General features: G+C 42.1%; 56 protein-coding genes and 1 pseudogene (1 of these 57 running past the window's edge). 34 read left to right on the top strand and 23 right to left on the bottom strand.

Annotation, left to right across the window (positions count from 1 at the left end; all coding sequences use genetic code 11):
* Positions 1-24: the 5' portion of a hypothetical protein gene (locus V7K97_RS21805; RefSeq protein WP_334803082.1), read on the bottom strand. 423 nt of this gene lie to the left of the window's left edge; only the first 24 of its 447 coding nucleotides appear in the window; the start codon lies at positions 22-24; the stop codon falls past the left edge of the window.
* A gap of 240 nt (positions 25-264) precedes the next feature.
* On the opposite strand from V7K97_RS21805, the gene V7K97_RS21800 reads away from it, so the two are divergent.
* A complete protein-coding gene (locus V7K97_RS21800; protein WP_104906418.1) occupies positions 265-627 on the top strand; it encodes a helix-turn-helix domain-containing protein in 363 nt (120 codons plus the stop codon).
* 224 nt (positions 628-851) lie between these two features.
* Positions 852-1,310, top strand: a complete 459-nt coding sequence (locus V7K97_RS21795) for a DUF29 domain-containing protein (protein WP_334803081.1) — start codon at positions 852-854, stop codon at positions 1,308-1,310.
* Between the two features lie 508 nt (positions 1,311-1,818).
* On the opposite strand, the gene V7K97_RS21790 is transcribed toward V7K97_RS21795, so the two are convergent.
* A complete protein-coding gene (locus V7K97_RS21790; protein ID WP_334803080.1) occupies positions 1,819-1,956 on the bottom strand; it encodes a hypothetical protein in 138 nt (45 codons plus the stop codon).
* 117 nt (positions 1,957-2,073) lie between these two features.
* On the opposite strand from V7K97_RS21790, the gene V7K97_RS21785 reads away from it, so the two are divergent.
* The 8 genes and pseudogenes from V7K97_RS21785 to V7K97_RS21750 all read left to right on the top strand — a co-directional run bounded on the left by V7K97_RS21785 (position 2,074) and on the right by V7K97_RS21750 (position 8,677).
* On the top strand, positions 2,074-2,571 hold the full coding sequence (locus tag V7K97_RS21785; protein WP_334803079.1) for a hypothetical protein: 498 nt from the start codon (positions 2,074-2,076) through the stop codon (positions 2,569-2,571).
* Positions 2,572-2,653: 82 nt separating this feature from the next.
* Positions 2,654-3,148 (top strand): annotated as a pseudogene (locus V7K97_RS21780) (Rpn family recombination-promoting nuclease/putative transposase); the annotation flags it as partial.
* Between the two features lie 133 nt (positions 3,149-3,281).
* A complete protein-coding gene (locus V7K97_RS21775) occupies positions 3,282-4,967 on the top strand; it encodes an ABC-F family ATP-binding cassette domain-containing protein (protein WP_334803078.1) in 1,686 nt (561 codons plus the stop codon).
* Positions 4,968-5,186: 219 nt separating this feature from the next.
* Positions 5,187-6,785 carry a 2,3-bisphosphoglycerate-independent phosphoglycerate mutase gene (gene gpmI, locus V7K97_RS21770; protein ID WP_334803077.1) on the top strand — a complete coding sequence of 533 codons (1,599 nt, stop codon included), beginning with the start codon at positions 5,187-5,189 and terminating at the stop codon, positions 6,783-6,785.
* 111 nt (positions 6,786-6,896) lie between these two features.
* Entirely contained in the window at positions 6,897-7,130 is a 234-nt protein-coding gene (secG, locus tag V7K97_RS21765; RefSeq protein WP_334803076.1) for a preprotein translocase subunit SecG, read from the top strand.
* 10 nt (positions 7,131-7,140) lie between these two features.
* Complete coding sequence (locus V7K97_RS21760) at positions 7,141-7,959, top strand: peptidase (RefSeq protein ID WP_334803075.1); 819 nt, start codon at positions 7,141-7,143, stop codon at positions 7,957-7,959.
* Positions 7,960-8,021: 62 nt separating this feature from the next.
* Positions 8,022-8,444: a putative toxin-antitoxin system toxin component, PIN family gene (locus V7K97_RS21755; protein ID WP_334803074.1), complete on the top strand. Its 423-nt coding sequence runs from the start codon at positions 8,022-8,024 to the stop codon at positions 8,442-8,444.
* The gene (locus V7K97_RS21750) at positions 8,441-8,677 is read left to right on the top strand and encodes a hypothetical protein (protein WP_118167601.1); all 237 of its coding nucleotides are present in this window, start codon (positions 8,441-8,443) and stop codon (positions 8,675-8,677) included. The genes V7K97_RS21755 and V7K97_RS21750 overlap by 4 nt, the downstream gene beginning before the upstream one ends.
* 69 nt (positions 8,678-8,746) lie before the next feature.
* Here V7K97_RS21750 and V7K97_RS21745 read toward each other — a convergent pair whose 3' ends face one another.
* The 7 genes from V7K97_RS21745 to V7K97_RS21715 all read right to left on the bottom strand — a co-directional run bounded on the left by V7K97_RS21745 (position 8,747) and on the right by V7K97_RS21715 (position 15,830).
* Positions 8,747-9,190 carry a DUF29 domain-containing protein gene (locus tag V7K97_RS21745; RefSeq protein WP_334803073.1) on the bottom strand — a complete coding sequence of 148 codons (444 nt, stop codon included), beginning with the start codon at positions 9,188-9,190 and terminating at the stop codon, positions 8,747-8,749.
* A gap of 65 nt (positions 9,191-9,255) precedes the next feature.
* Positions 9,256-9,393 carry a hypothetical protein gene (locus V7K97_RS21740; RefSeq protein ID WP_334803072.1) on the bottom strand — a complete coding sequence of 46 codons (138 nt, stop codon included), beginning with the start codon at positions 9,391-9,393 and terminating at the stop codon, positions 9,256-9,258.
* A gap of 303 nt (positions 9,394-9,696) precedes the next feature.
* On the bottom strand, positions 9,697-10,848 hold the full coding sequence (locus tag V7K97_RS21735; RefSeq protein WP_334803071.1) for a glycosyltransferase family 4 protein: 1,152 nt from the start codon (positions 10,846-10,848) through the stop codon (positions 9,697-9,699).
* A 348-nt stretch (positions 10,849-11,196) separates the two neighbouring features.
* A complete protein-coding gene (locus V7K97_RS21730) occupies positions 11,197-12,849 on the bottom strand; it encodes an MFS transporter (RefSeq protein ID WP_334803121.1) in 1,653 nt (550 codons plus the stop codon).
* A complete protein-coding gene (gene recO / locus V7K97_RS21725; protein WP_334803070.1) occupies positions 12,836-13,738 on the bottom strand; it encodes a DNA repair protein RecO in 903 nt (300 codons plus the stop codon). Before recO ends, V7K97_RS21730 begins: the two co-directional genes overlap by 14 nt.
* Positions 13,739-13,800: 62 nt before the next feature.
* Positions 13,801-14,481, bottom strand: coding sequence for a deoxyribose-phosphate aldolase (deoC, locus tag V7K97_RS21720; RefSeq protein ID WP_334803069.1), 681 nt, complete (start codon positions 14,479-14,481; stop codon positions 13,801-13,803).
* A gap of 170 nt (positions 14,482-14,651) precedes the next feature.
* The gene (locus tag V7K97_RS21715) at positions 14,652-15,830 is read right to left on the bottom strand and encodes a DNA cytosine methyltransferase (RefSeq protein ID WP_334803068.1); all 1,179 of its coding nucleotides are present in this window, start codon (positions 15,828-15,830) and stop codon (positions 14,652-14,654) included.
* Between the two features lie 372 nt (positions 15,831-16,202).
* Here V7K97_RS21715 and V7K97_RS21710 point away from each other — a divergent pair, with 372 nt between their 5' ends.
* The 4 genes from V7K97_RS21710 to V7K97_RS21695 all read left to right on the top strand — a co-directional run bounded on the left by V7K97_RS21710 (position 16,203) and on the right by V7K97_RS21695 (position 20,185).
* Positions 16,203-17,474: a glycosyltransferase family 4 protein gene (locus V7K97_RS21710; protein ID WP_334803067.1), complete on the top strand. Its 1,272-nt coding sequence runs from the start codon at positions 16,203-16,205 to the stop codon at positions 17,472-17,474.
* A gap of 540 nt (positions 17,475-18,014) precedes the next feature.
* Positions 18,015-18,473 (top strand): ribosome silencing factor, encoded by a 459-nt coding sequence (gene rsfS / locus V7K97_RS21705; protein ID WP_334803066.1) that lies wholly within the window; start codon positions 18,015-18,017, stop codon positions 18,471-18,473.
* Positions 18,470-18,970, top strand: a complete 501-nt coding sequence (locus tag V7K97_RS21700) for a CGLD27 family protein (RefSeq protein ID WP_334803065.1) — start codon at positions 18,470-18,472, stop codon at positions 18,968-18,970. Before rsfS ends, V7K97_RS21700 begins: the two co-directional genes overlap by 4 nt.
* Positions 18,971-19,231: 261 nt before the next feature.
* Complete coding sequence (locus V7K97_RS21695) at positions 19,232-20,185, top strand: asparaginase (protein ID WP_334803120.1); 954 nt, start codon at positions 19,232-19,234, stop codon at positions 20,183-20,185.
* 417 nt (positions 20,186-20,602) lie between these two features.
* Here V7K97_RS21695 and V7K97_RS21690 read toward each other — a convergent pair whose 3' ends face one another.
* Positions 20,603-20,794, bottom strand: a complete 192-nt coding sequence (locus V7K97_RS21690; RefSeq protein ID WP_334803064.1) for a hypothetical protein — start codon at positions 20,792-20,794, stop codon at positions 20,603-20,605.
* Between the two features lie 7 nt (positions 20,795-20,801).
* Positions 20,802-21,113: a hypothetical protein gene (locus tag V7K97_RS21685; protein WP_334803063.1), complete on the bottom strand. Its 312-nt coding sequence runs from the start codon at positions 21,111-21,113 to the stop codon at positions 20,802-20,804.
* Between the two features lie 60 nt (positions 21,114-21,173).
* On the opposite strand from V7K97_RS21685, the gene V7K97_RS21680 reads away from it, so the two are divergent.
* The 4 genes from V7K97_RS21680 (at position 21,174) to V7K97_RS21665 (ending at position 24,454) form a co-directional block, all read left to right on the top strand.
* Positions 21,174-21,314 carry a hypothetical protein gene (locus tag V7K97_RS21680; protein WP_334803062.1) on the top strand — a complete coding sequence of 47 codons (141 nt, stop codon included), beginning with the start codon at positions 21,174-21,176 and terminating at the stop codon, positions 21,312-21,314.
* Between the two features lie 42 nt (positions 21,315-21,356).
* Entirely contained in the window at positions 21,357-22,814 is a 1,458-nt protein-coding gene (locus V7K97_RS21675) for a YcjF family protein (RefSeq protein WP_334803061.1), read from the top strand.
* Between the two features lie 95 nt (positions 22,815-22,909).
* Positions 22,910-23,926, top strand: coding sequence for a hypothetical protein (locus V7K97_RS21670; protein ID WP_334803060.1), 1,017 nt, complete (start codon positions 22,910-22,912; stop codon positions 23,924-23,926).
* Positions 23,927-23,944: 18 nt separating this feature from the next.
* Positions 23,945-24,454 carry a hypothetical protein gene (locus V7K97_RS21665; protein WP_334803059.1) on the top strand — a complete coding sequence of 170 codons (510 nt, stop codon included), beginning with the start codon at positions 23,945-23,947 and terminating at the stop codon, positions 24,452-24,454.
* A gap of 307 nt (positions 24,455-24,761) precedes the next feature.
* Here V7K97_RS21665 and V7K97_RS21655 read toward each other — a convergent pair whose 3' ends face one another.
* A complete protein-coding gene (locus V7K97_RS21655) occupies positions 24,762-25,811 on the bottom strand; it encodes an anti-sigma factor antagonist (RefSeq protein WP_334803058.1) in 1,050 nt (349 codons plus the stop codon).
* Positions 25,812-26,010: 199 nt separating this feature from the next.
* Between V7K97_RS21655 and V7K97_RS21650 the strand changes: the two genes are divergently transcribed.
* Entirely contained in the window at positions 26,011-26,808 is a 798-nt protein-coding gene (locus V7K97_RS21650; protein WP_334803119.1) for a 7-carboxy-7-deazaguanine synthase QueE, read from the top strand.
* Between the two features lie 567 nt (positions 26,809-27,375).
* On the opposite strand, the gene V7K97_RS21645 is transcribed toward V7K97_RS21650, so the two are convergent.
* Both V7K97_RS21645 and V7K97_RS21640 read right to left on the bottom strand, forming a co-directional pair.
* Positions 27,376-28,020: a DUF3318 domain-containing protein gene (locus V7K97_RS21645; protein WP_334803057.1), complete on the bottom strand. Its 645-nt coding sequence runs from the start codon at positions 28,018-28,020 to the stop codon at positions 27,376-27,378.
* A gap of 77 nt (positions 28,021-28,097) precedes the next feature.
* Entirely contained in the window at positions 28,098-28,655 is a 558-nt protein-coding gene (locus V7K97_RS21640; protein ID WP_334803117.1) for a hypothetical protein, read from the bottom strand.
* 690 nt (positions 28,656-29,345) lie between these two features.
* On the opposite strand from V7K97_RS21640, the gene V7K97_RS21635 reads away from it, so the two are divergent.
* Both V7K97_RS21635 and V7K97_RS21630 read left to right on the top strand, forming a co-directional pair.
* Entirely contained in the window at positions 29,346-29,819 is a 474-nt protein-coding gene (locus V7K97_RS21635; protein ID WP_334803056.1) for a DNA phosphorothioation-associated protein 4, read from the top strand.
* 173 nt (positions 29,820-29,992) lie between these two features.
* Positions 29,993-30,970: an HNH endonuclease gene (locus tag V7K97_RS21630; RefSeq protein ID WP_334803055.1), complete on the top strand. Its 978-nt coding sequence runs from the start codon at positions 29,993-29,995 to the stop codon at positions 30,968-30,970.
* Here V7K97_RS21630 and V7K97_RS21625 read toward each other — a convergent pair whose 3' ends face one another.
* Positions 30,971-32,569: a DGQHR domain-containing protein gene (locus V7K97_RS21625; protein ID WP_334803054.1), complete on the bottom strand. Its 1,599-nt coding sequence runs from the start codon at positions 32,567-32,569 to the stop codon at positions 30,971-30,973.
* Positions 32,570-32,816: 247 nt separating this feature from the next.
* Between V7K97_RS21625 and dndC the strand changes: the two genes are divergently transcribed.
* The 4 genes from dndC (at position 32,817) to lpxD (ending at position 38,504) form a co-directional block, all read left to right on the top strand.
* Entirely contained in the window at positions 32,817-34,433 is a 1,617-nt protein-coding gene (gene dndC / locus V7K97_RS21620) for a DNA phosphorothioation system sulfurtransferase DndC (protein ID WP_334803053.1), read from the top strand.
* A gap of 67 nt (positions 34,434-34,500) precedes the next feature.
* Positions 34,501-34,899 (top strand): IS200/IS605 family transposase, encoded by a 399-nt coding sequence (gene tnpA / locus V7K97_RS21615; protein ID WP_334803052.1) that lies wholly within the window; start codon positions 34,501-34,503, stop codon positions 34,897-34,899.
* Positions 34,900-35,106: 207 nt separating this feature from the next.
* Positions 35,107-37,146, top strand: coding sequence for a DNA sulfur modification protein DndD (gene dndD, locus V7K97_RS21610; protein WP_334803051.1), 2,040 nt, complete (start codon positions 35,107-35,109; stop codon positions 37,144-37,146).
* A 305-nt stretch (positions 37,147-37,451) separates the two neighbouring features.
* Positions 37,452-38,504 (top strand): UDP-3-O-(3-hydroxymyristoyl)glucosamine N-acyltransferase, encoded by a 1,053-nt coding sequence (gene lpxD, locus V7K97_RS21605; protein ID WP_334803050.1) that lies wholly within the window; start codon positions 37,452-37,454, stop codon positions 38,502-38,504.
* A 544-nt stretch (positions 38,505-39,048) separates the two neighbouring features.
* Here lpxD and V7K97_RS21600 read toward each other — a convergent pair.
* Positions 39,049-39,954 (bottom strand): CoB--CoM heterodisulfide reductase iron-sulfur subunit B family protein, encoded by a 906-nt coding sequence (locus V7K97_RS21600; protein WP_334803049.1) that lies wholly within the window; start codon positions 39,952-39,954, stop codon positions 39,049-39,051.
* Positions 39,955-40,374: 420 nt separating this feature from the next.
* Between V7K97_RS21600 and acpP the strand changes: the two genes are divergently transcribed.
* From acpP to tkt, 3 genes are all read left to right on the top strand, one after another.
* Positions 40,375-40,629 (top strand): acyl carrier protein, encoded by a 255-nt coding sequence (gene acpP / locus V7K97_RS21595; protein ID WP_334803048.1) that lies wholly within the window; start codon positions 40,375-40,377, stop codon positions 40,627-40,629.
* A 211-nt stretch (positions 40,630-40,840) separates the two neighbouring features.
* The gene (gene fabF / locus V7K97_RS21590) at positions 40,841-42,091 is read left to right on the top strand and encodes a beta-ketoacyl-ACP synthase II (protein ID WP_334803047.1); all 1,251 of its coding nucleotides are present in this window, start codon (positions 40,841-40,843) and stop codon (positions 42,089-42,091) included.
* A gap of 269 nt (positions 42,092-42,360) precedes the next feature.
* A complete protein-coding gene (gene tkt / locus V7K97_RS21585) occupies positions 42,361-44,373 on the top strand; it encodes a transketolase (protein WP_334803046.1) in 2,013 nt (670 codons plus the stop codon).
* 266 nt (positions 44,374-44,639) lie between these two features.
* Here tkt and V7K97_RS21580 read toward each other — a convergent pair whose 3' ends face one another.
* From V7K97_RS21580 to V7K97_RS21570, 3 genes are read right to left on the bottom strand one after another with little or no spacing between them, the layout of a single operon-like run.
* On the bottom strand, positions 44,640-45,878 hold the full coding sequence (locus V7K97_RS21580) for an NAD(P)/FAD-dependent oxidoreductase (RefSeq protein WP_334803116.1): 1,239 nt from the start codon (positions 45,876-45,878) through the stop codon (positions 44,640-44,642).
* 51 nt (positions 45,879-45,929) lie between these two features.
* Positions 45,930-46,094 (bottom strand): rubredoxin, encoded by a 165-nt coding sequence (gene rd, locus V7K97_RS21575; RefSeq protein WP_334803045.1) that lies wholly within the window; start codon positions 46,092-46,094, stop codon positions 45,930-45,932.
* A gap of 39 nt (positions 46,095-46,133) precedes the next feature.
* Positions 46,134-46,328, bottom strand: a complete 195-nt coding sequence (locus V7K97_RS21570; RefSeq protein WP_334803044.1) for a hypothetical protein — start codon at positions 46,326-46,328, stop codon at positions 46,134-46,136.
* Positions 46,329-46,749: 421 nt separating this feature from the next.
* Between V7K97_RS21570 and V7K97_RS21565 the strand changes: the two genes are divergently transcribed.
* A complete protein-coding gene (locus V7K97_RS21565; RefSeq protein WP_334803043.1) occupies positions 46,750-47,307 on the top strand; it encodes an SRPBCC family protein in 558 nt (185 codons plus the stop codon).
* 496 nt (positions 47,308-47,803) lie between these two features.
* On the opposite strand, the gene V7K97_RS21560 is transcribed toward V7K97_RS21565, so the two are convergent.
* The 4 genes from V7K97_RS21560 to V7K97_RS21545 all read right to left on the bottom strand — a co-directional run bounded on the left by V7K97_RS21560 (position 47,804) and on the right by V7K97_RS21545 (position 52,370).
* Positions 47,804-48,673 (bottom strand): glycosyltransferase family 2 protein, encoded by an 870-nt coding sequence (locus tag V7K97_RS21560; RefSeq protein ID WP_334803042.1) that lies wholly within the window; start codon positions 48,671-48,673, stop codon positions 47,804-47,806.
* Between the two features lie 467 nt (positions 48,674-49,140).
* Complete coding sequence (clpB, locus tag V7K97_RS21555) at positions 49,141-51,759, bottom strand: ATP-dependent chaperone ClpB (protein ID WP_334803041.1); 2,619 nt, start codon at positions 51,757-51,759, stop codon at positions 49,141-49,143.
* A gap of 250 nt (positions 51,760-52,009) precedes the next feature.
* On the bottom strand, positions 52,010-52,246 hold the full coding sequence (locus V7K97_RS21550; RefSeq protein ID WP_334803040.1) for a hypothetical protein: 237 nt from the start codon (positions 52,244-52,246) through the stop codon (positions 52,010-52,012).
* Positions 52,239-52,370, bottom strand: a complete 132-nt coding sequence (locus V7K97_RS21545) for a hypothetical protein (RefSeq protein ID WP_334803039.1) — start codon at positions 52,368-52,370, stop codon at positions 52,239-52,241. Before V7K97_RS21545 ends, V7K97_RS21550 begins: the two co-directional genes overlap by 8 nt.
* Before the next feature lie 140 nt (positions 52,371-52,510).
* Here V7K97_RS21545 and V7K97_RS21540 point away from each other — a divergent pair, with 140 nt between their 5' ends.
* The 5 genes from V7K97_RS21540 (at position 52,511) to V7K97_RS21520 (ending at position 57,346) form a co-directional block, all read left to right on the top strand.
* Positions 52,511-52,888, top strand: coding sequence for a hypothetical protein (locus tag V7K97_RS21540; protein ID WP_334803038.1), 378 nt, complete (start codon positions 52,511-52,513; stop codon positions 52,886-52,888).
* A 96-nt stretch (positions 52,889-52,984) separates the two neighbouring features.
* Positions 52,985-53,239, top strand: a complete 255-nt coding sequence (locus tag V7K97_RS21535; RefSeq protein ID WP_099103731.1) for a TIGR02450 family Trp-rich protein — start codon at positions 52,985-52,987, stop codon at positions 53,237-53,239.
* Between the two features lie 701 nt (positions 53,240-53,940).
* Complete coding sequence (gene bchL, locus V7K97_RS21530) at positions 53,941-54,807, top strand: ferredoxin:protochlorophyllide reductase (ATP-dependent) iron-sulfur ATP-binding protein (RefSeq protein ID WP_196528135.1); 867 nt, start codon at positions 53,941-53,943, stop codon at positions 54,805-54,807.
* Positions 54,808-54,839: 32 nt separating this feature from the next.
* Positions 54,840-55,628, top strand: a complete 789-nt coding sequence (locus V7K97_RS21525; RefSeq protein ID WP_334803037.1) for a DUF5331 domain-containing protein — start codon at positions 54,840-54,842, stop codon at positions 55,626-55,628.
* A gap of 314 nt (positions 55,629-55,942) precedes the next feature.
* Positions 55,943-57,346 (top strand): ferredoxin:protochlorophyllide reductase (ATP-dependent) subunit N, encoded by a 1,404-nt coding sequence (locus V7K97_RS21520; protein WP_292838136.1) that lies wholly within the window; start codon positions 55,943-55,945, stop codon positions 57,344-57,346.
* Positions 57,347-57,671: the final 325 nt, after the last annotated feature.

Below are 57,671 nucleotides of genomic sequence, written 5' to 3'. Positions count from 1 at the left end.
AATTTTGCGTGGCTTGCGAAACATGATGCACCTTCGATATTATTTCTTCGCAGCAAAGTTGAGCTACTAGCACAAGCGCCGTAGCAAACTAAGTTTTTTGGGTTGATTAAAGATAGATGGGTTCGTCTACTAGCTTGATGCCTGTAGTTGCTGATTTACAACCAGAGATATAGTTTAATCCTAAAACACAAGGCTGTCAATATAAAAGTAAACTTGTAATATTGAAAGTAAACTTGTAAATACAGTTGGCTAGCTATATAAGCAGTGAAGATCGAAAGCAAACAAAAACTGATTGAAATCATTAAACTAGCTCGCGGTTCAATGAGTCAGCGAGCCTTTGGTAAGCTTTTGGGAGTATCTGCTACTGCTGTTCAGATGTGGGAAAAAGGTGTGAAGGTGCCAGATACAGAAAATTTGGCTCAAATCGCATCGAAAGCAGGCTACACAATGGAAGAGTTAATCAGCTGCATTGATGGCAAGCCAATTCCAGAAACCTCAGATTTGAGTCTGATTCTGAGACAAATCCAGCACATGCCTTTGGCACAAGTGGCTCAAATTGTCCAAGCTGCGGCAGATAGATTGGCGGCTGTGGCTGAAGCATCGGGGGATGAAGCAAAGGCTAGTTAAATATTTTTTCAGAATTGAATTTAAATTATCAAACTATAACGTTTCTCGTTTGTATGCAATACACTCTGACCTCACTTCCATTCCTCTCTCCTAAAAGGAGAGAGGCTTTGAGTTTTACTCCCCAACGCTAGTAGGGAAGGGGCTGGGGGTTAGGTCTGTATTGGACTCAACCCAGAAGCGCTATAGATCGTGGTTTCTTGCTGTCAAGATTCAACTCTATGGATATGGACAAATCTTTTTTGTATGATCAAGACTTCTATGGCTGGACACAGCAGCAGGCTAAAGCGTTAGAGCAGAGGCTAGTTATGGAACTAGACTGGCAACACCTGCAAGAGGAAATTCAAGCTTTGGGGAGACAGGAGTATCGGGAACTCGTGAGTCGTCTAAGTGTATTACTTGGTCATCTATTGAAGTGGGAGTATCAACCCGAACAACGCTCTCGCAGTCGGTTTTTAACAATTCGAGAACAGCGTCGCGCCATCCATAGACATTTGCGGCAGAACCCTAGCTTAAAGTCTCGAATCGAAGAAGCTTTTTTAGATGGCTTTGAAGCGGGAGTCGATTTGGCGCTACGAGAAACTAACTTACCATTACGAACATTTCCAGAGCATTGCCCATATTTATTTGATGATGCGATCGCAGACAATTTTCTGTGCGATACTCGTCAAGACTGGGAAGGATAATTCCTACCATTTCTCTGACGCTCATTAGTTACTTATTAAGTTAAAAAGATGACAAATAGCTGTAGTCTTTCCTTGTCCAATAGTACCTATAAAAACAATATAGGACTACTATTTGATTTTCAAAAAGATACGTAGGGTGTGTTAGCGACAGCGTAACGCACCAAATCCTTACGAATGGTGCGTTACGGATTTCATCCTAACGCACCCTACAGTACCTAATTTTGTTCAAAAATCAAATAGGAATCCTATATTGTATTTATGTATACTAAGGACTTTCTCGATTTCTTCTAATCGTTCTAGCTTAGATTTAAGGTTATTAATGCAAATATGATCAAGTACAATAATCTTTGAAAAACCTGAAATTTTATTTATTTCCTTCCTCAAATCTTGTTTCAAGGATGCAATTTATTCTTGCCACGTTATCGTCAACATACTGTTTACCCTGTTTCGATGCTACTCGCTTGATATTTACAGTATGCCCATTATGGTTAAATATCTAACAAAAAACTCATAACACCACCAAAGCTTTCTCTGGTAAGCCTTTAGGTACTTGGTGATGAGTAAGGCGATCGCTAATTTTGGCTGAGTTAGAGGTTCTGATAGAAATAGATAACAGCTGCGCGGACTCCAGGAAGTTGAAACCCACGGAGGTGGGTTTTGTCTGTGTAGCTGCGATTTCTAATCACCTATGGTATTTTTACTGGCAGTTAAGGAATAAGTGGTTTTAAAATGGTGAAATCTGAAAATATTGAGGGGTGCAGCTATGTCTCTACGCAACGAACCGTTAGATTGGCACTTTGAATCAAACGAGCCTTATATCCCAGTTTACCATAAAGGTGATTTGGTGGGATTTTTTAAACCAGAATATGCTAGCGAAATTATTAAGTTTTTAAATGAGGAAGAAGTTTTAAAGAAAGCACTAAAAATGGCTTGTACTGATTTAATTAAAAAACTGGGCGGCGATACCAGGAAAGTCTATTATGTAATGGAAAAATATATAAAAACTAGTGAACGTCCAAAGTATGGAGCTAGAGCGATCGCAGTTTTACTTCAGGATAGGCAAAAAGAGCTTGATTTGAGTAACCAGGAGTTTGCAAAATTCTGCGACACCTTTAAATTATCTCCTACAGAACTGAATAATATTTATGCTGGAGAACCATTTGATGATAGTTTGTTAGCGCCGTTATCACGTATATTAGGGATGGCAAAAGAGCGGTTGCTGGAAGTGCGAGATGGTTGTGAAGAATCAAGTAAGATATAAGCAGCAAATCAAAATCTTCAAATGATCTAAAGTTGTGAAAACAGACATCATCTTTTATCGGCTGTTTCAATAATTCCCTGATATCTTCTTTGATCTGATTGGTAATCCTCCGGAAGTAGCTAGCCTTTATCAATTTTCATCAGTTGAAATCAAACAAACAGCCTTCAGAATCGATGGTGTGTTTCTACCTACGCAAGGAAGTGAGAACCAGATTAACTTTGTTGAAGTGCAATTTCAAGCTGATGGGGAAATTTATTCACGGCTAATTGCAGAAATATCTTTATACCTCCGTCAGAATCAACCATCAAATGACTGGGGTGCTGTGCTTTTATACCCAAATAGGAATGTAGATACAGGTTGTATCAAACATTACCGTGAGTTTTTCACAAGTGGGCGCGTCAGGCGCATTTATTTGGATGAATTAGGTGAGGCTGCATCGCTTCTAATTGGCATTGCAACTGCTAAATTAGTAATTGCAACCGATGATATAGCGATCGCTTAAGCTTGGGAGCTGATAGACAGAACCAAGTCAGAGGTAAGCTCACCACCAAAACAGCAGCAATTATTACAATTTATCCGTGGCTCAAGCCAAATTAGGTTTGCGGCTTCCAAACTTGATCGCGACGAATTTATAGTTAATTTTTGTTAATATTAGAGGCGGTGTTAGTACTTCGTCTTCAACCACCCACTCCCTACCTGAGAGAAACTTAATGCTGCGATTAGAACATATAAGTAAAATTTATCCCACAGGCGAAGTTCTCAAAGATATCAACTGGGAAGTTAAACCAGGCGATCGCATTGGCTTAGTCGGTGTCAACGGTGCTGGAAAATCCACCCAACTAAAAATCATCTCTGGGGAAATGGAACCCACCGCCGGCGAAATAATTCGCCCAAATAGCTTACATATAGCCTATCTTAACCAAGAGTTTGAAGTAGATCCCACCCGCACCGTTAGAGAAGAATTTTGGACTGTCTTCCAAGAAGCCAACGAAGTACAGTTATCTCTGGCGCACATACCACAAGAGATGGAAACGGCTACCCCAGAGGAACTGGATCGACTGATCGACAAACTGGATCGCTTGCAGCGTAAATTTGAAGCCTTGGATGGCTACAACTTAGATGCACGCATCGGGAAAATCTTACCAGAGATGGGGTTTGGACTAGAAGATGGCGATCGCCTCGTCAGCGCCTTCAGTGGTGGTTGGCAAATGCGAATGAGTTTAGGTAAAATTCTCCTGCAAAAACCCGACTTGTTGCTGCTGGATGAACCGACTAACCACCTAGATTTAGAAACCATTGAGTGGTTGGAAAATTACCTCAGAGGGCTGGTTACGCCGATGGTAATAGTTTCCCATGACCGAGAATTCCTTGACCGCCTCTGCAACCAAATCGTCGAAACGGAACGCGGCGTTTCCGCTAGCTACCTTGGTAACTACTCGGCATACTTGTCACAAAAAGCCGAAAGTCAATCAGCACAGCTAAGTGCTTACGAACGCCAGCAGAAAGAATTAGAAAAACAGCAAACCTTTGTTGATAGATTTCGCGCCAGTGCTACCCGCAGTACCCAGGCAAAAAGCCGGGAAAAGCAACTCGACAAAATTGAGCGTATTGAAGCACCCATTGCTGGGGTAAGAACTTTACACTTCCGTTTTCCCCCCGCACCCCGCAGTGGACGCGAGGTAGTAGAAATTAAAGATTTAACTCATCTTTATGGTGAGAAAATCCTGTTTTTATCGGCAAATCTCCTAATTGAAAGAGGCGACCGCATTGCTTTTCTTGGCCCTAACGGTGCTGGAAAATCTACCCTTTTGCGCGTGATTATGGGTATGGAACCACCCACAGAAGGTAGCGTTCAATTAGGCGATCATAACGTTATTCCTGGCTACTTTGAGCAAAATCAAGCTGAAGCCTTGGACTTGAAGAAAACTGTCATGGAAACTATTCATGATGAAGTTCCCGACTGGGATAATCAAGAAGTCCGCACACTTTTGGGACGCTTCTTATTCACTGGTGATACTGTATTTAAGGCAGTTGGAGCATTAAGTGGAGGAGAAAAAGCTCGTTTGGCATTGGCAAAAATGCTCTTACGTCCCGCGAACTTACTAATTTTAGATGAGCCGACAAACCACCTAGATATTCCAGCGAAAGAAATGCTGGAAGAAGCCCTCAAAAATTATGATGGTACGGCAATTGTAGTTTCCCACGATCGCTACTTTATTTCGGAAGTGGCTAACAAAATCGTCGAAATTCGTGATGGTGAATTCCGCGTTTATTTAGGAGATTATCATTACTATATCCAGAAAATTGCCGAAGAAAAAGAACAAGCAAAATTAGCTGCAATAGAAGCCGAAAAAGCAGCAAAAAAAGCTGCTAAAGCTTCCGCGAAAAGGAAATGATAAACTAGAAAATTGCTTAGTAGTAGTGCGAAAATGCTACTACTAAGTAATCACTCCTAATTAGCGTTTAAAAAATCACAGAAAAATTCCTAAAAGTTGAAAGTATTTCAAAAAACTGCAAGTCCTTCATAAAATAAGTTAATAAGCAAAAATTCACTTGCGGCGTGGATTAGCAATGGTATCATTCGGGTATTACAAAAAGTAAAGGGCAATTTTACTATGACCAAAGCACCTGTTGCTCCTGTGGTGCTAGTCATTTTAGACGGATGGGGCTACTGCGAGGAAACGCGAGGAAACGCCATTACTGCTGCGAAAACTCCCATTGTGGACAGTTTATGGGCAGCTTACCCGCATACCCTCATCCACACATCAGGAAAAGCCGTAGGGTTGCCAGAAGGTCAAATGGGCAACTCGGAAGTTGGCCATTTGAACATTGGTGCTGGGCGAGTTGTACCGCAAGAACTGGTACGCATCTCTGATGCGGTCGAAGACGGTTCTATTGCCTCCAACCCAGCACTTGTCAAAATTTGCCAGGAAGTTCGTTCTCGGAATAGCAAGCTGCATCTAGTCGGGCTTTGTTCTGAGGGAGGGGTACATTCGCATATCACCCATCTATTCGGACTACTTGACTTAGCCAAAGACCAGCGAATTCCAGAAGTTTGTATCCACGCGATCACTGATGGTCGTGACACCGCCCCAACTGACGGTGTAAAAGCGATCGCACTCTTGCAAGATTATATAGACCGCGCCGGAATTGGGCGCATAGTCACCCTTAGTGGTCGCTACTACGCGATGGATCGCGATCACCGTTGGGATCGAGTCAAACGCGCCTACGACGTGATCACCCAAGATGGTGTGGGTGGCGATCGCACGGCTGTAGAAATCTTGCAAGCATCTTATGCCGAAGGGGTAAAAGATGAATTTGTCAACCCGATTAGAATCGCTCCCGGTGCAATAGAACCAGGAGATGGGGTGATATTTTTCAACTTCCGCCCCGATCGCGCCAGACAATTAACTCAAGCTTTAGTCAGTCCCAAATTTGACGGTTTTGAAAGACAGCAAATCACACCGCTATCTTTTGTTACCTTTACGCAGTATGATTCAGACTTACCCGTGGCTGTAGCCTTTGAGCCTCAGAATCTCAGTAATATTCTGGGAGAAGTCATAGCCAATCACAGCCTGAATCAGTTCCGCACCGCCGAAACCGAAAAATATGCCCACGTCACCTATTTCTTTAATGGGGGTCTGGAGGAACCTTTTATTGGAGAAGATCGGGAACTGGTAAGCAGCCCGATGGTAGCCACTTACGATCAAGCCCCAGCGATGTCAGCAGTAGCAGTTACAGATGTAGCGATCGCTGCGATTCAAAAGGGTATATATTCCCTAGTTGTGATTAACTATGCTAATCCAGACATGGTAGGGCATACTGGTCAAATCGACCCTACCATCACAGCAATTGAAACAGTTGATCGCTGTTTGGGTCGCTTGTTAGAGAGCGTGATCAAAGCCGGCGGGACAACAATTATTACTGCCGATCATGGCAACGCTGAGTATATGCTAGATGAGGGGGGTAATCCCTGGACAGCCCACACTACTAACCCAGTCCCCTTCATCTTGGTAGAAGGCGAGAAAGTCAAAATCCCTGGATATGGTACAAATGTCGAATTGCGAAGCGATGGTAAGCTATCCGACATCGCCCCCACAATCCTAGAGATTTTACAGCTGCCTCAGCCACCAGAAATGACCGGGCGATCGCTGCTGAAAACAGCAGAATATGAGCTGCAACGCACTCGTACCCCCGTGCAAGTAGGGCTGTAAAAGAGTCCTGAGACGCGATTAATCGCTTCTGTACAAGAGTTAGGAGTTTTTAGTGAACTCCTAACTCCTGAATTCTGTTTTTTGAAACTTGTTATAAATGAGATTGCTACCATGACAATTACTAATATCGTCCAAGGCATTTGGTCATTTTCCGCCACTGGTTTGATTATTTTAGTTTTACTACATAGTCCTAAAGGTGATGGCGTTGGGGCTATTGGCGGACAAGCCCAGCTATTTAGCAGCACCAAAAGTGCAGAAAACACCTTAAACCGAATTACTTGGGCATTGACAGTAATTTTTCTCGGTTTAACAGTAGTTTTAAGTGCTGGTTGGCTACCTAAATAAGGATAGGTAAATGGGGAGAAGAATCCAACACCCGATACTTAACAGCCTAATAAATTCAATTTCACGACGGTTAATTACAGCTCTTGCCTTGTTTCTTGGCACAGGGCTATTAATCATTTTTACTAATATCGAGTCGAGTGATGGGTTTACAATAATCCCAAAATATGCATATTCAAACTCAATCATCTCTCTCTCAACCTCCCCATCTCCCCCAAAACCCCATCCCTTACCGCCCACACTCGCACAGTGGCAAGATAACACTAACAGTGGTGACTACTTTTCCCAAGTCAGAACAACCCAAGTAGGTTATTTAGTCTGGTCACAATTTCCGGTTCGAGTTTACGTAGAACCACCAAAAGCCATCAGCGAAAAGCAGGCTCAAGCATGGGTTAATGGTGTCTTACAGGGTGTACAGGAGTGGAGTAATTATTTACCTTTAACAGTAGTCGAACAGCCAGAAATTGCTGATATTACGATCGCGCGAAAAGCGCCACCTCTACAAATTTCCCCTGGTAGTAATATACCCCGTGCGCGATCGGCACAAACTACTTACGAGTTATACACCAGCAACAAAGTTTTATCCCACCGCTTCACCATCTTGCTAAGTCCCAGTCAAACAGGTGAGTATCTCATTGCAGCTACCCGCCACGAATTCGGACACACTTTGGGAATTTGGGGTCATAGTCCGCTACAAACTGATGCCCTATATTTTTCTCAAGTTCGTAACCCGTCGCCTATTTCTCCTAGAGATGTCAATACTCTAAAGCGGGTTTATGAACAGCCAACTACTTTGGGATGGTCTTTAGTGGATAATTCAAAGATTAATTGATCAATAGGTAGAGTATAAGCTCGTCGCTAGAGCAAAAATACTACTGCGAAACCATGAAAAATATGTACCAAATTATACTTGATACTAATGTACTCCTTTCTGGTTTACGATCTAACCGTGGTGCATCTTACAAACTATTAACAATACTTAATGATGGGCGTTGGCAGTTGAATGTCTCTACTACCTTAGTATTCGAGTATGAAGAAATTCTCAAACGAGAAAAAGAGCAGCTTGGATTGAGTGATGAAAATATTGACAATGTTATTGAAGCTATTTGTACAATCGCTAATAGATGCAGCATTTTCTATTTATGGCGGCCAGTAGCACGCGATCCTGATGATGATTTTCTTATCGATTTAGCTGTTGAATGCCAAGCCGACTTTATCATCACTTATAATCAAAAAGATTTACAAGGCGCACAAAAATTTGGACTGAGGGTAGTTTCACCCAAAGAATTCTTGCAAATAGTAGGAGAAATCCCATGACTAACTTAAATGTACAGCTACCTGAATCTTTATATAAACAAATTGAAGCTTTAGCAGCCAGAGAAAATATTTCCATTGAACAACTTGCAACTATTGCTTTATCTGCACAAGTTTCCGCATGGATGACCAAAGACTATTTGGAAGAAAAAGCTAAAAGCGGTAGTTGGGAAAAATTCCAGCAAGTTTTGAATAAAGTCCCTAACGTAGAACCAGAAGAATATGATAAATTGTAGCGACTTAATCTTATGGTATTGCTGAGTTAAAATATGAATATGTCTCGCGCAAAAAATCAAAATTTAAGATTAAGGCAACCAATTTTTATCCAAAATTTGCTCTAAGGTATAAGGACATAATTCAGGTAAATTGCTTAAATTTGTTTTAGCTTTAACATAATCTAAGGCATTGCTATAAATTATGTTGAGATTCTCCTCTAAATGATTGCGTAAATTGGCAGTTAAATCTTCATTTAGTTGGTTCCGAAAACTAATAATTTCCGCAGCCCAATGATTAGCATTTCTTGGCTTTTCTAAATCCCAATATTGATAAAGTAATAAATGTCTAATAATCTGTTCCAATAAACTTCTTACTCGCCTTTTTTCATTTTTAGCCAAATCTTCCAATTCTTCTATTAAGTTTTCATAGTCAACGTCTGCTAATTGTCGATTTTTGAGACATTTAATAGTCTCCTCTAACCATTGCAGGTAATTGGATTCATATAATGTTTTTATATCGATGATTGCAGTCATTTGGTAGCTTTAATTTACTGTTATTTATTATTTCATTCTAACTAGTACAACACGGCATAAATAAACTACCCATTTAAAATAGCCAGAAAGCTTACAAAATAAGCATTCTTTCTTTTTACTTTTGCCTTTTTACTTTTGCCTTCTTGTACTAGGTTATTAATTTTTGCCGATAATTCCCCAGAAAAAACATACACAGCACCCATAAGTTAAGTCAGAAGATATCCAGCGACTCTCAGAAGAACAACCAACCAAAAGTTCTACCCTACCGTCTGTCAGTAATCCAAGTCTCTCGCTGTTCCCCCTGAATCGACTGTACAATTAATTCCAAACCTTTCCTCAATTTGGCGTGGCAGAGTGGATAAGCTGTTAAGCAGCTTATCTGATAATTTACAGTGCTGACGGTGTTACGCTGTACGTTTCTGGACTTTAGTAGCTACAACCCATTCTGTATCTTTTTCGGAAAGTATGTCTATAAATGGGTAGTTTTTAAGTCACAGTTTGTTTCCCTACGCTCTACGACGACTTAGCGGTAGAGGTCGCTGTGCTAAAACTCCTTTATAAAGTTCTTCGAGTAGAGTAATATTTTTACTAAGGGTATAGCGGTCTAATACACGCTGTCTAGCTTTTTGCCCCAGTAGAGTTGTTAACTCTGGATGGTCTTGCAACACTGGCAAGAGGGTTTTTAATTGCGATCGCGCTGTTTTGGTACTAATAACTACACCTGCGCCCTTTTCCAATACCTCTCCATCTGCACCCACATCTGTTGCTAAACAAGCCAACCCACATGACATTCCTTCTAACAGAGATAGGGATAAACCCTCTACTAATGAAGGTAAAACAAATACATCTGCGCCCCGTAAAATTTCGATCCGTCGGTCTTCATCAGCGACAAATCCCAACCAGATAATGCCGTATTCTGAACCATAAAACGGCTCTAAGGAAGATTTCAAAGGACCGTCACCAACAATTAGCAACTTACTACCAGGTTCCATTGCCGACTGCTTCCAAGCGCGGAGGAGAGCTTCGACATTTTTCTCTGGGGCGATTCTACCCTGATAGACAAACAAGCGTTCGGCTTTAAATTCTGCTTTTATTTGAGAAAATCCTGGAGAATACTTGACGGTATCAACACCGTTGGGAATTACTGCAATATTTTCTTCCCTTACGCCCATGCCTGCCAATAATTCTCGCTGAATTTGGGAAAATACAATCACGCGATCGTAGTTAACTAAAAAAGGCGCGTAGAGCTGATAAGCCAAAAGTTGCGTTCCCGATACTAGCTTTGCCCCCTTGCCAGCAAATGGTGTGTGAAAAGTGGCAATTAGGGGCAACCTCAGTTCTTCACAAATTTCCGGTAGAAAAAAGTCTAGAGGAGATAGCGTCAGGGAAGCATGGACTACATCTGGCTTGATTTCCCGCAGCGAATCGGTTAAAACTTTGGTCGCTTTGAAAGTGGGAATTGTGTAAACTTGCGACTTGTAAATGAAAGGGAGGGAAACCTCTTGAAGATTTGGCCAGTTGTCAGGTTCCGACTCTTCCTGGGCGAAGTGAAGAAAGCTAACTTGATGTCCCTTCTCTAGCAAGGCATTTGTAATTTCTCGACTGTAGGTGACATTGCCACAAAAGGGTGATTTTTTTCCAATCCAGGCTATACGCATTCTTTATTTAGCTGTAAGAAAAGCGGGTTTGAGCTATTACTTGTGTGTTCTTTGTGATTTTTATCTAGCTATACTTGCTGGTTTTTTAGTTATTACAGATTTCCACCACAATTTAGTTTAAAAAGCATATTTTAAGCTGATTAAACCAGTGGGTTTTTGGCTTTATTTATTCTATTTATAAGTTGTTAATTTCTGATATTTAAACAACTTATTCTGACTAATGTCAGATTCATATCCCGCAAGTATGTGATAAATTTTCACTTATCACAGTTTACCATGAACACAAAAGCTTTAAGTAAATTATTAATTACGTCAAGGTAATGAATAATAACTCTTCTTAGCTGATAACTATTTGTGTGAGTTATACCAGGTTAATATACCTCCTGAAAAGACGATCGCAGCTAATCCTAAAAAAACTACTTGTAATCCCAGAAAGGTTTCTGCAACACCAGCTAATGCCAATGGTAAGGAGAGAGCAATATTAATTACATTGTTCTGCAAGCCAAAAACTTTACCACGCATTTCTGGAGGTGTTTCTGTTTGGATTGCGGTTTGCATCGGAATTCCCACTAGCGCCCCAAAGATACCTAATAACGCCACCAGTAACAAGACTAGCCATAGTTGGGTTGTAAATACTGACAGACCAATCAGGGATGCTGTCATGCCTATACAACCGTACAGACTTAGTTGGGTATAGGAAAAGCGTTGACCAAATTGACCGAGAATTGTTGCTCCAGCAGCGATGCCAACACCGCCGGCTGCTAGTAAAAAGCCAAACTGGGAGGCTTTCATATTGGGAATTATTTCTGCCATCCGAACGGCTAGAACAGTTAATGCGGCAAACACAGAAAACAAGATAATCAGCTGAAGCAAAGCATTGCGGACGCGATGATTTCCATTGAGGTAGGCAAAACCGTCCCGCAAATCAGAGAATACGTGAGGAAATTCTGTATCGGGGTGGTGGTGTTTTTCCTTTGTTGCCAGGAGGAACAAAATTAGTCCCGCGATCGCATAACTCCCACCGACTAAAAGTTCTTTGCCAAAATTACCACTACCACCAATTTGCAGCCAAAGTCCATCAGCGATCGCTAACAACGGTTCTCCAACGGCAAACCCAACAATCACCGATGCCATCATCGTTGTTGTATAAAGCGAATTTGCCGAGAGTAAATCCTGTTCTTCTACTATTAAGGGAATTACCGCCTGTTCCGCCGGTGCAAAAAACTGCGTCAGTGTGGAAACTAAAAAAGTTACGCCCAGGATAATTATAAAACCCACTGGCAGCACTCCTATGGGTTTCCAGCCATGAGTCAACCACAGCAGAAAAGGAATTGACAAAACCAGGATGCCGCGCCAAATATTTGTTGCCACTAGCACAGCTTTTTTCGACCAGCGATCGACAAACACGCCAGCAACGGAACCAAACAATACGGCTGGAATAGTAAAAGCCATCATCAAGACTGATACCCAACCACTAATACTCTGATTGCTTGCTTGAAACTGAGTATTAATTAAGGCAATCATCAGCACCAAATAAACTTTATCTGCCAGTTGGGAGAAAACTTGACCACCCCAAAGAGCCAGGAAATTAGGGTTTTTTAATACAGGCAAAAACCCCTGCTGTGGTACATTCTCGGAGACAGCTTTTCCACCTGAACCAGACTCATCTAATTTCGGTGGTTCTTTTTCGGCGATCGCGGCTACTGGCAAATTACGCCCATTGCGAGAGCCATTGCTATCTACCTCAGCAGTGGTTAATTTGTCTTCAGATTGTATTTCTGATTGGCTTGGAACATCAGTTTTTGGGATTTCTCCTGTCCAACTTCGATCGTTTTTAGAAACGTCTTTTGGGGACATTTCTTGGCCATTTATTTGACTAGGTGTACACTTGGAAACTGTACTCAAGTGATTCCTGACTGTAGGTTCTGATACCCTATTTTGTCTTTTGGCGAGGCTTGGTGACAAAGGTAGGATTTTTTTATCCAAATCAGACGGTTGCATCATGGTTGGCAGCAAAATAAGAGTCGATCAAGGTAGCAGAGCGAATAGGGCGACCTAATTGATACTGAGCATACTGGCGCAAAATCTGCTCAACAGATAACCAGTCATAATCTCTAGCACCATCAATTTGCATTATCTCTGGTTGTGACAGATGTTGAAGCAAAGCCAGTTCCATAGCACCCAGACGACTAGAAATCACAGGTATTTCTTGCCGATGCACAACAACTGTTTGGGTATTGGGCATTGGGAATGGGGCATGGGGCATGGGGAATTGGTTATTAATCTCCCTCTGCTCCTCTCTTCGCAAACGTTCCCTAGCTTCTAAGCAAACTATTCCACCCGCAGGGATACTAAATCCTACCTGCCACTTGGGGTCTGTAAAGTCTGGCTTGAGGGGGCGTTGAGATAGGCAACAGATTTGCACTTGCGGCGTGATTCCTGCTAAGGCTAAAAGGTGAAACACTCCATGAGCCAGATGAGCCAAAATACCAGATGGATTTCCACTAGAGGCCACCTCTAAGCGATGGAGATGTTCATTGAACAACTCATAAAGTTCTTCTTGGGGTTGTTCGCTCAAAGCTTCACACAGAACTATTTCTGCTAAATATTGACTGGCAGCCAGTTTTCCCAAATTTTTAGCTAAACCAGGATAAGTTTTTAACGTCTGTGCTTGAGTAATTTTATCAAGCGATCGCCCTTTGGCAATCAATAGTTCATTCACAACAAACATCCCACTCCTACCGCCCAGGCTGGAGTTGTGCTTACGTGCCCCTGGAGCCACTGCTCGAATCAGACCGAATTCCCGTGTCAAAATCGTCACTATTTTATCCGATTCTCCCAGCGCCTGGGTTTTAAGATTAATACCAGTTGCTTTGTAGGTTCTACTCATTACTTATTAGTAGTTATTAGTCATTGGTCATTAGCTTCGGACAAATGACAAAGGACAAATGACTATTCACCCTTTCCCAGGTTATCGCGTTGGCGGATCAAATCCATACCGCGAGATGTGCCTAATCTAGTAGCACCCGCTACGATTAAGTCTAGGGCTTGATTGATAGTACGGATACCACCCGAAGCTTTAATTCCCACCCTTTCTTTTGTCAATTCCTTTAAAAGTCGCACATCTGCCACTGTTGCACCACCATTCAAACCAGTACTGGTTTTTAAGAATGCTGCTCCTGCCTCCATAGCTATTTCAGCAGCTATTTTTTTCTCCGCATCTGTCAACAAGTTAGTTTCCAAAATTACCTTGACAGTTTGCCCAGTCTCTTCACAAATTTCGGCAATCTCCCGGTGGACTTCTTCAGTTTTGCCAGCTTTCAACCAGCCCAAGTTCATGACCACATCCAACTCAGTAGCCCCACTATCTGCCGCTTCTTGAGCCTCATACAGTTTCACTGCTGAAGTCGTTGCACCAGCAGGAAAGCCAATCACCGTACAGACTTTCGGATTCTTGCCGTGGAGGAGTTCGACTGCTTGCTTTACATAGGCGGGATATAGGCAAACCGCCGCAAAATTGAATCTGTATGCTTCTTCACACCACTGCTCAACCTGCTCTGGAGTAGCAGTTGGCGTTAACAGGGCGTGATCGATAAATGGCGCAATATCAATGTCTGGATAGTCTGCTGCCATCGTGTCTTCTGCCAGTGATTGATTATTAAACTTTATAAAAAATTAAAACATTTCTTATATATCTATTAAATCACATTTATTACAAGTTTATCCTGAAAACAAGCTGCCGACTTATCTTGAATATTGATTTTACAGATATCCCGAAATTACTGTAAGTATTTAAATTGACGTTAAGTGCTAGTAAGGCTAGGAAGATCAACAGCGTTGTTCACACCAATTCCTAAGAAGTTAAGAATAGTTTGAGCTAATGCCTTCGATGCTAAATAGGGAACGCCATTACCAATAGTTTTAAACATATTCGTGAGTGACATATTTTCTGGAAGTGTAAAATTTGCAGGCAAAGATTGGATAGCTAAAGCTTCTGCTACAGATATTCGCCGGACTTTGTAAGGATGTAAATGTACTTCATTATTCCCATAGCAAGCTGTTGGAGAGTAACGCCATCTATGCAGACGCTTGAAAGACTTCCTGGAATTATCTCCTTCTTGAACAGCAGCAAACTTTGTGATACCTGCCCTTGGTTTAAAATAGTGTTCAGCATTGGAATGCTTCAGAACGTTGTTTTTTATAAACCAGTATTCAACAGTCAGTTCTTCCGGTATGCCATCAGGACAAGGTATCAGAGAATTTTCTTTAAATGGTTCAGAGTTACACCAGGGATAAGCGAAAACTTTTTCTTGAGGGTATAAAATGTAATTATTCCAAGGAAAATATACCTCATGTAGTAACTTCTCACTACTGAATTTTATTCCTATATCCTGAAGAAAACTATTTTTGAAACCAATTAGAATAATTCTTTCTCTATCCTGGGGTACACCATATTCGATAGCATTAATTAACCGCTCTGTTAATATATAACCTGCTTCTTGTAATTGTTGCTTGAGCGATTCAAAAAATAAACGGTGTTTTGTCGTCTTCCATAAACCTTTAACGTTCTCAAATAAAAAGAAATCGGGAATATTTTGGCAAATTAATTCGACATAAGAAGCGGAAAGCTTGCCATTATCTCCTAAACCTCCTCTATTTTTCCCACCAATAGAAAAATCAGGACACGGAGGCCCGCCAATGAAACCAATTACATTATGAGATTTGCGGCAGTCTTTGACTAATTCTTGAAGGCGTTGTGCTTCTTTTTCGGCAATAAGTTTTGTTACATCTGCTGCTTCACCATGATCATATCCATATTCAGGCGATCGCATTTTCAGAACTTCCCGCGAATGGCGATAGGCGGCGATGAATGGCGGGAAGATTTCATTGACATAAACAATATTAAAACCACTGGTTTCAAAACCTAAATCTAGGAAACCTGATCCAGCAAAAAAAGAAAAAATACAAGGGCGATTGCTCATTGAATAACTAGTATTATAAAACAGTATTCTTAATATCAGATATTCCTAAAATTGGTTATTTCCTTCTATCTAGAGGAAATTAATACTAACTATCCCAATTTGGTCTTAGGAGTTGGCAAACCCTAATATACTTAGGGTTTCTACGTAAGTACCACTAAAAAAATGAACAATATGAAGACTGCTTAAATAGTAAAAAAAATTCATAATTACTCTAAGTATTTCAGATCAAGGTTTACTCAATCTTTAAGGAAAATCCCTGACATAAAAAGAGTCTGGAGTCACAATTAAATATAGGAGTTTCCAACCTCCAAATGATATTTCAGACAAATATTTGTCATTAAATAAAATCGGGATACTTCGGAATAATTTTTTATGCGGATTTTGATTTACTCCTACAACTACTATCCAGAGCCTATCGGTATTGCCCCATTGATGACTGAATTAGCAGAGGGACTAGTGAGACGTGGGCATCAAGTGCGCGTAGTCACTGCTATGCCCAACTACCCTGAGCGTCAAATTTACCAGGAATATCGGGGCAAGTTGTATCTCAACGAAGAGAAAAATGGCGTTGAAATTCAACGCAGTTACGTTTGGATTCGTCCAAAACCTAACCTATTAGATCGGGTGTTACTAGATGCTAGTTTCGTTGTCACTAGTTTTATGCCCGCCCTCTTCGGTTGGCGTCCAGATGTGATTCTCTCAACATCGCCATCCTTACCAAGCTGTGTACCAGTTGCTCTCTTAGGATGGTTACGTGCTTGTCCGGTGATCTTAAATCTACAGGACATATTACCAGAAGCAGCCGTCCACGTCGGTCTACTGAAAAATAAATTGCTCATCCAGTTGTTTACATTACTGGAAAAATTTGCTTACCACAGTGCTAGCAAAATTAGCGTCATCGCCGATGGGTTTGTGGATAATTTACGATCTAAGGGCGTAAAATCTGACAAAATTGTGCAAATTCCCAACTGGGTTGATGTAAATTTTATCCGCCCTTTGCCTAAAGAAAATAATTCTTTCCGCACGGCACATAATCTTAATGGCAAATTTGTAGTACTTTATTCTGGTAACATTGCCCTAACCCAAGGCTTAGAAAGTGTCGTCAAAGCCGCTTCTGTGTTGCGCCATATCCCAGATATCGTTTTTATCATCGTTGGAGAGGCAAACGGTTTACAGCGATTGCAACAGGAATGTCTAGACTGCGGCGCAGATAACGTTTTGCTACTACCATTTCAACCGCGCAAATGTTTGCCAGAAATGTTGGCAGCTGCGGATGTTGGCTTAGTGGTGCAAAAGAAAAATGTTATATCCTTCAATATGCCGTCAAAAATTCAAGTGCTACTTGCCAGTGGACGAGCCTTAGTTGCCTCTGTTCCCGACAATGGTACGGCAGCAAAAGCCATTAGGCAAAGTGGCGGCGGAGTTATCGTTCCTCCAGAAGATCCCCAAGCTTTAGCGATCGCAATTTTAAATTTGTACGAAAAACCCGAAAAAGTCAAAACTCTGGGTTACAAAAGTCGCCAGTATGCTGTTGAACACTACGCTTTTGAGCAAGCTTTAAATCAGTATGAGTCTTTATGTTACTCATTGATCGCAAATCGTCGAGCAATTCCGTCTACAAGAGTTACAAAACAAGAAGTTTGATCTCTGGCAGTAGAGTTACATTGCATAAGTACCCTTTCAGTGGTCTATGCCCTCAAAATCTAAGTATCAGGGGATTCTGAGACTAACGTAATTAAACATAAAACCCTTGGGAGATAGATTCCCCGAATTCTGATGAGAAGTCGGGGACTTGGGCATGATGTTTAGATGAGTCTGCTCAGTTGGATTGTATTTTTAGCTTTCTTGGCTGGAAATTCTTGCTGGAAAGCTATTGGTTGATTTATCGCTGCACAATAACCATCTGCAATTGCTGATGTCAAAATCTAAACAGCCAATTATCAAACTAGTACAGCACAGCGTAAATAAACCACCCATTCCAAATCAATGAAACGCTTTGGCTGTATTCATTTTTAATTTTTAATTTTTAATTTTTAATTCCGCCCTTCGGTACTAGCCCCATAGACACCTGTTTTTTTGTTAGTATTCAAAAAAACCTATTGACACATTTGTCAGATCAATTGTTTGTTATTTGTAAGTAAATGTAAACAATTGTTTCAAAAGGAAGAAAGCACCTGAGGTTTAATGACTGATTATTTCCAAGGAAATTTCCCATTGCAATCTGTCCCACTGATGAAGAGTGCGGTAATAAGCCACGGCCAAACCGAAGAGGCGAGCGAAAAATTAGCTGCAACGATCGCTGTTGCAGCATCAGACCGGAAAGCGGGTGAGATTTTGTTGCTCAAAGTAGCAGAGGTATCTTACCTGGCGGATTACTTTGTGATGATGACTGGCTATTCTAAGGTACAGGTCAGGGCGATCGCTCAAGCAATTGAAGGAAAAGTCGAAACGGAGTTGCAACGTCGTCCCTTAAGGACAGAAGGAAAACTCGAGGGGAGTTGGGTACTACAAGACTACGGCGATGTGATCGTTCACATTATGATGCCCAAGGAACGGGAGTTTTATAATTTAGAAGCGTTCTGGATTCATGCAGAGCGTATTTCCCTTCCAGAATCTGATGAGGGTGAGAGTAAGCCAACATGATTAGGTCTTCGGTTTCAAATTGCCCAGTTCCTACAGACCAACAACCGCTCAATGAGTACGAAGAGTTAAAAACTTCCTGGCTGTTTCGTGATACCACTTTAGAGTTGCGCGAGTATATCACAAAACTTGTTTGGATTTGGGGTTTATCTTGGCTCTTAGCAGCACCTGTGGCGGCAGCAAGTTTTCCTCCCCACAAGTATATTGCACATTTTATCCTCTGTGGTGCAGCCGCAGCGAGTGTCGGGGTAGTATTGGTACTGGTAAGATTGTACTTAGGCTGGTTCTACGTGTGCGATCGCCTTTGTAGTCCCACAGTATTTTATGAAGAGTCCGGCTGGTACGACGGCCAAACTTGGATAAAGCCACAGGAAGTCCTCAACCGCGATCGCTTAATTGTTGTATACGAAATCAAACCCATTTTGCGGCGGTTACAATTTACCTTCGCTGGCTTGGCGGGAATGTACGTTACTGGTACTATAGTTTGGCATTTGTTTTAAAGGTGAGCCAGTGCGGTCTTCTCCCTTGGCGCTAGCCTCTCCCTTTGGGAGAAGGGGAGACGCTAAGAGCGATAGCGCCGGCGGCAAGCGAGTCCGCGTTAGCTTTTAGCGTCTCGTAGAGAGCGTCTGGGGGTTTCCCCCATGAGCAACTGGCGTTCGCCCTTGGCGTGCCGGAGGCATCACCCGCAGGGTCATTAGTCCTTAGCTAATGACCAATGACTAATGACTAAATTAATTAAAAAAGGTGATAAATATAAACCCATGACAATGGGAAAACGAACTCAAGCCACAGCACTGGAAGTCCGGTTGCTGCGGGAAGGTATTATTGAATCCAGGCATATAGTCCACGCTGTTGTCTGCGACGAACGAGGACGGGTTCTAACCGTTGCCGGAAATTCTGAAACTGCTGCATTTATCCGTTCAGCCCTCAAACCATTTCAGGCACTCGCAGTCACCACTACAGGTACACTAGAACGCTATGACCTCAGCGATCGCGACTTAGCAATTATCACAAGTTCCCACAAAGGAACAATAGATCAAGTTCGACAGGTATTTAACATCCTTTGGCGGGCTGATCTTGACCCGACTATACTCCAGTGTCCAATTCCTGAAGGTAAGCGGAGTCCTCTGGAATACAATTGCTCTGGTAAACACGCAGGAATGTTAGCCGTTTGTCAGCAGCGCCATTGGCCCTTAAATAACTACTTGGATCGCAAGCACCCAATACAGCAGTTGATTTTGGGCAAAGTAGCAGAGTTGCTGCGAATGCCAGCAGCAGAATTTATCAGCGCTCATGATGACTGTGGCGCACCAACTTATCTGATGCAACTCGGTCACATGGCATCTTTGTATGCGTTGCTAGCCTCTAGTACCAATCTCGATATGGAGCGGATTGTCCGGGCTATGACTCATCACCCCGCGATGGTCGCAGGAGATGGAGAATTTGATACGGAACTGATGCGCTTAACTCCAGGGGAACTGGTCAGTAAAACTGGTGCCGAAGGAGTGCAGTGCATTGGTAGACTCGGTGAAGGCTTGGGATTGGCAATCAAAGTCATGGATGGGGCAAAACGAGCAAAATATGCCGTTGCGATTCACTTACTCCAGCAAATGGGTTGGATTAGTCCCAGCGCTGCCGAAAGCCTCTCAGAAAAGTTTGTCACCTTAGGGAAATACAAGCGTTTAGAAGTAATTGGAGAATTATCATTTTTGTAGTTGCCAAACTCTTGACTATGGGTTATGATAAAAAAGTCAAGAGCGACGCGGGATAGAGCAGCCTGGTAGCTCGTCGGGCTCAACGGGCAAAGTTAACTACACGCTTATTAGTTAAGTTTGCTATGGGCGGTACATAAAGAAACTTATGTGCGTTTATCTGTCAAACTCGGGGAAGCCAATAGCGCGGTAATCCCGAACCAAGCTCCAGAAATGGAGAAGGTGTAGAGACTGGAAGGCAGACACCCTAACGGTAACGCCGAGGGTGAAGGGACAGTCCAGACCACAAACCAGTAAATCTGGGCAACGAAAGTTGTAGTTGGTAAGCATAACCCGAAGGTCAGTGGTTCAAATCCACTTCCCGCCACCAAATTGAAATCAAACCCCGGAATTTTAAAAGATTCCGGGGTTTTGTTTTATTTAATTATTTTTATTTTGCAGATTAGTAAAAGACTCAGCAATTTCCAGAAAATCACCGTTCTTGAAAGTTAATCTGGCGCGGAAGTAACCCCGATTCAGTAAAATTCTTTCATCAACAATTACAACTGCATAGACTACTGAACTTTCATTCAGTTTTGTTTTCACCCTGCTAATATAATCCTGGAGTTCCATCAGAAAGTTAACTCTGAGTGGATGCTAATTGTTTTTGTGTATTATCCCATATTTCATAGAATACACTCCACTCAAAAAAGTCCATTGCATCTCCTAATTTACCAGCTTTAAATTGCTGGTAAAAGCTACTTGATGACATATTATATTGTGCTTCAAATGTTTTTAAGCGGTTCTCTAAGTCTGATATATTTTTCTGAATTGACTGAGGAACTTTAAAAGATGGCGCTGCGGCAGTAATTTTTGTTTCTAAAAGTTCGCGTTCTTCTTCAGATAAGGATAAAATAATCTGCGCTATACATTCAACTAGTTTTGTATTCATATTTATTTATCCTGTAAATCTTAGACTCTTGGGATAACTCAATGTTAGCTTAGTAAAGATTTGCGTAGAGTTGTAGCATTTTATGTTGAATTAGCTCGGACTACTGATCGTGGTGAGGCTTGGGAGTTAATTTTAGAGGCATCTGTAGGTAAAGAAAATTGTGTTCCATCGCCTGTTCAATTCCCAGAAGCAGGTTTTTAATCTATTCTGGAAGAAATAGCCATCTAAAAGGCGCGGAGAATCATGGTTGTGAAGTTGCAGCGACCAATTTTAGTGGGAGGATTGGGACTGTCCTTTTCTCTGTGGATGTTGGACAGTTGGCACGATTCTATAGTGCAGGTGGGTGAGTTTGGTTTGTTGAGTGCTTTAGCTGTAGGCGGTGGTTTGTGGTTATTCCAACAAAATCGCCCGAAAGACAGTTTAGAGCAGCTAGATGGTATGGTGGTAAATCGGGCGACTGTGGAAAGTGCGATTTCTATTGCTGAAACTGTAATTAACCAACTGGCACAAGAATCAGAAAACCATCCGGCGTTACAAACACTGCGAGAACAAGTTTCCCAATTGTTGTGGGAATTAGACAGACAAGAAATTAAAGTGGCTGTGACTGGCGGTAAATCCGTGGGTAAAAGCACTTTAATTCAAGTGCTAAAGCAAAATGTCGAGACACAAAATTTTGTGTCTTTAGAAGAGACAGCACCTTTATTTAGAGAAGCGAGTGAAAATTCCGATGCAGCTATTTTAGCAGAAGTTGCAAAATCAGATTTTGTTCTATTCCTGACAAACGGTGATTTGACAGACTCAGAATTTCAAACCTTACAGCAGCTAAAAGCAGCAAACCAGCCCGCAATCCTGGTTTTCAATAAACAAGATCAGTATTTAGCCGATGAAAGCGCCAGCATCTTGCTGTCATTGAAACAGCGAATGCAGGGAAATGTAGTTGCAACTGCCGCCTCTCCCATTGCCATCAAAGTCCGAAAGCATGAAGCTGATGGTGCTGTGCAAGAGTGGATGGAACAACCAGCAGCAGATACCCAGCAGTTGACACAGCAGTTAAGTGAAGTTTTGGTACAGCAAAGACAACGCCTGGTTTGGCTAACTACCATGAGGAAAGCCGGGTTGTTGAAAGCTGAGGCGAAAAACTGGCTGAATGGAACCAGACGCGATCGCGCCACCCCAATTATTGAACAATATCAATGGATAGCTGCGGCTGCTGCCTTTGCTAACCCAGTCCCAGCCCTTGATATTTTGGCCACTGCGGCAATTAATGCTCAAATGGTAATGGATTTGGGGAATATCTATCAGCAGAAATTTTCCTTGGAACAGGCGCAAACTGTAGCCGGAACAATGGGAAGTTTGATGCTGAAATTGGGTTTAGTTGAACTTTCGACAAAGGCGATTGGTACTGTTCTCAAAAGTAATGCCGTTACCTTTGTTGCTGGTGGCTTAGTGCAGGGAGTCAGTGCAGCTTATCTGACTAGAGTCGCAGGGTTAAGTCTAGTTGAATATTTCCAACAGCAGGAAATAGCGATCGATTCTGGGACTGGTTTAAATTTGGATAATTTGCGGCAAACGTTGCAAAAGGTATTTCAGCAAAATCAGCAGATTGGTTTTTTGCAGGGATTTGTTAAGCAAGGTATGAAGCGTTTGTTGCCAGAAGTGCAACAAGTTGAAGTAGTTGGTGTTGAGAAGTTCGTGGGTTAAGTTCATCTAGAGGCGCAGAGTTTTTCTTTGCGCCTTTGTATTAGGCTGAAAAATATGGTAATCGTTGCGACTACTGTTTTGAGGATAGGTAAATCATGAAAACGCCTTATCTTACAAACCCAGAAGGTGTTTTTAACAAAGATTTGTTAGAAACTATTGACATAAATGAGCTTCAAAACCTAGTTATTCAAACTAGACACAGATTGGAAGAACGTATTAGTTCCCAATCTCCAGCCACTTCAATGTTTGTACAAATAACTCATTTGGCAGCTGAAGCTGAAGCGGCTAACGACTTATCAATAAAATCTCATAAATTCCAAGAAGCAAGTAATCTAGCTTTCAAACTTGCACAAGAGTATCAGGAAAATAACCTAAATACAGTTTTTGAATTATTAAAAAATTATTCATATTTATTACAAATAAATAAAAATTTTTCTCTGGCGTTATATTACTTAAATTTAGTCAAGGAAGCTAAAACTAACAATAACAAAGCAACACAATACAAAAACTATACTGAAGCCTTCAAATTACTCACAGAAGTTGTCACATATTATTGGAGGCTTTGCCCGATCTACGTCCGTTGGATGTTAGATATCTCAGCTAACAAACTGCTTGTAGATCAAGAACTGGGGCAAAAAAAAGTATTGTCTGAAATGAAGTTTTGGTTTCAGATGCTTTTACCTTCAATCAAAAGTTGTAAAAACTTAGTTGCTAATTACAAAAAGGCAAAAAGAGAGTATATACGTTCTGTATTAATGAAGGTAGAAATATATCCAGATTTATATTCTCCTTTAGCAGAAAATATTAATTCTATAAAAGAACATGGTTTAACCCTCAATGATGTTCTTTCCGTACATAAATATGCATACCGGGATACGAAATTTCCTCAATTACAAGCCGTTCTATATGAAGCGATAGAAGAAACTATACAAATGATGAAGATGGGTGTAGATATTAGCGATCCATTAGTAATTACACCTGTGGGATGGATAGCACAAAAATACCCAGAAATTTCTGAATATTGTAATCAAATTCTCACAGAATTAGTAGAAAAGCAATTCAGTAATCCTTTATTAGAAATTGAGGATCAAACAATGACAGGTGAGTTTTAACAAAACAATATACTAAGCATGAACTGGGAAGAATTAAAGGGTGAAGGAGATGTTGCAGTCAAAAAGGTTTGTAATGGATTAGAAAAAAGAGGTATTAATGTAGGAAAGTCGATTATGAGTCAGTTTGGTACTGATGAAGACATTCCCGTGTATGATAGTTTAGGTAATAAGTTATTTTGGATATCTGTAAAAAGTGTGCCTGGAAACACTACAGATCCTAAGAAATTGCCACCAGGTTATAAAGGATGGATGTGTGGCGAAGTAGAGAGTAAACAGTGGATATATCCACCTACAGTAATTATTTGGTATTGTCTAAAGTCTAATGTAGCTTGGGGAGCGATAACACCAAAACGTCCTAGTACTGAGTGGTTTATTTATCCTGATAGGTATGGAATCATCAAAGATCAGCGTAAAAGTTATCTATCTGGTAAAACTTATTACATTTATCCATCTTATTGTGTGCCAGTTGAAAGAATAATCAGTAAAGACCAAGTTATTGAATATATTAAACAATTGTCCGGCCTTTAATTTAGAATGCGCGATCGCTCTTGTATTTTCTCATTTTTTGCTGGCTCAGGTTTACTAGGTTTAAGTTTTGAAACCAGCGATTTTAACATTGTTTATGTCCAAGAAATATTCTCACAATTTATGCCAGCATATTGCCATTCACGCATGGATTCACTTTTTACTTACTTGTTTGTTAAGTAGAGGATGACACTTGCCTAGTGCTGTAGGTGAACCTAAAATTTACCCAAGCCTATTTTCGGCTTGGGTGTATTTAAGAATTATCGTGAGAGTTGGGAATTACCAAAAAATTGTAAATAAGGGTAATTAGCTAAACAGCACCACTGTTTCTATTAAACAGAATAGCTATAGTTTTCAAAATTAGCTTTAAATCGTACACCAAACTCCAATTTTTTTGATATTGCAAATCCAGACGAATTACATCTTCAAAACTACGGACTGTAGAACGTCCATTTACTTGCCATTCGCCAGTCATACCAGGTTTAACATCTAAACGTTGCCACTCTGGTACTTCATAACGTTCTACTTCATCGGGTGTAGGTGGTCGAGTGCCTACTAAACTCATCTCTCCTTTGAGGACGTTCCAAAATTGGGGTAGTTCATCAAGACTAGTTCGCCGTAAAAAGCGTCCTACCTTGATAATTCTGGGGTCATTCTCATTCTTGAAAAAAGCACCTTGCACTTCGTTTTTGACTTGGGATTTCTTCGCTTCCGCATCCACACACATAGAGCGGAATTTCCAAATCTCAAACCGCTTCCCCATCCAGCCACAACGGGTTTGACTAAAGAAAACCGGACCAGGATCATTAATTTGAATAGCGATCGCAATGGGAATAAATAAAACTCCTGTAATTAATAAACCGACCATTGACCCTATAATGTCTAAGAACCGTTTCATCCAAGATGCCACAGAAGGGTGAGTAGTGGGTAACTGCTCAACTTTCCGGGAAGTTGTCTTCCGATTATCTACTAGGTCTTCTTGTTGTATTAACGACCCATCCTCCACAGACTCAAGAGGAAAAACCTGATCCAATCCCGTAAGTTTTAGGACTGCCATTACCTGAGGTGTTACATTCCGCAATGTTAATGTAATATCCTTCGTCTGGGCGTATTTAAAATTACTGACCAAGGCACCTAAACCACTACTATCCATAAAAGTAGTTTGGTGAAAGTCAATGATAATTTCCTTTGGATGTGAATTGGGCTGGATTAAGCTTTGGCAGGTTTGCTTAAAGCCTAAAGCCTCCAGCACGCTTAACCGCGTCGGCATCTGCACTATAGCCGTATCGTTTAGGGAATTAACTGGGAAATCGACCTCTGTCGGTTGGCTAGTCATGAAGCTCTGCACTTTCGTTGCCATGTATAATGTAATCTGCCAAACACTACTTTGTCCTACAAAATTACTTCACCTAATATCGGAATCAGTAGTAATAAGGACTAATTGCTATTTACCGGGGCTGAGATTGGAGATCGCTAGCGACGATTCACAATAGAACAAGAAGCCAAAAAATATCCTTGCTGTTGTGCCGACGCAGCGCGATCGCGTTGCTCTGATCATAATGATTGCTAAAAATACGGTTACACCTACCGCACGCCTGATTGAGGTCTTTTCTGCCATTCAAGGAGAAGGACTGAATGTAGGGACACGTCAGATATTTATTCGTTTTGCTTTGTGTGATTTGCGCTGTCACTTTTGTGATAGTGCCCAGACTTGGAATGCACCTGATACTTGTCGGATAGAGCGATCGCCCGGATTGCGCGACTTTGAAATCCACTCTAACCCTGTCCCATTACCCATATTAATCGAATGGGTAAAACAGCAAAATCTACCTTGTCTACACGATAGCATTAGCTTAACTGGAGGCGAACCACTTCTTCATGCCCCATTTTTAACGCAGTTTCTACCCCAAGTGCGAGCCATAACTGGTCTACCTATATACTTAGAAACTGGCGGACATCGCCCAGAACAACTAGCAATGATTCTCCCCTATTTAGACTCTGTAGGTATGGATTTCAAATTGCCCAGTGTTAGCGGCGAAAGTCATTGGCAAGAACATAGTAAATCTCTCCAGTTATGTTATGACTCATATTTAAATGTTTTTGTCAAGATAATTGTGTCTCAAAACACAGATCCCGCCGAGTTGGAACGTTCAGCTTCGTTGGTGGCAGAGGTTAGTCCAGATATCTCAGTATTTTTACAACCTGTTACGCCTTTAGCAGTATCTGAACAATTTTCACAAATACCTGTACTTGCCCCTTCAAGCGATCAAGTTTTGACCTGGCAAGCTTTGATGAAGCGGTTTATCAAACATGTGCGTGTGATCCCCCAGACGCATAAAATGCTGAACCAGTTGTAAAATTTGAGTTTGATAAAGATGTAGTCAAGAAAAAAGTAAGATTTTGTGAAATGGTAATTGCGCTGCTGCTGCTAATTAATCAGAGAGGCAGCAGCCCCCTCAGTAGTCATTCCCAGTCGAAGGCAGAGTGAGGAGTGATATCATGTCCGCTTGATTACTTATCAAACCTGAAGAACCCCACCCCGCCAAAGCTACGCTTTGTCTCCCCTCCCGAAGAGCTCTTAGGGGATTAAGGGGAGCCAGTGCGGTCTTCTCCCTTGGCGCTAGCCTCTCCCTTTGGGAGAAGGGGAGACGCTAAAAGCGATAGCGTAGCGTTAGCGAGTCCGCGTTCGCTTTTAGCGTCTCGTAGAGAGCGTCTGGGGTCTCCCCAAGTGGAGCATCTGGCGTGTGGGGTGCAATGACTTAACTCCTAACTCACGCGATGTGCGACTTAATTCTTGTAACCCCGCTTCCATTCCTCTCTCCGAAAGGTCGAGAGGCTTTGATTCTTGCTCCCCTTCCCTGGCAGGGAAGGGGCTGGGGGTTAGGTTTGAAAGAAAGTCGCACACGGCGCTAACTCCTAACTAATTACAGTGCGTCCTCTTCTGGAGTTTTGGATTTAGTTTTTGCTTTATTAGCACTGCGTTTGAGAGCAGAGAGTCTTGCTTCATATCTCGACCGTTGGCGCTTACCAGGAGTATTGTCAATCAGGGTTTTCAAGGCGCTGCCAAGACTCTTGTAGGCATTAGGGAGGCTATAACCAAAACGAGTTGCCAAAGCGATCGCTTTCTCATCAGCATTCAGCAATTCTTTTAATTGTTTTTCCCCATTATTCTTTTGGTACAGTCGCCAGCCTGACACGCTACACAGCGACAAAGCTAACACCAGCAGCAATCCATCTTGTACCCACAATTCGCCTACAGCACCACCTAAACCGATGGCTAGTGCTGCCATTTCCCAACCATCTTTAGGAATTGTGTCATTTTGAACGCGAGCAACTTCATGCCAGAACAGCAGATTACGCTGATCCATTGCGAGGGCATCCCATTTCACCAAGTCAATTTGAATTTCTACCTGGTCTTTACCAATTTCTTCGCAGCGAACCAGGGGTGGATTGACCTCAGTTGTGCCTTCAACCGTGACCCAGCTCTGTAATTCTGGCGGTAGTAAGCCTTTCAACCGCCGGAGTTCACTCATTTCCGCTTTGGCAGAGGAGGTTGCATAGGATGTCATAATATCCAGCCCCAGAAAATTTCAGTATATAGTGAGGGTATCACTTTGGAGTATAGCTATTTAAGTGATGTTCCGTCTCACTCGTCCTTAAAACTTCCTCGTTTTTTTCGCGCTTCCATTGCTTTTTCCAGCAAATCTAACAATCCTGGGGCTTCTTCTTGGATACTGAGTAACAGTCTTTCCCCAAGTTCTATATTCCCCGGATCGAGACCTGTGGCCATCACTTCTTTTAGGCGAGGTATCGCTATGCCATCCACAATCTGAATTAACCCACTCAGACAACGGTGAAATTGTCTTTCTGTGAGAATGGAGTCTTCTAAAGGAAACTCAATAATTGCACGAATTTCACCATCGGATGGGTCATACTCCCATTGCAACATTTTGGTTTCCCAGGAAATGGCAAGCATTGTCTGTAGGATAATTGCCTTGTGAGGATGGTCTTGAATTCCTGCCAGAACTTGAGGGGCAAATACCCGAAAAAATTTTCCCTCTTCATCCAACTGCACAACTATTAGGAAATCTTCTAAGTTATCAGCCTCCACACCTGTTATAATTCGGTCTTCTTCTTCATCAAAACGGTAGTCCCAACCAAGGTTGTCTAAATAGTTGGCAATCTGTTTGAGGTTAGCTCCCATCCAGTCCTCCGTAAGGGTACTCCCACCACACCGCAGGTTGCCGGGATGGGGAATTGCGATCGCGCTGTGCCAGTTGCGTAAGTCCTGACTATAAACGGATATTTTATCAAAACTTTCTGCCAAAATAGAAGAGACAAAAATCATTTTTCAGAGCAGCTACTAATTATTTATGTGAATCAAACTAATCGATTTAGTCGTAAGGGACTTCCAAGAAATAAATTATCCAAAAAACGAACCACAGAGACGCAGAGAACACAGAGAGAAGAGAAATAGAGAGGATTTTTGCGTCAGTTTTGGGATATTTTTTTATTTGTCAGTCCCTAACCTAACTAATCCACAAATACTTTTAATGATCCGACTGTATTTATTCCTGTTCAGACCGAACTTTCACTAGCAATTTGGAATGTCTTGAGGCGACATATAAGATGTTCAACAGCTATTATTCTGGAAGATAATTCTTTATTCGGGATATTTTGTAATTCAATGATTTCAGTTTTTTTATCTGGTGAGGTGGCTGAAGTTGAACCCGCAGTGCCAGGATAGACTATGTTAGTGAATAATTTGTTTGTTTAAGCGATCGCTATTGTACTTAGTATAGAATGATAGCCATTATGGGAGCGTAGGCAAAGCCCAATCTAGGCATCGCTTTTGACTTTCGGTTAAGATAGCTACACATTAAATATTAAAACAATGGCGGAAACTGGCAGAATCAGGGTTGCTAAAGATAAGGCTGAGTTGGTGAAGGATTTAACATCTTCAGATGGTGGAACAGGTCCTTTTAATACTTTTGCTGATGTGATTGTGTTTGCAGCAGCTTTGGGTGCAAAGCATAAAAGGCGGGTGGCTTTGGGAGAGATTTCTAAAAGGGAACCATCGCCAATACCCCAAGAACAGTTTATAGTCAGGGGATATAATACGGTAATAAATTTAATAGCAATTGCTGAAACTCAAGATATAAAAGTTTTATCTCTCGAAGAAGGAAACAATAACGAAAAAAGTAATTATATTTTTGAAGAATATGCGAATGGTGGACTTGAAATCTTACAATCAGAAATCCGGGGTGCAGTAGATTATTCTGAAAGAATTTTATTGATTCTCAGCCATGAAAGGTTTCAAGATAACTCCCAAGAAGAGGATTTTGATTTAAGCAAATTTCTTTCATAAAATATCATCAATCCACGCTTACTATAGCGGTTACCACTCAGATGCGGTACAACATTATATCGCAAGGTGTAGGGGCAATTCATGAATTGCCCCTACGGGTGTACCTCACGTGAACGAGAACCGCTATAATAATTACCACAACATTGAGAAAATACTTGTGATTATATAAAATAATGAGTAAAGCACAACAGCCAGCACATCAGCGAAGTTTAGTTTATTACTGTGAATGTTTCTCTAAGATTAAGGTGTATAAAAGTCCGAAAAAGGGTGATGCTCTTAATAAACCCATATTAATCTTATCTATAATTGACCTAATTACACGAGATTTAATAATAGATAATCGTATTAAAATATCAGATGAATTGATTGATACCTTCAAGAAGTATTGGGAAGTACTTGCTTCTAGTACTTTTAAGGGAAGTGATTTTGCCCTTCCTTTTTTCCATCTAAAAAATGATCAGGGGAAATTTTGGCATCTTAAGTATAGTTCTGAATATGATGGTGGTCGTCCGCAAACAATTCCCAAACTCAAGGAAGATGTTGACTATGCACATTTGGATGATGAATTATTTAATTTCATTCAAGATGAAATTTCTAAGCAAATATTAATTGATGCACTTGTTTCAGCGTGGCTACCATCTGAAGATAATACGATAGAAGGTTTTTTAAAAATTAACCAAAATTTTGAAGATGTACCCTTAGAAATAGACAAAACTATTGATTATAGGAATTTAGATCCTAATCCTAGATGGAGATTAAGAAAAGCAGTAATTAGAAATGCTTTTTTCAGGAAAGCCATTGTAAATATTTATGATTACAAATGTGCTTTTTGTGGACTAAAAGTAACTAAATCTGTAACTCAAAATATCGTTGATGGCGCACATATAAAGCCATTTTCGCAATTTTATGACAGTAGAATTCATAATGGAATAGCACTGTGTAAAAACCATCATTGGGCATTTGATAGCGGTTGGTTTACTGTAGATGACCAATACAAAATTATAGTTAGCAATGATTTGGAAGAAGTATCTCCCCATGCTAAACCTATGAAAGATTTTCATGGTGAAACAATAATTTTACCAAATACAGAGCAACACTTTCCAGAACAGGAAGCGCTGCAATGGCATCGCCAAAATATCTTTCAAGCATAATTACAGAACAGGTGGAAGTCCTACCGCTTTCGGTTCAACAAACTCGCCATCAAAACCTATTGTTTTATTTTCTACAGTCCTAGCATCAGCCAAAGCCTTACGAAGTTCAGCACGTTCCATCTGTTCCTGAATTCCACCCAGGATATAAACCAATAACTTCGCCGCCAAATCTCGTCCAGCAACCTGTACTCGTTTTTTATTTGGGTCATACAAAACCCCATACCAAAGAGATTGGGGATATTCCATACCACTAAAGCCACCTTGCTGGTCAAACTTCCGCAGTTTCTTAAAAATATCTGCTAGGGAAAAACCTTTTTTAAAAACCAAAATTCCCAAAGCTTGCGCTAATGCAACTTGAGCAACCGGACGGAAAAGCATATTTCCTTCACCGCCATCTTTTTCAAAGCTGAAGCGTCGTAAAGCTGGTGTATCCTCATGTTCTAAAATCTTATAACTAGAAAGACTAGCCAAAGAATCAAATAGCTTTTTAAATTCCTCAATTCCCTGCTCAAGTTCTTCATCCTCTGGACGCATGGGAATTAGACCTTTCTCCAAGGGTTTCCAGTGGGGGAACTTTTGACCCAAATATCGCTCAGACATATCTTGCAGAGCTTGCAAGGTCGTCAAAACTGTAGAATTGGAAGCCACTGTTGCACTATTCCAATTAACACGGGGATTACGATCTTGTCGTTGTTCTAATAGTGGATGTGTAACTGCAATTTTTCTAGCAACGATCGCAAAACCATCATCTTCATTCAACTGTGTTAGTTGCCCTTTAGTCAAGGGTGCAGCCATCAGGTTAACATGAACAAAAATCGATCTTACTCTCCGCCTCGCCTGGGTGCGAGTTTCCCCAGCCGCTACCGCACAGATGAACTCAATACCAATTTTTTCTTTGGGTAAATTTTGCAAGTAAGCAAGGTCTACTTGGTACTTTTCTATCAAATCATTGACTGTAATAAAACTGTCATCAGCACCTTTATCTTTTTTATAGCGCTGGAGTTTGCGAGTTTTAATTAACTCCATCAACCCCTGTACACCCATTAATCGGTGTTGACCATCTAGTGCATAAATAGTTACATCATCCTCAGAAATATTTAGCAGACCTACTTTAGCGTCTTTATCTAGGGGGATGAAATCAGTAGTAGATTTTGTGGCGCGTCCTTCGCTATCCCACTCAGCAGCTTTAGGATTATCCACCCACGGTTGATTAATTACTACCAGCACTGGCGGAAACTTGTGATTGTGTCGAGCCGCTAAATACTGGACTAGCGGTGCTTGACGTGACCAATCAAGGGGACGCTGTTGAATTTCATCAATACTATCTGCGTCAATCTCGACATTATCAGTCTCAGAATTATACTTTTTTTGAAACAGAGGTAAGCCAGAGGCGAAGTGAACCCGACCGGCAAACCATTCCAAGGTAACAGAGCTAACATAAGCCTCAGTACCACCCATCTCGGTTTTTTGAACGAGAATCTGATCTTTTCTCCCTAAAAACTTCTCTAGGAGTAAAGCTAGTACCTGTTTTTCCTTGTTTTCTCGTTCCAGGTACTCTCTAGCGATGTCAGCAGTTGAGTCAGATGCACTATCTTTCATGTTAAATTTTAAAAACAGAATAGGATTATGTAGTTTAATTATCCAAAAAATTGGATATAAGTAGTAAAGTTTTTAAAAACTTTTCTTCAACCCACGGAGGTGGGTTTTGTCTGTGTAGCCGCGAATTCTATTCGCCCAGATATTACTTTTCTTCAACCCATGCAGGTGGGTTTTGTCTGTGTAGCCGCGAATTCTATTCGCCCTATTCGCCCCAATATTACACCAGTATTTCCAGAGAGAAGGAGAAATGACTACAGCACAACAACCAGAAAAGACAGTTCAGCAAGTACGTACTGTAGCAGAGTTAGTGGACTATATCCAAGCTCTCACCACTGAAATTCAAGAATTGTATTGTTTAGATGAGATACCTTGGGTAGTGGGCTATTCGGGCGGAAAAGATAGTACTGCTACTTTACAGCTGATCTGGAATGCGATCGCAGCACTCCCCCAGGAAAAGCGAAAAAAGACTATTCATGTTATTACAACTGATACGCTGGTAGAAAACCCTGTGGTCTCTGTTTGGGTACGTAACTCTTTAGAACAGATGAAAGTTGCTGCTAAAGAGCAAGAAATGCCAATTGAACCCCATTTGCTTTATCCTGCAATTAAGGATACCTTTTGGGTAAACTTAATTGGGAAAGGCTACCCAGCGCCACGGAACAGATTTAGATGGTGTACAGAACGCCTTAAAATTCAGCCATCTGACAGCTTTATTCGTGCAGTTATTAGGTCTAGTGGTGAAGTAATTCTTGTCTTAGGTACACGCAAGGCTGAAAGTACGAAACGTGCTGCTACGATGGCTAAACATAGAGAATCGCGGGTACGTGATCATATAAATACTAATCCCAACCGACCTAACTCATTGATTTATCTTCCTATTGAAGATTGGCGTACTGATGAAGTTTGGATTTACTTAAATCAGTGGCAAAATTCTTGGGGATATAGCAACAAAGACTTATTTATTATGTATCGAGGTGCAACAGCCGATAATGAATGTCCACTAGTTGTTGATACTTCTACTCCTAGCTGTGGTGATTCCCGATTTGGCTGTTGGGTTTGCACAATCGTTAGTAAGGATAAATCGATGGAAGCGATGATCCAAAATGATGAAGAGAAAGAATGGATGCAGCCTCTATTAGATATCCGTAACGAACTAGATATTAAAGATGACTGGGACAAAAGAGATTTTAGAAGAATTTGGGGAGATGTTCAGCTTTTTGAACGCAATAAAAATGGGGAAGTTTCTGTCGAACCAATACCCGGACCCTATACCAAATATTGGCGGGAACATTGGCTTAGACGATTATTAGAAGCGCAAACACAAACCCGTCGGACAGCGCCAGAAAATATGCGCGACATAACTCTAATTACTCTCGAAGAAATGAGCGAAATTCGCCGCATTTGGCTAGAAGACAAACACGAATTTGATGATAGCTTACCCCGGATTTATCAAGAAGTGACTGGCGAAGAATTTCAAGACCCCCGTCCTGGTGCTGACTATAGCCTACTAGGTCGTGATGAATGGATAGTATTAGAAGAAATCTGTGAAGGTGACGCGATGCACTTGGAACTGATGGCGAAATTGTTAGACACAGAACGCCAGTATCGCAAAAAGACTCGTCGCGTCGGAATATACGACACCCTAGAAAAATGTTTTAATACGAGTTCCCGTTCTCCAGAAGATGCGATCAAAAATGCTCGTTTGAAACGCGAATTAAGCGAAGCAGTTAGTCAAGGTGATGTTGCAAAAGTCAAGCAGATGACTTTGGGTGATGTTGCAGCAATCAATGAGGTAGATGAAGGTGAAAGTGATGAACAGGTAACTTGGGGAAGTATGAAATTTAAAAAGAAAGATTCAGAATAATAGAGAATACCGGGCGATTGGAAATCGCGGCTACACAGAGGAAACCCGCCTGCGTGGGTTAAAGAAAATGAGAGCAAGTTTTACACAATTGTATGTACATTATGTTTGGGCGACCTGGGATAGATTGCCTATAATTACGCCTGAGATTCAGAAGTTAGTTTATGCAGCTATTATTCAGGAGTGTGAACAGTTAAAGTGTACCGTAATTGCGATTGGTGGTATTGAAGATCATGTCCATCTGCTAACGGGTTTTCCGCCAACCATCAGTATCTCTGAATTAGTTAAACAAATTAAGGGAAGTTCTTCTCATTTCATCACCCATGAAATCAAGCCAGATGAGTTTTTTAAATGGCAAGGTAGCTATGGAGCTTTTACAGTTAGTCATGATGCCATTGATAATATAGCCAATTACATCAGAAACCAAGCTACCCACCATAGCCAAAAATCAATCATTCCCACCTGGTAACTAACTCCCAAGTAAACCCACGATTATATACGAATTTAGTCCGCGAAGGCGGACTTTGCCTGTGTAGCCGCGAATTCTATTCGCCCGATATCTGATAAACTTCACCTACATAACCGCGAATTCTATTCGCCCGATATCTGAGTGCATAACCGCGAATCACATTTGCCCGGTATTTCTTTCCCCAATATTTAATAATCTTAAAAATCAATGATATTTCTTGAACTCGTATTACAAAACTTTGGCCCTTACAGTGGTAAACAGGTAATTAATCTTAACCCAAAAACTGATGAAGAAAACTCGCGTCCAATTATCCTATTAGGTGGCATGAATGGCGGCGGAAAAACTACGCTAATGGATGCCATTCGTCTCGCCCTTTATGGACCCCGCGCCCAATGTTCTACCCGTGGTAATTTAAGTTATGGCGATTTTCTCAATCAATGTGTTAACAACAAAGCGGAAAGTGCGGTCTTGGGGTCTCCCCAAGAGGAGCAACTTTCCAAGAGAATCGATCCCGTTGCAGATACCCGGATTGAATTACTTTTTGAACATATTGAAAATGATAAGCCAATAAAATACCGTGTTGTGCGTAGTTGGACAAAAAACCCTAAAGATGGTAAAGATACATTAGGTATTTTAGGTGACAGTGATACATGGCCTGATGCTTTAGTTAATATCTGGGATGAGTATATAGAAAATCTTTTGCCTTTAGGAATTTCTAACTTATTTCTATTTGATGGTGAACAGGTTAAAGAACTCGCAGAACAGGAAATACCACCACCAATTGTTGTTGAAGCTATTCGCGGACTTTTTGGACTAGAGTTGGCAGATCGTTTGGCAGTTGATTTAGATATTTTAGTTAACCGTAAACGCAAAGAATTTGCTGATACTAAAGATTTAGCTAATCTAGAAGAAATTGAAAAAAGATTGACGCAACAGCAACAAGATTATCAAGAAACTGAACAGAATTTAGGAAATATCAAAAATCAGCTAGAAGAATTAGAAGTAAAGCAGCAAGAAGCTTTTGATAAATTCATTTCTGAGGGTGGTAAAATTGCGGCAGAACGCAATCAACTAGAAATACAGCAGAAAGCGAAAACTGCGGAAATTGAACAAGTGCGTCAGTTAATGTGTGAATTGGCGGCTGATGTTTTACCTCTAGCATTAATTCCCAATTTACTTACTCAAGTGCAAACCCAGGGAGAACAAGAATTTCGCCATCGACAGATCAAAATTTCCAAAGATTTGTTAATTGAGAGAGATCAGCGCTTACTCAGTTGGCTAAGTCAGGTAGAAATTGCTGTAACACAAGTTGAAAAAATTCAATCATTTCTAGTCGAAGATGTAGATAATTTATATGCAAAAACTCTCGATATGGAAGCACCTTGGTTATTAGCTGATGATGAAACCTTAAGTCAGCTAGATAATCTCATCTATCATTTGCAAAATTCTCAAATTTCGGCAAAAGAAAAATTAGCTATTATCAAAAATCAAGAAGAAGAAATTATCACTCTGGAAAGACAAGTGCAAACAGCAGCAGCACCAGAAGATTATACAAAGCTGCGTCAGGCAGTAGAAGTGGCACAAAATCAAGTTGTTGAAGCTAAAGCAAATTACGAAACAATTCGCCGTCGGTTAGCTGAATTAGAAACTATTATTGCTAAGTCAAAAAAAGAATTAAGTGAATACACTGTAGAAAATATTAAACATAAAAATAACGAACATATTATTACCTCTGCGGCTAAAGTTCAAGAAACACTCAAGATTTTCCGTGAGAAATTAACCTTGAGAAAGCTCAATAAATTAGAGGAAGAAGTTAAAAATTGCTTCCTTTATCTCCTTCACAAATCCGATTTAGTGCATCGTATTGCCATTGATACTAATACTTTCGGACTTTCCTTGTATGATTTCAATGGTAAACCAGTTCCCAAGCATCGTTTATCGGCTGGCGAAAAACAACTACTAGCGATCGCCTTCCTCTGGGGTTTAGCCAAAGTCTCTGGACACCGCTTGCCAGTAGCAATCGATACACCGTTAGGTAGACTAGACTCCTCTCACCGCAGTAACTTAGTTGAACGTTACTTTCCATCCGCCAGCCATCAAGTAATTTTGTTATCTACCGATACCGAGATTGGACAGAAAGAAGTAGAAACACTGCGAGAAAACGAAGCGATCGCTCGTGAATACCTGCTCAAATACGACTCCTGCACCCGCCAAACAACAGTGATAGAAAATCAATATTTTTGGTAGTAGATAGCCTCTAAAAAATTGAGCGATGCCTGCGGCGGTAAACTACGCAACTTTTTTCAGCCTAGATAATACCCTTGAGTTAAGGATTAACTCTTATTTCTAAGAATCTGTTGATAGCCAATTATCCCAGCTTAGTCCTTCAACTCGCAGCCAGTCAGAATTATTGTATATTATTAATCATTTGAAAACCTCGAACTTTCTAAAAGATAAATAATCTCTATCTTAATTACTAATTATCTGGCTAGTATAAAGTGGCAAAAATAAAGCTACCATCCTTTGTAGATCAATTTTGAACACACCGAACAATGAAATTCAGCGAAATCCTCCGCCAATTTGGTGATGCGGCTACCAATCATAGTCTGACTAGCAACCCAGACCATGACCTAGAAATTACAGGGGTAGCAGCCGTTGATGAAGCTACCAACGGTACTCTCAGCTACGTAGAAGGTACAAAATTTGGGTCTTTTGTCAGCAAGACCAATGCTACTGCTTTAATTTTGCCCCAGGACGAAAAATTACAGATGCTTGCACAAGAGAGGGGTATTGTCTGGATAGAGACCCCAAATCCGCGACTGTTGTTTGCCAAAGCGATCGCACTTTTTTACCAACCATATCGCCCCATCCCAGAAATTCATCCCACTGCTGTAATTCACTCCACCGCAAAAGTTGGTAGTGATGTTTATATTGGCCCCCATGCTGTGATTCAACAAGGGGTAGAAATTGGCAATGGTGCAATCATTCATCCCAATGTGGTGATTTATCCAGATGCCAAAATCGGCGATCGCACCACCTTACACGCCAACTGTACCATCCACGAACGCACGCGCATCGGTGCAGATTGTGTCATTCACAGTGGGGCTGTCATTGGTGCAGAAGGCTTTGGCTTCGTTCCTACCCGGACTGGTTGGTTCAAAATGGAACAATCTGGCTACACAGTCCTAGAAGATGGCGTGGAAGTTGGCTGCAATACCGCCATTGACCGCCCAGCCGTCGGAGAAACACGGATAGGTAGCAATACAGTAATTGATAACTTAGTACAAATAGGTCATGGTTGCCAAATTGGTGCCGGCTGTGCGATCGCAGGTCAGGCTGGTATGGCCGGCGCGGTCAAACTTGGAAATCGGGTAATCTTAGCTGGGCAAGTAGGAATTGCCAATCAAGCGAAAATGGGAGATGGAGCGATCGCATCGGCTCAAGCTGGAATTCATAACGATGTTGCCCCAGGAGAAATTGTCTCTGGAACTCCAGCCCTTCCTCACAAATTATATCTCAAGGCATCTGCTATTTATAGTCGCTTGCCAGATATGTATCAATCGCTAAAACAATTGCAACGTAAATTAAAAAATAGTAATGATTAAGCTGCTGCTGTAATAGATTTAGATCCCCGACTTCTTCAAGAAGTCTGACTTTTCACGTTATGTGGAAAAGTCCACCAAAAACCTAACCCCCTAACCCCCTTCCCTAGGAGGGAAGCGGGAAAATTCAAAGTCTCTGACGCCACGTGCAACAAGAGTGGCTCGCCGCCCAACGCAGTGGCTCCTCCTTAAAGGAAGAGAGAAATAGAATTAAGAAGTAAAAAGTAAAAAGATAATCCCCATAAATAAATTGAGGGGATTTAATAAGGACACCTTATTTCTCTCTAGGAGACGCCAAAGGCGAACGCGCTGCGCGTCTCGAAATAAATGTTTTTATTTCATTCCATAAATAAATTTAGTTGCTCTCAAACCATTTTTCTTTTTCTTTCTTTTGCCTTTTTACTTTTTACTTTTGCCTTGTTCGGTGAGGTTTTCCAGATGCCGTGAAAAGTCAGTTCAAGAAGTCGGGGATCTGGACAGCAACTTTATTAAACGCTTCCTTGTCACAAATAGAAATGCGATCGCCTTACCCTAGTACTTTGTCAAGCTAAAATCCTAATTTTTCCAAAACTGGTTTTGTGGAAACAACGTGACGGTCTAAACCTAGTTCTTTGGGACTAACCCCAAGTGCCAAAGCAATCAGCTGGGGTAAATGCAACACTGGTAAACCTAGCTTCTGTTCAATCACCTTTTCTACCTCTGGCTGACGCGAATCTAAATTTAAGTGGCACAGAGGACAAGGCGTAACTATACAATCAGCACCAGATGCTAAAGCGTCTTGAATATGCATCCCCGCCATCTGGAAAGATTGGGTAGTGGCATAACTAGAAAGCGGCCAACCACAACATTGTGTCCGACCTCGGTAATAAATTGGTGTTGCACCCACCGCCCGAAACATATTTTCCATCGCTTCCGGTTGGAACGGATCGTCATCAGGCATAGATTTTTGGGCGCGGAGGAGATAACAGCCATAAAACGCGGCACATTTTAATCCACTTAACTTCCGAGTCACACGTTTGGTAATTTCCTCTAAACCGTAATCTGTCACCAAGGCGTAGAGAAGATGTTTAACTTCAGTACTGCCACGATAAGGTGAACAGCCTTCTTTGTGCAGCAAGCCATTAACCTGTTCAATGTAGTTCGGGTTAGAAGTCTTACATTCCTTAAGATTTTCATTGACGTGACCGATAACACCTTGACAAGTGCTGCAATGGGTAAGCAAGGGCAGATTTAATTCTTCTGCTAAAGCAATATTTCTGGCGTTGACCGTATCTTCTAGCAATTGGGAATCTTCTTTAAATGTGCCAGAACCACAGCAAGCAGCTTTTTTCAGTTCAACTAGTTCAATGCCCAGTGCTTGGGTAAGGGCTTGAGTTGACTGGTAAAGTTCCCGACAGGCCCCTTGGGCAACACAACCGGGGAAGTAAGCGTATTTCAGGGTGTGAGGTAGCATAGAAGTATGTTTGGGTTAGAGCGATCGCTCTCAACAATAACTGTTTTATCATCCCTTGTTAGCACCGAAGTTCTGATGTTTGATGTTCAGCAACCCTTTAACCGTCTAGGTTAAAAGCCGCAGCATCTACATATTCTTATTGCTAGCAAGGCTGTAAATACCGATGGAGACATTGTAAAAAATCTTAGCAATAATTGGAAACCCGAAGCATTTACAAGGTATCGGCCATAGCGTAACATGCCCCACTACCCAAGTATTAAGAGAAAACTTACCCCATTCTTCATTAGAAGAAAGGTTTTCTCAGATAAAAACCCTTGGCAGTATGCGGGCGATCGCGCTTGACGATAAGATGTATATGCTCAAAACAATGTCTCCGATCAAGAGCAGAACTTCGCAACTGGTTAAGGAATTTTATTACTTATGAGCCAAACGGAACTTTTTGAAAGAGTCAAGAAAATTGTCATCGAACAACTGAGTGTTGAATCGCCTGATACAGTGACACCACAAGCCAAGTTTATGGAAGACCTGGGAGCAGATTCTCTCGATACCGTTGAGTTGGTGATGGCCTTGGAAGAAGAATTTGAAATCGAAATTCCCGATGAAGCTGCGGAGCAGATTACATCGGTTCAAGACGCAGTAGATTACATCAATAGTAAAGTTACCGCATCAGCTTAATTGGGGATTGGGGATTGGGAAAATTTTTATCCAACACCTAGTCACCTTTTGGGTGACGTTAGGAACGTCGCTAACGCCACTCGCTCTAAGTCGGCAAACCCGATGCCAGTCGCTCACAAAGGAAACCTTTAAGACCGCGCTGGCTCACCAGTACCTAGTTGGTAGGCTCGAATTTTTTGCCTGCTGCTTTTTCGCCATTTTTAACTGAATCATGACAGATCATACACGTAAACGCGTTGTTGTAACTGGTGTTGGCGCGATTACACCAATAGGTAACACAGCAACAGAATATTGGAATGGATTATTGAGTGGACGCAATGGCATTGACTACATCACATTATTTGATGCGTCTCGCCATGATTGCCGGATTGCTGGTGAGGTGAAAAATTTCGATCCGCATGATTACTTGGAGCGTAAAGATGCCAAGCGTATGGATCGATTTTCCCAATTTGGGGTTGCGGCAGCAAAACAGGCTCTATCTAACGCGCAGTTAGTGATCAATGACCTGAATGCAGAACAGGTAGGTGTCATGATCGGTTCTGGCATTGGTGGCATTAAGGTATTAGAAGACCAGCAAACTATCTACCTCAACCGTGGTCCAGATCGCTGTAGTCCATTCATGATCCCGATGATGATCGCTAACATGGCGGCAGGATTAACGGCAATTCACACAGGCGCTAAAGGTCCCAACTCCTGCCCTGTAACCGCTTGTGCTGCTGGCTCCAATGCCATAGGAGATGCTTTTCGCTTAATTCAAGGTGGATATGCCCAGGCGATGATTTGCGGGGGAACGGAGTCAGCTGTCACACCATTGTCGATAGCTGGGTTCGCCGCTTGCAAGGCACTCTCTTTTAACAATGATGATCCGGCTCATGCTTGCCGTCCCTTTGACCGCGATCGCAATGGATTTATCTTGGGTGAAGGTTCAGGAATTTTAATTCTAGAAGAACTCCAACACGCCATCAATCGCGGCGCTCACATTTATGCCGAAATGATCGGCTATGGTATGACCTGCGACGCCTACCATATCACTTCCCCCGTACCTGGTGGACTCGGAGCAGCTAGAGCGATAGAACTAGCTCTCAAGGATGCACAAGTAACTCCCGAACAAATTAGCTACATTAACGCCCACGGCACTAGCACCCCAGCTAATGATTCAACTGAAACCTCAGCAATCAAAAAAGCCTTGGGAGAACATGCCTATAAGGTGGCAATTAGCTCCACCAAATCGATGACAGGTCATTTATTGGGCGGTTCTGGGGGTATTGAAGCAATAGCAACAGTACTGGCGATCGCTAATGACCAAATTCCACCGACAATCAATCTGGAAAATCCCGATCCAGAGTGTGACTTAGATTATGTGCCTCACTCTAGCCGCGCTCAAAAAGTCGAGATAGCAATATCCAATTCTTTTGGGTTTGGCGGTCATAATGTCACACTAGCCTTTAAGAAATACATTTAAAAGAAGGCAAGAATTGAGGTTTGCTCCAACTCTGCCCAATCCCCATTCCCCAATCCCCAATCCCCAAAGTATCAGAAATATCATTCGGATATAAAGTAAGCGTTCAGCATGACCCAATTATCAGCTTGATTTATCACCATAAACTCAGGAGATCCCGCTTGTCCATCCACAAGCGGGAATGGGATGATGAAGATACTATGGGGAATCTAAAATAACCCCAGCAAGAGAAGCTACAAAGAGTGCTAACCCGTCGTTAAAAACAAGAGATTATGGCTGTTGCAACCCAATCCCTCGAAGAACTTTGTATTAACTCGATCCGCTTCTTGGCTGTTGATGCCGTAGAAAAGGCAAAATCGGGACACCCAGGACTACCAATGGGCGCGGCTCCAATGGCTTTTGTGCTTTGGGATCGCTTTTTGAAGTTTAACCCCAAGAATCCCAAGTGGTTTAATCGCGATCGCTTTGTCTTGTCTGCCGGTCATGGCTCAATGTTGCAGTATGCCCTACTGTACTTGACAGGCTACGATAGCGTGACGATTGAAGATATTAAGCAATTCCGTCAATGGGGTTCTAGAACTCCCGGACATCCAGAAAACTTTGAAACCCCAGGCGTGGAAGTCACAACTGGTCCCTTGGGTCAAGGAATCGCCAATGGAGTTGGTTTAGCGATCGCGGAAGCACACCTTGCCGCTAAATTTAACAAACCCGATACCAAGCTTGTTGACCATTACACCTACGTAATTTTAGGTGACGGTTGCAACATGGAAGGAATTTCTGGTGAAGCTGCTTCTTTCGCGGGGCACTTGGGATTAGGCAAACTCATCGCTCTATACGACGACAACCACATTTCCATCGACGGTTCCACAGATGTGGCATTCACCGAAGATGTTTCTAAGCGCTTTGAAGCTTACGGTTGGCACGTTTTGCATGTCAAAGATGGTAATACTGATTTAGAAGCGATCGCTAAAGCAATTGAAGAAGCTAAATCTGTCACCGATAAACCATCAATGATTAAGGTGACAACCACCATCGGTTATGGTTCCCCCAACAAACAAAACACTGCTGGTATTCACGGTGCTGCTTTGGGTGGAGACGAAATAGCATTGACTCGGAAAAATTTGGGTTGGGAATACGAGCCTTTTGATATTCCACAAGATGCTCTCAACCACACACGCAAAGCAGTGGAACGCGGTGCAGGTTACGAAACCGAATGGAATAAAACATACGCTGACTACAAAGCTAAGTATCCCCAAGAAGCAGCTGAATTTGAACGTTACATAAGCGGCAAACTGCCCGATGGTTGGGACAAGGTACTAACCACCTACACCCCCGAAGATAAAGGATTGCCCACCCGCAAACATTCAGAAACCTGCCTCAACAAACTGGCGGCGGTTTTACCTGAATTGATTGGTGGTTCGGCTGACTTAACCCACTCCAACTTGACCGAAATCAAGGGTAAGGGCGACTTCCAAAAAGGGCATTACGAAAACCCTAACATCCACTTTGGAGTTCGGGAACATGCTATGGGCGCAATCTGTAATGGGATAGCGCTCCACAGTTCGGGATTAATCCCCTACGGTGCTACCTTCTTGATCTTCACAGATTATATGCGTGCTGCCATTCGCTTATCTGCCCTTTCTCAAGCTGGCGTGATTTGGGTGATGACTCACGATTCCATTGGACAAGGTGAAGATGGACCAACACACCAACCCATTGAAACTCTAGCTTCCTTGCGAGCTATTCCTAATTTATTAGTGTTTCGTCCCGCAGACGGTAATGAAACCTATGGCGCTTATAAAATAGCGATCGAAAAGGCGAAACAAAATGCTCCGTCTCTGTTGGCGTTCAGCCGTCAAAATGTCCCCAACTTGGCAGGTACTTCCATTGAGAAGGTGGCCAAGGGTGGATACACCGTGGTTGATAGCCAAGGTACACCTGAGATCATCCTGATTGGTACTGGTTCAGAATTGAGCCTCGCCGTCACCGCCGCCGAAAAACTCACGGCTGAAGGTAAGAAAGTCCGGGTTGTATCGCTACCTTCATGGGAACTGTTTGAAGCACAGGATGCGGCTTATAAAGAGTCGATTTTGCCGAAAGCTGTCACTAAGCGGTTGTCTGTAGAAGCTGCCAGCAGTTTCGGTTGGCACAAATACGTGGGTAGTGAAGGCGATTGCGTTAGTATCGATCGCTTTGGTGCTTCGGCTCCAGGTAATGTTTGTTTAGAGAAGTTTGGCTTTAGCGTTGATAATGTGTTGGCTAAGGCTAAACAATTGTTGGGTTAATAGCAACAGAATATTCTCAAAATTCTCTGAGGTGGGCATCTTGCCCGCCTTTTTTTTCAATTGACGCAAATTAGAGTAGTTAAGTCATTACTCGTTCCCAGGCGGAGCCTGGGAATGCATTCATTGAGTCTCTGGCTCAATGTCTGACTGGAGGCGGCAGCCCCTAATAGGCATTCCCAGGCAGCAGCCCAGGAACGAGAGAGTGAAGTACCCCAACTTGCCTTCGGCTGAAGTTGGGGTTCATATCTGCTCCCTGTGCCGAAGTACTAATCGCTAGTCGCCATTGCCACTCCTGCTAAATACCCGGTTGTCCAAGCACTTTGAAAGTTAAACCCACCGGTAACGCCATCAATATCTAAGATTTCTCCGGCAAAATAAAGACCAGGAACTAACCTACTTTCCATTGTCTTGAAATTGACTTCTTTAAGCTTGACACCACCACAGGTAACAAATTCTTCTTTGAAGGCTCCTTTGCCGTTGATTAAGTATTGTCCCAGAGTAAGTTCTTGCACCAGTTGATTTAAGGTTTTGCTAGATATTTCTGCCCAACGGTCTTCTGTGGTGATACCTACACGGGCAATGATATATTGCCAGAGACGATGGGGGAGATCAACGCCGCGATGCAATGCGATCGCTTTCTTTCCCCATTCATCCTTAACTGCTAAAACTTTTTCTCGCACTTGTTCTTGGTGCAAATTAGGCAGCCAATTAATCAATAATGTGCCTTGATAGCGGCTTTCGTGCAGAACTCTCGCACCCCAAGCCGAAAGCTTCAAAACAGCCGGACCACTCAAACCCCAGTGGGTAATTAGCAATGGACCAGTTTGTTGTAATTGGGATTTTCCGCCCCCAGATAACCGCAATTGGGCAGGGTTAACGCTAACTCCAGCCAAATCACGCAACTTTTGATCGACAATGTTGAAGGTAAATAAGGAGGGTACTGGGGGTTCAATTTGATGACCTAACTCTCGGACAATTTTATAACCCACAAGGCTACTACCGGTTGCCAAAAGTAGGCGATCGCATTTAATCGTCTCTCCCGACTTCAGCAGAATATCAAACCCCTCACCTGCTGAGGTTCGTTTCACTGAAGTGACGTGTGTCCCTATACGCAGTTTTACCCCAGATGTCGCCACCGCTTTAATCAGACATTCCACAATGGTTTCTGAAGTATTGGTGACAGGAAACATCCGCCCATCAGCTTCAGTTTTGAGATAGACTCCACCAGCAGCAAACCAAGCTACTGTATCTTGAGGGCCAAACCGAGTCAAAGCACCCCGCAAAGCTTTTGCACCTCTAGGGTAATTTTGCACCAATTCCTCAGAGTCAAAGCAAGCATGAGTGACGTTGCAGCGTCCGCCACCAGAAATTAGCACTTTCGCTAGGGGTTGGCGACTGGCTTCGAGTAATGTAACTTCGGCTTGAGGATTGGCTTTAGCACAAGCGATCGCGCCAAAAAAACCCGCAGCCCCACCCCCAATAACTACAATTTGTAACGGTAACAATTTCAAAAATGTCTCTTTTACAGCACCTACTCTCTAGGCTAGCTGTTATTTTCACTCTTCATCAGGTTCAAAGTCTGATTTTTGGGCACCACAAGTTGGACATGACCAATCTTCTGGTGTATCTTCAAAGGCTGTTCCCGGTGCTATTCCGCCATCTTCATCACCTTCTGCTGGGTCATATATATAGCCGCAAACAGTACATTTATACTTTGCCATGTTCGTTTCCCCTAGTAAATTATTGGCATTGCTTCCCGATTAAATACGCCACCATCTCCTTTGGGCGTAACTGATAATCCCGATGGCGATCGCCCCTAGTAGCAGTAGCAAAATTATTCCACCTGGAATAAAAGTGAGAATCCCAAAGCCTCTGAGTACCCAGACGGCGACGCTAATGCCAAGAAGCATACCAAAAATCTGGATTAATCTACGATTTAAAGAAGATTGACTCACCTACTTTTCCTCTCAACTCAACAGAGATTACACTTGATATTCACAATTAAGATATGAAGTTACGATGAAGTTACAGTTTCATCAGAAATAACACGTAAAAATCGAGAGATGCGATCCAGACCTAGGGGTAAGGTGCTTGATATTAGGTTGTGTTTGTGCCATTCTAGCTGTTAACAACTCAGTTTTCATCTACAAATATTGCTCTGATCAACCTCACTTAAGTATTGATTGTGTTAATTGTGATAAGAAAGACAGTTTTTACAGTAAAGTGACTGAAATAATTAGCAGAAAATCACTGTTTCCGGGAAAGATAGGTATTAGACTGGAACTAAAATTTAATGGGTTGGATCTAAATCAAGTTTTGTGGCTTGTAGTTTCAACTCCATTTAGGTGGATGAGTTGAGGAGTAACTAAAATCATTATGTCTGCGTCTTATATATCAGACTCAATTATTGCAGGTTCAGATATGGCTTGGAGTCAAGACAAGCAAAAGTTATTGGTACAGGGTGAAATTTTGGTAGAAACGCGATCGCATAAAACGTCAGGTGGCGCGGTGACAGCCTGGATGTATGTGCCGATGGTGCGATCGCAAGTTTGGCAGCAACTAACTGATTATCCCCGGTGGGTGCAATATTTTCCCGATATTACCAAGAGCGAGGTAGTACAGAAAGGTGAAGTCAAGCGTCTATATCAAGCAGCACAAAAAGCCTTCTTCTTTTTCACGGCTCAAGTGGAAATTTACCTCAACGTTGTAGAAGTGCTGGGGCAGCAAATCCAGTTTCGCATGGAAAAAGGGACTTTTGAGGACTTTAACGCCAATTTAGAACTCAAAGATTGTGGTAATGGCACAATACTTGCTTATACTGTGCAAGCTACCCCTCTGATTCCAATTCCATCAATTTTCATTCAACAAGCAATGAACTTTGAGTTGCCGGCAAATATGCGTAAAATGCGACAAGTTATGTGTAAGACTCAATAAAAAATTCCGGCGTTGCTGATTTGAAGTATAAATTTGGTGGTCTTCCCTGCGGGATGCTACGCGAACAAGACGCTTTCTAAGAGACGCTGCGTGTAGCTTCTTTGCAGGAGTAGCGGACATGGTTTAGCTACGCAGTGGTGGGTTCAGAGCAAGCACTGATTATTGCATTCTGCCTTTCTTCTTTAACGGGATTTATCAGAAAAGCTAATTTGACACCAATAATATCATGTCCGCATAATTAGTTATGCTAACCACAGTCAATACACCCCACCCCCAGCCCCTCCCCGCTCTTCGGGAGGGGAGACAAAGCATAGCTTTGGCGGGGGTGGGGTTCTTCGGGTTTAATAAGCAATCAAGCGGACATGATATAATATATAGCAATCCTATTTGATTTGTGAAAATCACAAGACTCAGATCCCCGGCTTCTCTAAGAAGTCGGGGATATCGTTGTTCACGAATGATTTAGGATTGCTATATGCCGTGCCACTACCACTTCTTATTTACTATTTAAAGACGAAATCGATTTCATGAATCGATTATGAATCGATTGAGGTAATCGTTGCGGATACTTAGAAAAATAAAAAATTCTTAATGGAATAAAAATCATGATCCGATTCAAACGTATCTCCCATTGCTCAAAAAAGGAGAGTGTTTTAGTATAGTCCTTAAACAACTGTTGGATTCGCCTTTCACTTGTCCCATTTGTAGAATCATCAAAAGTTTTCGTTCCTGGATAATATCTATAATTTCCCCAAATTTCATTAAAATATTTGACATGAGCTACTTTAACTGCTTTAAGTAAAAAATCTATATCCATTACATAATGCTCTTCTACTTTGTAGACTCCAATTTTTTGATGCAAGGATTTGTGGTAGAAGTAAGCCGATGGATTGACAGGAAAAGTGACATCAATCATTCCATCATCATTAATTTGCTTTCCCATCAATAAATCAACTGGTCGGAGTCGTTTAGGTTTATTAATCTGAATTAACTTACCTCGATGATCCCACTTATTACAATTGCCAACAATTAAGCTAGGTTCTGGTAGAGTTTTAAAGAGTTCTGAGATGCGGCTAAGAACGTTTGGCTCATAGAAATCATCAACATTTAAAATGCCTATAATCAGTCCTTGTGCCATAGCAATTCCTTTATTCATCGCATCTGATTGTCCCTGGTCTTTTTCAGAAATCCATCGGATGTGAGGATGTTGATTGGCGTAATATTTGATAATATCTATTGTTTGGTCAGTTGAACCGCCATCGACAATAATATGCTCGACTTCCGCAAAATTTTGGTTAATGACAACTTGAAGGCAGGATTCTATAAACTTCTCACCGTTATAAACTGGTGTAATTATACTAATCATTAGTTATCACCTCGTAAAATGGACTGGGGGCTGGGGACTAGGAAGGAGTTTTCCCAATTCCTTTGATGAAGATAATTTAGGATTCCCATTTTCCCCCTAAGATAATTCAAAAATCCTACTTCTGCTAAAAAGTCAAGTGCAGCGACCATCATCAAGAATTTCAAGAGGTCTAAAGTTGGCCTGTCAGATGAGGTGGAGTAAGAATTATTGGTTTAAATAAAACAAAACTACCAATCTTCAATAATTGGTATATAGCGTTTCCTAATCACATGAGGTACATCTTAGCCCCCTCTCGAAGAGCGGGGAGGGGGTTGGGGGTGGGGTTCTTTTACCTCACTAAATCGAGAACCGCTATAACAATAGTCCGCATTCAAAATTAGTCTGGAAAAGTTGGATATAATTCAAAAAAACGCAAAGGCGCTCTTGTGTAAGTTAGCGTCTTTGCGTAAGATTTTTAATGAATTTAATTAGCTAGTGAACACCTCAACTGGTAAACGGCTAAACGACAACCTTTCATTCTGCACATCTACAAAGATGGTGTTACCGTCGTTGAATTCACCGCGCAAGATGGATTTGGCAATTTGAGTTTCTAACTCGCGCTGAATCGCCCGTTTCAGTGGACGCGCCCCATATACTGGGTCATATCCTACTTCTGCTAAAAAGTCAAGTGCGGTATCCGAGAGTTTTAGGGATATTTTGCGATCGCCCAATCTTTTCCGCAATCTCTCGACTTGCAGTAGCACAATTTGCCGCAATTCCTTCTTATCTAAACCGTGGAAGATGATAATTTCATCAATCCGATTCAGGAACTCTGGACGGAAGCTATTTCGCATTGCTTCCATTACCCGACGGCGCATTTCGTCGTAGTGGGCGTTATCCCCGGCGACATCAAGAATGTACTGCGAACCGATGTTGCTGGTCATGATGATAATAGCGTTCTTAAAGTCCACCTTATGACCTTGGGCATCAGTGACGCGACCATCATCGAGAATTTGCAAGAAGATATTAAATACATCGGGGTGTGCTTTCTCGATTTCGTCAAAGAGAATCACTGAGTAAGGACGGCGGCGAATCGCTTCTGTAAGTTGTCCGCCTTCTTCGTAACCCACGTATCCTGGAGGCGCACCGATTAAGCGGGAGACGGCGTGTTTTTCCATATACTCCGACATATCGATTCGTACTAGCGCATCTTCGCTATCGAACATATACGCCGCCAGCGCTTTCGCCAACTCGGTTTTACCCACACCCGTAGGCCCAAGGAAAATAAAACTAGCAATGGGACGATTGGGATCAGCCAATCCAGCGCGCGATCGCTGAATTGCATCGGCTACAGCTGTGACTGCTTCTTCTTGTCCAATGACGCGGTGGTGCAGTTCATCTTCTAAGTTCAGCAGTTTCTCTTTCTCAGATTCCACCAACTTGCTAATAGGAATCCCTGTCCATTTAGAAATAATTTCGGCAATATCAGCTTCCGTTACTTCTTCTCGTAATAGTGATTTACCACTTCTTTGAGTGTTTGCCAATTCCGCTTCTACAGCTTCCAATTGGCGATGCAAACTGGTTAAAGTGCCATATTTCAACTCAGCAGCGCGGTTAAGATCGTAATCGCGTTCTGCTTGCTGTACCTCTAAATTAACCCGTTCAATCTCTTTTTTCACCGACTGAATTTTGTCAATAATATCTTTTTCAGATTGCCATTGAGTATTCAGTGTTCTTTGTTCTTCTTTGAGATCGGCAATTTCTTTTTCCAATTTTTCTAGACGTTCACGAGAAGCTGCATCACTTTCTTTTTTCAGCGATAGCTTCTCCATTTCCAATTGCAGAATTTTACGATCAATTTCGTCGAGTTCTTCTGGTTTGGAGGTAATCTCCATTTTTAATCTCGCGGCGGCTTCATCCACCAAGTCAATGGCTTTATCAGGGAGGAAGCGATCGCTAATATATCGACTCGACAATACGGCGGCAGCCACTAAAGCACTATCAGAAATCTTCACCCCGTGGTGGTTTTCATAACGTTCTCTCAACCCGCGCAAAATCGAAATACTATCTTCGACACTGGGCTGATCCACAAAAACTTGTTGGAAACGTCTTTCTAGTGCGGCATCTTTTTCGATATGCTTGCGGTATTCATCTAGAGTTGTCGCCCCAATACAGCGCAATTCGCCCCGCGCCAACATTGGTTTTAATAAGTTACTCGCATCCATCGCGCCTTGGGTTGCACCAGCGCCGACAACGGTATGAATCTCATCAATAAATAAAACAATCTTGCCAGTAGATTCAGTAACTTCTTTTAATACTGCTTTCAGACGTTCTTCAAATTCACCCCGGAATTTTGCCCCGGCAATCAAAGCACCCATATCTAAAGAAATCAGCTTGCAGTCTTTCAGGGACTGAGGTACATCACCTGCGATAATGCGCTGTGCTAATCCTTCGGCGATCGCAGTTTTACCAACACCTGGTTCACCAATTAGCACAGGGTTATTCTTAGTACGGCGAGAGAGAATTTGCACAGTCCGACGAATCTCATCATCCCGCCCAATCACTGGGTCAAGTTGACCTTTACGGGCGGCTTCTGTGAGGTCACGCCCGTATTTTTCCAGTGCTTCGTACTTGCCTTCTGGATTTTGGTCGGTCACTTTTTGGCTCCCACGAATTTGTTTAATAATATCTTTTAGCTTGCCTTCGTCTAAACCAAACTCTTGGAATAAACCTTTGCCAAAGCGGTCATCTTTAGCGTAAGCCAGCAATAAGTGTTCAATTGAAATATATTCATCTTGAAACTCTTGGCGATATCCATCTGCTCGATCTAGAAGTGTATCTAAACTGCGTCCTAAGTATACTGAGGTACTATTACCAGATACTTTCGGCTGACGTTGAAAAAATTGTTCAGTGCGATCGCGCAGTTTTTGGAGGTTAACACCTGCCTTGGTGAGAATCCCAGTTGCTAGACCATCTTGTTCTAGCAGCGCTTTCATCAGGTGTTCGCTTTCAATTTGCTGTTGTTGATATTGTTTAACAATATCGGGAGTATGGGCGATCGCTTCCCAGGCTTTTTCTGTAAATTGGTCAGGATTAGTAGGTTGCATAGGCTTTTGGAATAAGGAACCGCATTAGACACCCTAAGAATGCCTTCCCGTAGGGTAGCTAAGGAAAGAAAATTTTTGCTTACAAGGTTATTGTAAGAAAATGGGAGCGATCGCCGAGATCGGTGTTCACGTCTTGTAAAAGTCGTATTTTCCCGTAGTTCCTAAAATGGAAAATTAAAGATTAGTTCAGGGGCTTGGCAGTATTCACAACGATGGTTGGCACGCCCAGCGATCGCACCGTAATACCGATTCACAAACTCTCTTGCTGTAGCAATGCGGCTGTTCGGGCTGTTGCTGCTCTTAATTGAGCCTCAACCAAAGTATCCAACTCTGCTTGTTGCTCTGGTGGCAATGCTTGCCCATGATCTCGTCCTAACCGCCATAAACTCATCAATTCCGATAACCGTTTTTGTTGTTTAGCGCTAAAAAACGGGTCAGGGCTAAAATTTTGAATGACAAGCAGTGCGCTGAACTCCGTTTCACCCAACTGAGTAGTTAACGCGTCTAGGGCTTGCCCCGCAGTTTTGCCAACTTAGTTTTACCCCTGCAATGGCGCGATAAGTTTTTTCACCATCAGCATCAAAGATTGGCAAGATTGCTACTGTTGTCATGCTTCCAGTTGGGAATCCTTTGCCTCAAATTATAGCTCTACGCGAACAACACCTGAGCAAGCGATTGATAATTGTAAAAAGCGCCACCATTCTCTTCCTGCCCCCACAGAGAGTTACCATAATCCCAGGTCGCCTAGTGGATGCTGAAAATGATTGACCCCTACGACTTTGAAGATGATGACTTTGACTTTGAGAATGAAGATTTCTTGAAAATAAAACCCATCAGCCAAATGACTGAAGGGGAAAAGCTACAGAGATTTAAGCGATTCTTCGACAGCAGTAGCCGTGCGATGTTGCAAGATTGTCTATTTCGCATCGTCAATTACGAAGATGGTACGGGTACGTTAGAAATTCTTTGCCCTAATGAAGTCGTAAGGCAACGCCTTTCCAAGAAAAAGCGCAAAATTACCAACAATATCAACACCTGCTGGAGTCATATTAGATGGTTTTCGCTATGTGTCCACCAAGATAGTGAGTTGGATTGTCAGAAGTTTACCCGTAATGGTGATTTGGTTTAGGGGAATGGGGACACTTCGACAAGCTGAGTGCATCGCTGGGGATTGGGGACTGGGGATAAAGAAAGTGTTTTCCTAATGACTAATGACTAATAAGAAATGACAAAAAAACAAAAATTTCCTTACCTAGTTGGTTCTAAGTGGACGGCACAGCAAAAAGTTGATGGCTGGCGGCACTTCCAAGTTGTCAATCGTAAAAATCAGGCTAAGTGGGTTTACGCCGAAATGGTTGCTGCTTGCGATCCGAAAGTCCGTTTTTGGATAAATGCCAAATTATTACAAGATAACTCCCAGTGGCAAGCTGGCTGGCAAACATTACAGGAAATCCACGGACTTGAAACTGAAGTGTCCTGATTTGCCTCCTTTGCCTCGTTCCCAGTCTCTGACTGGGAATGCCCCTCATTGGGGCTGCCGCCTCCTAATATTTATAGGACTTACGCAAGAGTTATGGAATAACGAACCGCAGAGGCACGGAGAACACAGAGTAATCAGAGTTTGAGAGATATTTTGCGTAAGTCCTAATTTAGTAATTTAATAATTTTTTACAAAATCAGACTAACTTACTCTCAAGCAGCAATTAAACCGTCTTGGCTAGCGACTGAAAACTGGCAATTTATCTGCGATACCTTCGGGGAGCTACGCTAACGCAAATTCCATTAGTATTTACAGCATCAGGCTGCATATACCTCTCTTTACCCTTGACCGTGCGCCCCAAACCCTTGAAAAAACTTTAGCTAATTCTATGAAAACCATTCAAAAAAGCGAAGTTTATATTTTTGTATTTTGTAACTATTTTTATAATAATAATTAATAAAAACTTTTTATTGACTATTTTTAGAGCTTTATAAGTCTTTAAGGATCATTAAAAAGCAAATAGTCATAATTAAACTTTAATTCATCTAATAACACCGTTTTACAGATTAAGAGCCACTTTCTTTTCTAGGTAATTTGCCCAATAATGACATTCACAGACCTCACGCATCGCCATCTCAGGACAGGTGAAGGCAAATGTTTGAGCCACAAGTTTGACAAACAGCTATAAGAGGCAAACAACAGTGAAACTAGCAGTCTACGGAAAAGGTGGTATCGGTAAATCCACAACTAGCTGTAACATATCAGTCGCCCTAGCTAAACGTGGCAAAAAAGTACTGCAAATTGGTTGCGACCCCAAACATGACAGTACCTTTACCCTGACTGGGTTTTTGATTCCGACAATTATCGACACCCTCCAAGAAAAAGACTATCACTACGAAGATGTCTGGCCGGAAGATGTGATTTACAAAGGCTACGGCGGTGTGGATTGCGTAGAAGCTGGTGGACCACCTGCGGGTGCTGGATGCGGCGGGTACGTAGTCGGTGAAACCGTAAAATTACTTAAAGAACTCAACGCCTTTGATGAATACGATATAATTCTTTTCGATGTTCTCGGTGACGTAGTTTGCGGTGGTTTTGCAGCACCACTCAACTATGCAGATTACTGCCTGATCGTTACAGATAACGGCTTTGATGCTTTGTTCGCGGCTAATCGCATTGCTGCTTCAGTCCGCGAAAAAGCCCGAACTCACCCACTGCGTTTAGCTGGGTTAATTGGCAACCGCACCTCCAAACGCGACTTAATTGAAAAATATATAGAAGCAGTGCCCATGCCAGTTCTAGAGGTTTTACCTTTAATTGAAGATATCCGTGTTTCCCGTGTGAAAGGGAAAACTTTGTTTGAAATGGCAGAGCAAGATCCTTCCCTAGACTACGTTTGCGACTACTATCTCAACATCGCCGACCAAATTCTGGCGCGTCCTGAAGGTGTTGTACCTAACGACACACCAGATCGGGAGTTGTTCTCTTTGTTGTCCGATTTTTATCTAAATCCGGGTAAACCCCAGGTTCCTAATTCAGAAGAGGAACTAGACTTGATGATTGTATAAATCACCAAGTTCTCAGGATGGGGGACAATAATATGGCTTTCTTTGACAGCTTTACGGATTCAATCAAACAAAAGTGGTTGCAATTTTTCCAGAACAATCGAGACTGGATTACCTTACACATGGAAGTGGAATCAGTGTACACCCCTGATGGCGGGAAGCGACCACCTTCTTACCTCATCCTGGGAGTTCTTAACGCCCTAGAGCCAAAACTAGCGCAGTTAATGTTGCCCTTTGCCAAACTTAATCCTGATGCCGATACGCTGATTCAGGTACTGGATTTGCATTTTGACCCAGATTTAGCTCTCGGTAATCGCTTCGTCATCAACCCAGAACCAGAGAAATACGTAGAAGCAGCTGCTGCGATCGTTGACGAAAAGCCTGAAGATGAAACATTGACACATTCTCATACAAATGGCTTTGCGGCGGTGGCGGTAGTTCAAGAGTTCGCAATCCTCGATTCTGATGATGAAAGCCTGGAAATCAGCGAGTTAGAGGAAACCGAAGATGCCTTTGGTGATATTTCCTTAACCAACGGACACGACTCAAAAGATGAGTCTCTCCAAACCTCTAGTTTAGAAGCAGATGAGTTTGGGGAAATTGCCTTCGATTCAACAGCTGCAATGGAAGTAAAGCTGGATGAAGAAGAGGCGCTTGAAGATAGTCCGCTAGATGAGAATGCGTTTAAAGACGTGTTATCAGATGTCTGGGGTGATGAAACAGCTTTGCAAAAGGCTGAAGAAAATAACGATTTTTTGGGGGAAGAACTGCCAGCAGGTGTTTTTGATGAATCAGAAATTGCCCGCCTCTTCCCCAATGCTTAATTATTGCCGTTCTTCGCAATTTTAAGTTTTAGATTTGGGGTTTTGGATGAGGAATTAGGGAAATTGTCGTTAGACAGAGGATACTTTTGTTGTCCCAGCCTTCAATCCCTTCTCCCCTTGGGAGAAGCTACGCGAACGGGTTCAGCAGTCACTCATGGGGGGAAACCCCCAAGACCCTTACGGGTTCGCCAGTCGCTTCAAGTCGGGAAACCCGCCCAACGCGCTGGCTCACCGCGCTGCTTCACCAAAATTATCAATCTAAAATCTAAAATTAGTTGAACTGCCATTAAATATCAAGGGGAGAAAAAACCAAAATGACTGTCGCTCAACAACCAGAAGCTTTAAGCTTTGAATGTGAAACTGGGAATTACCATACCTTTTGCCCAATTAGCTGCGTGGCGTGGTTATACCAAAAAATTGAAGATAGCTTCTTTTTGGTAATTGGGACAAAAACTTGTGGCTACTTCCTGCAAAATGCGATGGGGGTGATGATTTTTGCTGAACCCCGCTATGCAATGGCAGAGTTGGAAGAGGGCGATATTTCGGCACAGCTGAGTGATTATGAAGAGTTAAAGCGGTTGTGCTTGCAGATTAAACGCGATCGCAATCCTAGTGTAATTGTCTGGATTGGCACTTGCACTACCGAAATTATCAAAACAGATTTGGAAGGTTTGGCACCGAAGTTAGAATCGGAAATTGGGATTCCCATCGTCGTAGCGCGGGCAAATGGTCTAGATTATGCCTTCACCCAAGGGGAAGACACCGTATTAGCTGCTATGGCTAACCGTTGTCCTGATAAGGCTCCGGTGGCGGAAACTGAGAAAATTGAACGAAATGCGATCGCTAAGTTGCTCAACTTTGGTAAAAAGAAAGAAGATGTCGCCCAAGATGAGTCTGAGTACGTAGATCATCCACCACTGGTTCTCTTTGGCTCCCTTCCCGACCCCGTAGTTACTCAGTTAACCTTGGAACTGAAGAAACAAGGCATCAAAGTTTCCGGCTGGCTACCCGCGAAGCGCTTCACAGAATTGCCAGTACTGGAAGAAGGGTATTATGTCGCTGGTGTCAACCCCTTCCTCAGCCGCACAGCTACCACCTTAATGCGCCGCCGCAAGTGTAAACTCATTGGCGCACCTTTCCCCATCGGCCCCGATGGCACCCGCGCTTGGATTGAGAAAATCTGCTCGGTGTTTGGGATTACTCCCAAGGGTTTGGATGAACGGGAAGCCCAAATTTGGGCTGGCTTGGAAGATTACGTCAAACTGATTCGCGGTAAATCTGTATTCTTCATGGGTGATAACTTGCTGGAAGTTTCCCAAGCCCGATTCTTAATCCGTTGTGGGATGACTGTTCATGAAATCGGCATTCCCTACATGGATAAGCGCTATCAAGCTGCTGAGTTGGCATTGTTGGAGAAAACTTGCCAAGAAATGAATTCACCCCTGCCAAGGATTGTAGAGAAGCCGGATAATTACAATCAACTTCAGCGAATTTATGCGTTGAAACCAGACTTGGTAATTACTGGTATGGCTCACGCTAACCCATTGGAAGCACGGGGTATTAATACTAAGTGGTCGGTGGAGTTCACTTTTGCTCAAATTCACGGCTTTACGAATGCGCGTGACATGTTAGAGTTGGTGACTCGTCCGTTGCGTCGGAATAATAATTTGAAAGATTTGGGTTGGGATAAGTTGGTGAGAGAAGAAGCGAAGATTTAATATTTGGGTTTGGGTCTAGCAACAGCATAATAAGCTGAAAAACATCTAATTTGCATAACCGAATTAAATATAACTCTTGTGGGGTGGGCATCTTGCCCGCCGTAATTATGCAATTTAAATGTGGAACAGCTTAGTATCTTAAGGGCGAACTTTTGGGTTCGCCTTTTTTTTACGAACCGCAGAGGCGCAGAGAACACAGAGGAAGAGAGCATTATTTAATCAGCAATTTATTGCCTAAAATACTTCAATCTTGAGCAGTTTGATCAAGTTTTTTCTGCAACCAAGCTTCAATTGTATCTCTTAACTCTGATTGCCAATTAGGGAT

It is taken from the genome of Nostoc sp., assembly GCF_036917815.1.
GTDB lineage: Bacteria > Cyanobacteriota > Cyanobacteriia > Cyanobacteriales > Nostocaceae > Nostoc.
This window is presented reverse-complemented; position numbering and strand designations above follow the sequence as displayed.

Excerpts from the sequence above, each read along its gene's own strand:
- V7K97_RS21795 (WP_334803081.1), top strand. The coding sequence starts at position 852 with ATGGACAAATCTTTTTTGTATGATCAAGACTTCTATGGCTGGACACAG.
- V7K97_RS21785 (WP_334803079.1), top strand. The coding sequence starts at position 2,074 with ATGTCTCTACGCAACGAACCGTTAGATTGGCACTTTGAATCAAACGAG.
- V7K97_RS21775 (WP_334803078.1), top strand. The coding sequence starts at position 3,282 with ATGCTGCGATTAGAACATATAAGTAAAATTTATCCCACAGGCGAAGTT.
- gpmI (WP_334803077.1), top strand. The coding sequence starts at position 5,187 with ATGACCAAAGCACCTGTTGCTCCTGTGGTGCTAGTCATTTTAGACGGA.
- secG (WP_334803076.1), top strand. The coding sequence starts at position 6,897 with ATGACAATTACTAATATCGTCCAAGGCATTTGGTCATTTTCCGCCACT.
- V7K97_RS21760 (WP_334803075.1), top strand. The coding sequence starts at position 7,141 with ATGGGGAGAAGAATCCAACACCCGATACTTAACAGCCTAATAAATTCA.
- V7K97_RS21755 (WP_334803074.1), top strand. The coding sequence starts at position 8,022 with ATGTACCAAATTATACTTGATACTAATGTACTCCTTTCTGGTTTACGA.
- V7K97_RS21750 (WP_118167601.1), top strand. The coding sequence starts at position 8,441 with ATGACTAACTTAAATGTACAGCTACCTGAATCTTTATATAAACAAATT.
- V7K97_RS21745 (WP_334803073.1), bottom strand. The coding sequence starts at position 9,190 with ATGACTGCAATCATCGATATAAAAACATTATATGAATCCAATTACCTG.
- V7K97_RS21740 (WP_334803072.1), bottom strand. The coding sequence starts at position 9,393 with ATGGGTGCTGTGTATGTTTTTTCTGGGGAATTATCGGCAAAAATTAAT.
- V7K97_RS21735 (WP_334803071.1), bottom strand. The coding sequence starts at position 10,848 with ATGCGTATAGCCTGGATTGGAAAAAAATCACCCTTTTGTGGCAATGTC.
- V7K97_RS21730 (WP_334803121.1), bottom strand. The coding sequence starts at position 12,849 with ATGCAACCGTCTGATTTGGATAAAAAAATCCTACCTTTGTCACCAAGC.
- recO (WP_334803070.1), bottom strand. The coding sequence starts at position 13,738 with ATGAGTAGAACCTACAAAGCAACTGGTATTAATCTTAAAACCCAGGCG.
- deoC (WP_334803069.1), bottom strand. The coding sequence starts at position 14,481 with ATGGCAGCAGACTATCCAGACATTGATATTGCGCCATTTATCGATCAC.
- V7K97_RS21715 (WP_334803068.1), bottom strand. The coding sequence starts at position 15,830 with ATGAGCAATCGCCCTTGTATTTTTTCTTTTTTTGCTGGATCAGGTTTC.
- V7K97_RS21710 (WP_334803067.1), top strand. The coding sequence starts at position 16,203 with ATGCGGATTTTGATTTACTCCTACAACTACTATCCAGAGCCTATCGGT.
- rsfS (WP_334803066.1), top strand. The coding sequence starts at position 18,015 with ATGACTGATTATTTCCAAGGAAATTTCCCATTGCAATCTGTCCCACTG.
- V7K97_RS21700 (WP_334803065.1), top strand. The coding sequence starts at position 18,470 with ATGATTAGGTCTTCGGTTTCAAATTGCCCAGTTCCTACAGACCAACAA.
- V7K97_RS21695 (WP_334803120.1), top strand. The coding sequence starts at position 19,232 with ATGACAATGGGAAAACGAACTCAAGCCACAGCACTGGAAGTCCGGTTG.
- V7K97_RS21690 (WP_334803064.1), bottom strand. The coding sequence starts at position 20,794 with ATGGAACTCCAGGATTATATTAGCAGGGTGAAAACAAAACTGAATGAA.
- V7K97_RS21685 (WP_334803063.1), bottom strand. The coding sequence starts at position 21,113 with ATGAATACAAAACTAGTTGAATGTATAGCGCAGATTATTTTATCCTTA.
- V7K97_RS21675 (WP_334803061.1), top strand. The coding sequence starts at position 21,357 with ATGGTTGTGAAGTTGCAGCGACCAATTTTAGTGGGAGGATTGGGACTG.
- V7K97_RS21670 (WP_334803060.1), top strand. The coding sequence starts at position 22,910 with ATGAAAACGCCTTATCTTACAAACCCAGAAGGTGTTTTTAACAAAGAT.
- V7K97_RS21665 (WP_334803059.1), top strand. The coding sequence starts at position 23,945 with ATGAACTGGGAAGAATTAAAGGGTGAAGGAGATGTTGCAGTCAAAAAG.
- V7K97_RS21655 (WP_334803058.1), bottom strand. The coding sequence starts at position 25,811 with ATGGCAACGAAAGTGCAGAGCTTCATGACTAGCCAACCGACAGAGGTC.
- V7K97_RS21650 (WP_334803119.1), top strand. The coding sequence starts at position 26,011 with ATGATTGCTAAAAATACGGTTACACCTACCGCACGCCTGATTGAGGTC.
- V7K97_RS21645 (WP_334803057.1), bottom strand. The coding sequence starts at position 28,020 with ATGACATCCTATGCAACCTCCTCTGCCAAAGCGGAAATGAGTGAACTC.
- V7K97_RS21640 (WP_334803117.1), bottom strand. The coding sequence starts at position 28,655 with ATGGGAGCTAACCTCAAACAGATTGCCAACTATTTAGACAACCTTGGT.
- V7K97_RS21635 (WP_334803056.1), top strand. The coding sequence starts at position 29,346 with ATGGCGGAAACTGGCAGAATCAGGGTTGCTAAAGATAAGGCTGAGTTG.
- V7K97_RS21630 (WP_334803055.1), top strand. The coding sequence starts at position 29,993 with ATGAGTAAAGCACAACAGCCAGCACATCAGCGAAGTTTAGTTTATTAC.
- V7K97_RS21625 (WP_334803054.1), bottom strand. The coding sequence starts at position 32,569 with ATGAAAGATAGTGCATCTGACTCAACTGCTGACATCGCTAGAGAGTAC.
- dndC (WP_334803053.1), top strand. The coding sequence starts at position 32,817 with ATGACTACAGCACAACAACCAGAAAAGACAGTTCAGCAAGTACGTACT.
- tnpA (WP_334803052.1), top strand. The coding sequence starts at position 34,501 with ATGAGAGCAAGTTTTACACAATTGTATGTACATTATGTTTGGGCGACC.
- dndD (WP_334803051.1), top strand. The coding sequence starts at position 35,107 with ATGATATTTCTTGAACTCGTATTACAAAACTTTGGCCCTTACAGTGGT.
- lpxD (WP_334803050.1), top strand. The coding sequence starts at position 37,452 with ATGAAATTCAGCGAAATCCTCCGCCAATTTGGTGATGCGGCTACCAAT.
- V7K97_RS21600 (WP_334803049.1), bottom strand. The coding sequence starts at position 39,954 with ATGCTACCTCACACCCTGAAATACGCTTACTTCCCCGGTTGTGTTGCC.
- acpP (WP_334803048.1), top strand. The coding sequence starts at position 40,375 with ATGAGCCAAACGGAACTTTTTGAAAGAGTCAAGAAAATTGTCATCGAA.
- fabF (WP_334803047.1), top strand. The coding sequence starts at position 40,841 with ATGACAGATCATACACGTAAACGCGTTGTTGTAACTGGTGTTGGCGCG.
- tkt (WP_334803046.1), top strand. The coding sequence starts at position 42,361 with ATGGCTGTTGCAACCCAATCCCTCGAAGAACTTTGTATTAACTCGATC.
- rd (WP_334803045.1), bottom strand. The coding sequence starts at position 46,094 with ATGGCAAAGTATAAATGTACTGTTTGCGGCTATATATATGACCCAGCA.
- V7K97_RS21565 (WP_334803043.1), top strand. The coding sequence starts at position 46,750 with ATGTCTGCGTCTTATATATCAGACTCAATTATTGCAGGTTCAGATATG.
- V7K97_RS21560 (WP_334803042.1), bottom strand. The coding sequence starts at position 48,673 with ATGATTAGTATAATTACACCAGTTTATAACGGTGAGAAGTTTATAGAA.
- clpB (WP_334803041.1), bottom strand. The coding sequence starts at position 51,759 with ATGCAACCTACTAATCCTGACCAATTTACAGAAAAAGCCTGGGAAGCG.
- V7K97_RS21545 (WP_334803039.1), bottom strand. The coding sequence starts at position 52,370 with ATGACAACAGTAGCAATCTTGCCAATCTTTGATGCTGATGGTGAAAAA.
- V7K97_RS21540 (WP_334803038.1), top strand. The coding sequence starts at position 52,511 with ATGCTGAAAATGATTGACCCCTACGACTTTGAAGATGATGACTTTGAC.
- V7K97_RS21535 (WP_099103731.1), top strand. The coding sequence starts at position 52,985 with ATGACAAAAAAACAAAAATTTCCTTACCTAGTTGGTTCTAAGTGGACG.
- V7K97_RS21525 (WP_334803037.1), top strand. The coding sequence starts at position 54,840 with ATGGCTTTCTTTGACAGCTTTACGGATTCAATCAAACAAAAGTGGTTG.
- V7K97_RS21520 (WP_292838136.1), top strand. The coding sequence starts at position 55,943 with ATGACTGTCGCTCAACAACCAGAAGCTTTAAGCTTTGAATGTGAAACT.